Here is a 57,456-nt window from a genome sequence, read left to right as displayed (position 1 = left end):
GGTCCGTGTCGTCGCGGACCTGCTCCAGGCGATGGAGATCTCGCATAGTGAGTGATGACTGAGAGGCTGCGCCGTGGCTTGCGGGGAAGGCCGTACAGCAGCGCGGTACAGCAACACCGTCTTACGCGATTACATCTCACCGCACTGCGTCTACCGCCTGACCAGCACGTGAGCGCTCCGGCCAGGAACCTGCCGTTGACTCGTAATGAAGAGGTCCGAGGCCAAGAAGATGGGTGCGGGATCTCGTGCTACTTCGCGCGTACGGTCACCTCTGCTTGTCCGGTTTGAAGGACCAGACGCAGTGTGAAGGTGCCCAATGTGAACAGGTCGGCACCGTCCCAATCGAAGTGTTCGACTTGTCCAGCAGGAGCGTCAGGCTGGGCGGTCACGCAGGCATGACCTTCCCGGTCCTCACACCACTCGACGAAGTAAACCCCCTTGAACCGGAAGACCACGACAGGGGTCTCGGACAGCTCGGACGGAGTCCACCGCGGATCGTAGAGGAACTCCAGCCACAACACCGGCGGCCTGCCGGGCTGATAGGTCAGACATTTGAAATCGGTGCCGCGGAGGTAGACATGAGCGTTCTTCTCGGTCCAGAACTCGTACGGCCCTGATTTGGGGGCGACGCCACGATCTTTGTCTCCGGTCACGCCGGCGAACTCGGTCACTGACATGAGGACGTGGTCCTACAGACGAGAACGCCCTCAGCAGGCCCCAAGCGGTGACAGCAGCGCCGACAGTGGTATCCATTCACCACCAGAACGGGAGGTTGGATCGGCGGTCCTGCACGTCGTCGTAAACCGCACGCAGCCATGGCTGACGAACCTCCGGCAGTCGTGCCAGCGCGTGGAGGAACATCTGCCGGTCGAGCCGGAACGGGCTGGACGGCAGCGGTGGTGGAGGGTCATCGCGGTAGACGCCGTCGGGCAGCCCGCCCGACGCGGGGCGAAGCCGCCGATTACGACTGAAGGCCATATACATCCATACATCGGCAGCCAGCGGCACCGCTGCCTCCGTGCCGGACGACCATGTCTCCCCAGTTTGCGGGTGCTGCGGAACCAAAGCGATGTCCGTGACGGTGCCGGACGACCATGTCTCCCCAGTTTGCGGGTGCTGCGGAACCAAAGCGATGTCCGTGACGGTGCCGGACGACCATGTCTCCCCAGTTTGCGGGTGCTGCGGAACCAAAGCGATGTCCGTGACGGTGGCGGGCAGGCCCGGCCCGGCCAGGGCCAGGCTCCTCGTCGGCGGCTCGGCCGGGAGCAGGGCATCGAGCGCCGGACGGAACGCATCGGCGACAGGGCCATCGGGAACCACGACCCGTGCACCGCCCGACGCGGCCAGCAGGTGGGCCAGCGCCACCGAGACCGCTGCCTCCCACACCGGGCTCCAGGCCCCGATCGGTTCAACCGGCGGTCTCTCCGGCTGTTCCCGTAGTTCCTCCCAGCTGAGCACTCGGCGGGCGGGCGCATCGACGTCGAGGAGACGTACGGCGCGCGGGTCCAGCCACACCACCTGCCAGTACGAGCAGTCGTCGATGAGGGTGGCCACGGCATGCCCGCACTGCGCGCACGCCAGGTTGGGGCCGTTTCTGCTGTCCAGACCGCAGCAGAGGCCGTCGCACCGCTCCGGAATCAGAACGGTCCCGCGGACGTCACCCAGCGCGACCGCGACCGCCCCCGGCGGCCCGTACGACAGGGCGTAGGTCGGCGCGTACACACCACGGGCTTCTGCCTCCTCCGCGCCGATCTTCTCCCACCGCCGCCACGGCGGCCCGGAGGGTTCCGGATTCACCGCGTAGGTCCCAGGCTCCATGAGCACGGGAAGTAGTTCGTGGCCGTACTTCTGATGGGCGTGAGCGGGGAGCGCGACATTCGACACGGGTAAGGTCAGCGAGGCATCACAGCCCGCACACGTGAACACGATCATGCGCCCTCCCACGTCACGGTGCTTGGATCATCTTGGCTCAGAGCCAATCTTGAGAGAGTCGCTCGACGCTGATTCGGCGAAAGGCCACGCCGCATCTCACGAGGGATGAGGAGTGCTGTACAGCAGCCGATACAGCAACACCGCCTTACACGACCACACGGCACCGACTCGCATCTACCACCTCACCAGGGCAAGATGCCGTTGACGAGGCGTCTGCCCTTCCCTACGGATCTGGTGGTCAGGTGTCGTACAAGCCGTCCCAGGGTTCGTAGAAGCCGAGGTTGTTCGGGTAGAGCTCGACGTGTTCGGTGCCTTCGAAGGTCTCGATGACGAGGCCGAAAAGCACGTCGTCGGCTTCGTGACGGAAGGGCCGGATGGCGATGTCGTCGAAGCGGTGGCCGGGGAGGGTGTCGAGCCATTGCTTCAGTCGTTCTTGCGCTGCGTCGACGGCCGTTCGGTGGTTGTCGTCGGTTCCGGTGCGCTCGATGCGGGAGTTGAGGTGGTGGCCGGCGGTGTCGAAGGTGTGCAGGACGGCGTACCAGCGTTTGTGTGCGGGCCAGTCGTCGGTGTGCGTGTAGCCCTCGGGGAAGGCGGCGACGACGGAGCCGAGGAACTGCCCGCCCTCCCAATGGCCGATGGTGTCGGTGTGGTAGTCGGGTTCGTAGCCGATGGGGATGATCTCGGGGACTGCCATGCGCGGGAGAGTAGCGATCGGGTACGACAACGCTTCGGCACTGCGCGTGATCTTGCTAACGGAAGTGCTAACACCGTCCGTGGATGCGAGTGGACACTAATAGAAAATGATCAAGCGTGAAGCGCCTCTGAGCAGGTCTTTCTGACGCCGGTAGACGCCGGTGGATGACCTCGAACTGGCTACGGATCAGAAGGTTACGATCCGCAAGCCGGGTCCTGCCATCCGGTCAGGCTCGCATGGCGAGCAGGGCCTCTCGCGCTGCGGCGAGTGCCTCTTCATCGGAGGCGCCGGTGTGCAGAGCGGCCCTGGCGAACTCCTCGGCTGCTGCGGTGAGCCGGAGGCGGAACTGGTCGGCCATGTCGGTGATGACGGCCGCCCGGCCGCGACGTAGCTCCACCAGTCCCTCGTCGCGCAACTGCTGGTAACCCCGCAGAACGGTGTGCAGGTTGATGCCGAGCGTGGTGGCCACGTTGCGCGCGGAGGGGAGCCGGTCTCCGGGGGCAGCCATGCCGTTGGCCAGCGCGGCGCGTACGGAGCCCGCCACTTGGTCGGCGAGCGGCTGGGCCGATGCGGGGTCAACTGTGATCAGCACTACGCCGTCTCCTGTCGTTGCCTGCTCAACCATCCGTTGATCAGCGCGGCCGCCGTTTCCGCTTCACGCGTGGAGTAGAGGAACCACCGGTCGTCACTGAGCGACAAGGCGAGCACTGGTCCCTTCCCGCTGACGATGCCCCAGCCTGCCTCCCCGTCGTCCAGCTTGTATCGCCCAGGGAGAGGTTCGCTCATGGCCTCGGCGAACCGTACCTTCGGGTACGGCACCGTCCGGTGCAGGACGGGCAGCCAGGGGAGGCTCACGGTGATGCCCGAGCCGTCGATCTGCAGGTGGGTGCGCGCCTGCGCCGCCTCGAAGATCGTCAACAGTGCCAGCAAGGCCATACCCTGCCATCCGCCGAAGCCATTGGACACGGCCCACGCGGTGAGCGCGGCCATCACCGCGGCGACCAGCAGCCTGCGTGCCGACCAGGTGGAAGTCACGAACATGGCGCGCTGCCACGGGCCGAGTGTCATGGTGGGCGCGTGCGGCGGTGGTGTGGCGGTGACCACGGGCGTCGGCGGCAGCGGACCCGCCGCTGCCCAGCCCAGCGCGAGCGCCCCTGCGGTGACGGCGATCTCCACCGCCAGGTGCCAGGCGGGCCGGGCCACGACGCCCGGTGCGTCGACCAGCGCCAGCAGCCACAATGCGCCGGACACCGGAACGGCCACGCCGATGAGGAAACTGCCGACCACCAGGCCCCGCTGGACTTGAGGCAGGCGCCAGTAGCGCAGGAACGAGAAGACGAGCAGTGCTTCACACCACATCACCGCCCCAAAGAGGGGTTGCGAGGTCCAGCCTTGCCAGGTGGGCTCGTATTTGGTGTCGATGGCCCAGTTGCCGATGTAGACGCGGTCGGGAAGGCGCTCGCCGTACAAGGCGACCAGGACCATGGGTACGACCAGGAGGAGCAGCGGAGGAGCGGTCGCCAGGATCAGGCGACGGAGCCGTCTCGGCGCGGCGTGATCGGGGTAACGGGGAGACACAGGGGATATAGGGATGAACATGGCCCAACCTCCAACTGTTTGCTTTTGACTATAACAATGCAAACAGTCTCATGAAGGGTGACAGGATGCTTCCCAGGCCGGGCCGGCTTCTACCTTCCGTACGTCCCGGCCGGCGAAGGCCAGGCAGGGCAGCAGCACCAGCCGCGCGATCGCCCGGTCCAGGTGCGCCAGGTCTGCTTCCGTGCTGCCGGGCGGCGGCCAGGGGGAGACCTCCGATCCAGTGCATCGGGCGCAAGTCCGCCCCGATGGCCGCCGAGACGCATTGTGCTGTCGTGCACCCGGCAACCATGGGAGGAGCGGTCGACCGGGGTCACATCGAGGCGGGCACCGCAACGACGATTACTGCCACAGCCCTCCTCTGCCGGGCCTTGCCACTGGATGACCATGGCTGAGGTGGAGCGAGAGTTGACGACAACGTCGACCATCACGACCACACGCCGGCCGCCGTCTACACACGCTTGACCACAGACTCTCCGACACGACCAGGGTGATCGCTCCGCCTGAAAAGCGGAAGGTCGGCGGTTCGACCCGCCTCTGGCCACCACACCTGAACAGCCAAAACGCCCCGGGCCGATCATGGTCGGGGCGTTCTTGTTTGGCTTTGACGACAACACGCACACTCGCCAAGAATGAGCCGGAATGGTCATCTCCGTGTGTGTGGGGAGCACTCTCCGAAAAACGCCTGCGGGTCATCGCCGGTGGGACATCCCACGTGCGCGGGGAGCACGGGGCGGCGTCCCCGGGAACCGTCCAGGTCGGCGGGATCATCCCCCGCGTGCGCGGGGAGCACCGCCGGCCCGGGCACGACCGGAAGCGGCCCGGCGGACCATCCCCGCGTGCGAGAGGCATCCCCGCTCGCGGAACCCCAAGTAGCGCCCGCCTGCGCGACCGCCTTCCAATCCACCATTCTAGTCTCGATATTCATCATGATTCCCATTAGTCGACCGACTAAACGGTGTAGGGCCAGCACTTAAGGGCACCACGGAACGGCATTTCTTGCGTTGCCCAAAAGGAAGAAGTATGACCCTTGACATCCTTGTTGAATGCCCCAATGAGAACCCTGCTCAAGGATCTTGATTCACAAATCTTGACAATGGTTCACCGGCTCGGCAAGCTCTCCAGTGCGGGCGATTTACAGTCAAGTCGTGATTGCAGGATTCTGGACTACGGTCTGTCTTTTCGGACATTAAGGGAGAATTGCTGTATGTCGGAGTTCATTAACGTCCTCATCGCCATCGACGCGGAAACCATTCTCGGAAAATACGGCAAGAACACCGATCCGAACAGCCCCACGTCGATCCCCGACAGCAGCAGTTTGATCTACATGACGACCCGGCAGAACCAACTCGGGAGTACTCCGGGAAGCGAGTTGACGATCAACGCCTCCCCCATGGACATCATCAGATGGCGTGAGACGACACTATCTCTGAACTCCGAGTACACCAGCGTCCTCTACAGGTTCAACGCCCTGTCCGGACAGGATCTGATCAGCACTCCCGTACCAAGGTCGGTGGTCCTCAACGAGCCGAAGCCGAGCAGTCAGGACCCGTTGAATCCCACTACCCAGAAAATCAACAGCTACTACTGGGAGTCCGAGGTCTTGGACACGGGGACGGTAACCTACAACTTCAGTTTCATGATTCTCAACCACAAAGGTGAAAAGCAGGGTTACTACTACTGGGACCCCTACATCAATATTCAGGATTGACGGAGTCGGTGCGCCGATTCGCCGATCTGCGTCCGGTGATACTTCGCCGTGAGAAAATGAAAAACGTTCAGGAATGATAGGCGAGTATTCGGCGACAGCGACAGCGGCGCTTACCTGACGAAATTGCCCTGGACGGGCATCGTCCGGCACATATTGGTCTTGGGTGGGGCGTCTCCCGGCGGTCCATCGATGAACCGGCTACATGGTCGATCGGCGCAAGCAGGTGACCCCTCCAATCGATCGGTACACGCTACGGCTTCTCGCCAGGCGGAACGTATGGGTCTGCTCTACGGAGATCATCTCCTGACCGCCGAGCAGCCACCTCAATTCCGGCCCAATGGGAGCGATGGTGGCTTCATGCCGCCGACGCGCGATAGTTGCCGACTACCTCGTGCACCACGGACGACCCGGCCCTTCGGACGGTGCCGGCCCCGCCTTGTCCACGCCTCTAGCCATCGCATGCTGCTCGCCCGCCGGCGCAGGGGCACAGCACAGCTGAATGGCCCTTCGGGGCTTACTTGAGCCGTGTTCAGCGAGGATTTGCCCGCACGGTTTGACGGCCCGCCGCAGCAATGCGGCGGGCCTACCTGCGCCTGTTACGTGAGGACGTCGACATTCTCAAGGGAGCCACGGCTTTCTTCGTACGGGAGCGTGCTCTCGGTGGCGCGGTCCGGCTACGGAACCGCGATCCGGCCTGCTGAACAGTGCAGTCGCTGGAGACACGTTGGGGCTGGCCACTGGCTACGAGGCCATGCAAGCAGCGGGATACGGCAACACCGCCTTACACGATCACACGTCACCAGACCGCATCTGCCACGTGACCAGGGCGAGGAGCCCTCTACGTCGTGACTGGCCCCCGTTTGCAAGTAGGCGCTCAAGTCCACGGTGGTGATCCGCGTAGAGTCAGTTGCTGTGCAACGGCTTGTGCTTTTCGACCTGGACAACACGCTCGTGAACCTCGACGAAGCATTTCGGGAGTGGGCCGCGGAGTTCGCCGACGAGCACGGCCTTGGAGACAAGGCGGTTAATTGGCTGCTCGTTCTCGACCAGGCCGGCTATCCCCATCGTGAGATCTTCTTCGGCAAGGTGCGCGAGCGCTTCACCCCGCCCGAATCGGTTGAGGAGCTGTGGAGCCGCTACCGGAAGCGCATGCCGTATCTCGTTCGCTGCCGGCCTGAGGTGATGGATGGATTGTCCCGACTCCGTGCGTTTGGTTGGAAGGTGGCGATCGTCACCAACGGAACCGCGGACAACCAGCTTGGCAAGATCCAGCGAACGGGACTGGCCGAGGCAGTCGACGCTTATGCCCTCTCTGGACTCGAAGGCGTCCGCAAGCCCGACGTCGGCCTGTTCGAGATCGCTGCCAAACGGTGCGGCATGTCCCTTGCCGATGGGGGATGGATGGTCGGTGACCACCCGGTTGCCGACATCGGCGGTGGACGGGCGGCCGGTCTCCGAACGGTCTGGGTCGACCGGGGAACGCGACCGAATCAGGAGCACGAGGCGGACCACGTTGTTACGGACGTGCTCCAGGCGATGGAGATCCTGTACGGCGAGCGTTGACCGAGAGGCCGCCGTGCGCAGTTTGCGGGGAAGTGCCGTACAGCAGTCGCGTACAGCAACACCGTCTTACGCGACCACATCCCACCGAACCACATCTACCGCCTGACCAGCGTGTGAGCCTCACGACCTGGAACCTGCCCTTGCCTACGGATCAGAAGGTTGGGGTTTCGAGTACCTCCGGCCGCACAGATGCAAGAAGGCCCCTGAGCAGGGATTATCCGCTCAGGGGCCTTTTCGTATTCTTGATCGACTGGTCTGTTTGCTATCACCCTTGCTAACAGGGCGGTTCCCGCTACCCGCTGACCGTCTTTGCGAAGACGTCGGCGGCAGAGGTTTCCGCCGCCCGGATCACATGGGCATAGACGCGTAGTGTGATGGACAGGTCGGCACGACCGAGTCGGGCCGCGACGGCGTGGACGGGGACGCCCGCCAGGAGCAGCGTCGTAGCGTGGATGTGCCGGAGGTCATGGAGCCGAGTGTGTGGAAGCGGTTCCTTGAGCTGGAGTTCTTTCACAGGGTTGTTGTAACGTCGGATCATGGTCGCGGTGGGTGAGCTGACCATATCCGGGTGGATCGGCTCTCCCCAGCAGGTCGTGACCACGTGGTCATCCGTCCTCTTCCACTTCTGCCCGACCGCCAGCTTGTCGGCGGCCTGCATACTCCGCTGGGCCTTGAGAACCTTGACCGTTCCGTCACTAAGGGCGGCGCTCCGCGGTGCCACGCGACCCGAGCTTGTGGACCGCACACTGCGCGTGCGGCCTGGGGACGGTTCTCCCGCGAGCCCGCCGCCCGGGCCGTATATGAGAGCAACCAAGATCTTCTGCGCGCATGTTCGATGAACGCGTTGCCGTGTGATCGTGGCTCCGGATCGCTCTGGCGAACGAGCGACCGACAGGATTCAACGATCGGCATTCGCCCTACTCCCGGCCGGAGGTAGAGCGGATGAGCAGCCGCCCCGCTTCTGCCGGCGGACCTCACTGAGGTAGCCAGGCGTGGTGTACACAACTTCTCCTGCAGTGGAGTGCGAGCAGACGTCCCAGCCGGGAAGGCGTCGGACAGATAGCTCGCACGTCACAGCGAGAGGGGTTGAATGCCCTACCTGAAGCTCACTGTCGAGCTTGGAACGCCGAGGAACGCCCGGACGTTCACACCCGCTGAACCAGCGGAGCCTTGCGACACGGTCTGCATCAGTCCGCCGGGAAACCTGATTCGCTCGACTGTCGCAGCTCTCGTTGCAGCGGTTGTCGCAGGCGTAGGGACTGGCCTTCTTCAGGGTCTCGCAGGTGGCTTTGCGGCTGGAATGGGCACTCTGGCTGGTGGGATCGCCACTCTGATTGGCCACCGCGCCTTCAAGACGAGGAAGAGCAAGCGCCTCCAGCGGGGATCTCTGGGGCCCAGAGGAGGGGCACAAGGCCACTGAGGTCCATAAGTGGCTGATGTGGAAGAGCGCCATCTCGCCCGCCAGACGAATCGATCATGTTCGGTGAGTACCGAGGGCGGGTGAGAGCACAGGTGCGTGAGCGACGAACCGGGTGACGACCGCCCTGGACGGTGCCGGACGGCGGGATCCCCGTGGACCGTATGTACAGGTGGGAGCCCGTGGACCGTATGTACAGGTGGGAGCCCGTGGACCGTATGTACAGGTGGGAGGTGGACCGTATGTTCAGGTGGGAGTAGGTGCAGTCCATGCATGCTCTCGTGCGGCTGGACTCCCACGGCGAAGGTCTGCGGCTCCTCGAAGACACGACGCTCTTTCCCAGCCGTCCGACCATGCCGTCCGACCACGTCGAAGAGCAGGGGCGCCGTCTCGTCGTTCAGGTCGCGCCCCCGCTCTCCACCATCCGTCATCCGCTGTCGAACCGTTGTTCGGAGCGATACGTGATGGAGGCATGAGACATCGGGTTCTGGCGGTTCTCCTGCTCGTCGCCGCCACCCTCGCGATCGCCCCGGGTACGGCGTGCGCCTGCTCCTGCGCCCCGTTCGAGCCGAAGGACCAGATGGAACAGTCGGCCGCCGTCTTCACCGGGACGGTGACGGCCGTCCATCAGGTCGAGGGCGACCCCCTCGGCCCCCGGCCGCCGATCGTCTACACCTTCCACGCCGACCAGGTCTACAAGGGGAGGGCGGACGCCGCCTTCCAGGTGGCCACCAACTCCGACGGTGCCTCCTGCGGGTACAGCTTCGACATCGGGACGCGCTATCTGGTGTTCGCCTCCACCGGGCAGACCGGCATGTTCGAGACCGATCCGGGTGTGCCCCTGCACACCACGCTCTGCAGCGGAAACCGGATGGTCCGCGCGGGTAAGGATCCGCTGCGGCCGAAGGATGCGATTCCCGACGTGTCCCCCCTCACCTCCGAACTGCTCGCCGCCCTCGGCACAGCCACCCGTCCGGCGGCGACCGCTGCTCCTTCTTCACCCCAGGCGTCGCAGGACGGGGCGGTCTCGCTCTGGATCTATGCGGGCGCGGTCGTGGGGGCACTCGGTCTCGCCTCCGCAGGCTGGTGGCTTTTCCGGCGGCGCGGCCGGTCGTGATCACGTGACATGTCGTGTGGCTCCCGTGCCTGCCGTGCGGGACTGACAGCGCCGCCTGCGCCGCGTAGCGCCGAGGCATGGCCACCGGCGGCAGGAAGGGACCGCCGAGCTGCGGCACCTGCCCGGGCGCCGCCGGCGAACGGGTCGATCGCAACGGCAGCAGCAACAAGCAGAGCGTGTGGGTGCCCCGTACCGCGTGCGCCGGGACCCGGCGAAAACGACCGACCCGATCACCTGCCCGGCGGGGTGGTGTCGGCCAGGCGGCCGCGGCGGGGATGAGGATGACCTTGTGGCCGAGGGCCTGCTTCCGGTCGGTGCCGCGGGCGTCGCGCTCCCGGCGCACCAACCGCGACTTTTCGACGGCTGCCATATCAGCCGTAGAACGAGGTCGCGCCGGACAGGTGGGACCGGGACGCCGCATCTCGCTTATGGCGCCATCATGGCGCCATGGTGACACCGTACCGTTGGGAATCTCCCCGACCATCGCGCCGCGAAGGTCTTTCCAGCGCAGGCGCGTGGTCTCGCAGAGCGCTCCCATGTGCTGGTCAAGGCCCGGATTCGGTCGCGTCACCGCCGGTGGCGCCGACAAGAGCCGTTCAGACCTTGCCATGGCGCCAATTTGGCGCCATAGTGGCGTCATGGATCTCGCACCATATGTCGACAACCTCCGCCGCGAGCTGGCGGTCGCCGCCGAGGCCAGTGGCCCGGACGCGCGCGCACTCGCCGAGCGTCTCACCGCATCGCTCGAATCGGCCGTCCGGCTCACCCTGCTCGAGGCGCTGTCGGCCGCCGCGGGCGAGATCACCCGTGATCTCGCGCCGGGCTCGGTCGACGTACGGCTGCGCGGGCGTGACCTCGATTTCTCCGTGACACCGGCGCCGGCCGAGCGGGCGCCGGAACAGGCGCGCGGGAGCAGCTTGAGGAGTGCGCTGGCCGGCGCGGTGGAGGTCGCGATGGGCGTCCGGGCGCCCGTTCCGGAGACACCGTCGGAGGCCGATGAGGGCGGCACGTCGCGGGTCTCGCTCCGCGTCCCCGATCACCTCAAATCGCGCATCGAGAAGGCGGCCGGCAGGGAAGGGCTCTCGGTCAACGCCTGGCTGGTCCGCGCCGTGTCCGCGGCGCTCGAACCCGGCGACGAGGGCCGTCGCTCCGACCGGGGGGGTGATCCGAGAACCGGGCGGCACTACACCGGCTGGGTGCGCTAGCGCGCTTACCCCGCCCCCACCCCACCACTCATCGCCTGTCCCCGCAGACGGGCCACCCACCACCCATCGTGAGGGCACCGCCATGCCGACTTTCGACACCCCGGAACCGATCTTCGCCGTCATCGATCTCGCGGCCGCCGACGTCCGGATCCATGCCGGCGACCGCGCCGACACGGTCGTGGAGATACGCCCGAAGGACGCCTCCGACGACGCCGACGTGCAGAGCGCGGCCCAGACCCAGGTGGACTACTCCCAGGGCCGACTGCTGGTGAAGACACCCAAGTCCACGATCCGTTCGTGGCTGTGGTGGGGCGGCTCCGTCGAGGTGAGGATCGAGCTGCCGGCGGACTCCCGCGTCGAGGCGAGGACAACGGGAGATTTCCACTGCGGGGGCCGCCTGGGAGAGTCCAGGTTCGACACCGCCGGCGGCGACATCTGGCTCGACCGGACCGGCAAGCTGCAGCTGAACACCGCCGACGGCGACATCACGGTGATCCGGTCGGCCGGGCACACCGACGTCACCACCGCCAACGGCGAGATCCGGATTCGCGAGATCGACGGCACGGCGGTGGTCAGGACCGCCAACGGCGCCATCGCCCTCGGCGAGGTGACCGGTGACCTGCGGCTGAGAACGGCGTACGGAGACATCACCGTCGACCGCGCGCTGGCCGGCGTCGACGCCAAGACCGCGACGGGCGATGTCCGGGTCGGCGAGGTGGTACGCGGTCCGGTGGTCCTGGAGACCTCCTCCGGTGCGATCGAGGCCGGCATCCGCGCGGGCAGCGCCGCCTACCTGGATGTGAAGACGGAGTACGGCAGCGTGCACGTCGCTCTGGACCCCTGCGACGGTCCCGGACAGGACGACGAGAGCGTCGAGGTGCGTGCCCGGACCTCCGACGGCGACATCGTGATCCGACGTAGCTGACCGTCCCACGGCCGGCTTCTCACACGACGGCCCCCGGGGCCGACCGGAAATCCATCAGAGGAGAGAGCTCATGCCCCCCGCAGTAGTGGCCGAAGGCCTGGTCAAGAAGTACGGCGACGTGATGGCCCTCGACGGGATGGATCTGTCGGTCCCCGAGGGCACGGTGTTCGGGCTGCTCGGGCCGAACGGCGCCGGCAAGACGACGACGGTGCGGATCCTGACGACCCTGCTGAAGCCGGACGCCGGCCATGCCACGGTCGCCGGATTCGACGTCGTCGGTGACGCCCAGCGGCTGCGATCCCACATCGGGGCATCCGGGCAGTACGCCGCCGTCGACGACCACCTCACCGGCGCGGAGAACCTGGAGATGGTGGGACGGCTCTATCACCTGGGCACCAAGCGCAGCAAAGAGCGTGCGCGAGAACTGCTGGAATGCTTCGACCTGACCCAGGCGGCGGACCGCCCGGTACAGGGCTACTCCGGCGGCATGCGGCGACGGCTCGACCTCGCCGGAGCACTGGTCGCCAACCCGCCGGTGCTGTTCCTCGACGAACCCACCACCGGCCTGGACCCCCGGGCGCGCGCGGGACTGTGGGACGTCATCTCCGAGCTCGTCGCCGGCGGCACGACGCTGCTGCTCACCACCCAGTACATGGAGGAGGCCGACCGGCTCGCCGACCGGATCGCGGTGGTCGACCATGGCCGCGTCATCGCGCTCGGCACGGCCGACGAGCTCAAGGATCAGGTCGGCGGCGACCGGATCGCGCTGACAGTGACGGACCCGGCAGACCTGGAGACCGCCCGGCGGCTGCTGGCGCCCCTGGCCGTCGGGGAGATGCAGGCCGACACCACCGCACTGCAGGTGACCGTTCCGGTGAACAACGGCGCCGCATCGCTCACCAACGCCCTGGCAAGGCTGGCGGCCGAAGGAGTCACCGTGCGCGATGCCGGCCTGCGGCGGCCGACGCTGGACGACGTGTTCCTGACGCTCACCGGACACGAGGCGGCCGAGAACGTGAAGGAGCACAGCCGATGAACGCTCTTCAGATGGCGATCGCCGATGGAATGACGATCACCAAGCGCAACACCCTCAAGATCAAGCGAGCACCCGACCTGCTGGGCGGCGCGATCATTCTCCCGATCGTGTTCGTGCTGCTGTTCGCCTATGTCTTCGGCAGCATGATCGATATACCGGGCATGTCCTATCAGGAGTACATGATCCCCGGGATCTTCGTCCAGACGGTCATCATGAGCGGGCAGATCACCGGTTACACCCTGGTCCTGGACCTGCAGAAGGGCGTCTTCGACAGGTTCCGCACGCTGCCCATGGCGCCGTCGGCGGTGCTGACCGGCCAGACCGTCGCCGACGTGCTGATGAACGTGAGCAGCGTCGTCGCGATGTCGGTGATGGGGCTGATCGTCGGATGGCGGATCCACTCGGCCCCGCACGAAGCCGTCCTGGGCTTCCTGCTGCTGCTGCTGTTCGCCTACGCGTTCTCCTGGGTGACGGCGACGGTCGCGCTGGCCCTGCGCACGCCCGAGGTCTTCAACAACATCGCCACTGTCGTGTCGATGCCGCTGGTCTTCCTGTCCAACGCCTTCGTCGACAGTGCGCGACTGCCTGGACCGCTGAAGGCCGTCGCCGAATGGAACCCCGTCTCCACGATCATCCAGGCGGTGCGCGAGCTCTTCGGCAACACCCATCCCGCCATTCCCGTTCCCGACGCATGGCCGCTCCGGCACGCCGTGGTGGCGTCGCTGCTGTGGTCGGCGCTGCTCCTGGCCGTGTTCGTGCCTCTGTCCACGCGGCTCTACAAGAAGGCCGTCAGCCGCTGACCGCCACCTGGGCCCGTCCAGCAGGACGATCTATGCTGTCGTGCCGGCAGGCCATGCCTCATCGTCGTCGACGCAGCCAGCAGACAGGCTCTGGAGAGTTATGCCAAGGGACATGCCGAAACACCTGGTACGAGTCTCCGATGGAGATCGTGACAGGATCGTCCAGCGAATTCAGTGGGCGTTCACCGAGGGGCATCTCACCCCCGAGGAGCTGGACGAGCGGCTCGAGCGGGCTCTCACCGCCACCTCCGATGGCGATCTGATGCCGGCGGTCGCCGGCCTGCCCGACGATCGCATGGAGGATGTAGTTCAGCTGAAGTCCACGAGCGGGCGTGTCAGGCGAGTGGGCGAATGGTCGGTCCCGCGCGTGCTGCGGATCGAATCGAAGTACGGAGGCGTGGTGCTCGACCTGTCCCGGACCGTCATCGACTATCCGGAGATCGAGATCGAGCTCCAGCTTCGGTACGGCTCCGCCACGATCGTCCTGCCATCCGGCGCGACCGCGAACGCAGACGGGGCGCAGACCGAATGGGGCGAGGTGATCTGCACAGTGCCGGGGCGCGCACGTCCGGGAAAGCTGCACGTCCGGGTCACCGGAGAGCTGGCCTACGGCCGTCTCCGGATCCGCTACCCACGCAAATGGTTCAAACCTCGCCGATAAAAGGCGGCACATGATCGCAATGCACCGCGCAGTTCACCGTGGCCCCTCAGGTCCGGCAGTGATTTTGCGCTCAAGCTGCTGTGGTGCCTCGTCGAGCCTCCGGTAGACGGAGCCGACGCAACGCGAAACCCCCTCACCCCTTCCCGGCGGTGTGCGGCCGGAGGGGGGCGTGGGGGCGGCTTGGTGCGTCAGGCAATGGCCGTCGCCGCCAGGGCGAGGATCGAGGTGCCGAACACCACGGCATGGCGCACGTTCTGCAGGGTCCAGGTCCAGGAGGGGAAGCCGCCCTCGGCCGCCTTGAGCAGGGCCGGCACGTCGATGCGGGCCAGCATCGGGTCGCCCTTGCGCTGGAAGGCGGCCTGCACTGACTTCGTGGCGGTCAGCTGGCTGTAGAGGATCACGCAGTTGATGAGCAGCACGATGGTCTGGAAGATCCAGGTCAGGGGCTCGGCCCAGGAGCCGTCGAACAGGTTCGCCGCGGCTGCCGCCGCCATCACCGCGGCGATCGAGACCGGGGCCCACGTCTCGTGGCCGCCGGCGTCGAACCGCATCCCGTTCTCGTCCAGGACGGTGGTCCGCACGCCCTGGCGCGTCAGCTCGGCCTGGGCGGCGGCCATCGCGGTGCTTCCGTAGCGGTGGCGCACCAGTGGGATGCTCACGAAGGCGGTGGCGACGAGCAGCTGCATGGCGGCGGTGAAAGCGTTCATGGTCGGTCTCCTCCGTTGGGCGCTCTCCAGCGCCGACAGCGACTTGCACTAAGTTCAAGAGAACCGTAACCCGCTTATTGAACTAAGTGCAAGTGCTGTCTTGAACTTTGTGCAAGTCGAGTCGGGTGACCTATCGTGGGCGCATGCCGCGCGACACGTTGACCAAGGAACAGATCATTCAGACCGCTATCGAGCTGCTCGACGACGAAGGCCTGGACGGCCTGAACATGCGCAGCCTGGGCAAGCGGCTCGGCACCGTCGCGACGGCGGTCTACTGGCACGTCAAGAACAAGGACGACCTGATCCTGCTCGTCGGCGACCGCCTCTGGGACGAGGTCGAGCTGCCCGACCTCGACACGGTCGACTGGCGCACCGCGGCCACCGCGATGGCCACCAGCCTGCACGCGATGTTCAGCCGGCACCCATGGCTCGTCCAGGCCTTCGGCTCCCACCTCTTCTACGGCCCGGGAAAGGCGCGCCACGACGACCACAACCTCGCCGTCTACGAAACGGCCGGCTTCGCCGGCACGCAGGCCGACCGCGCCGCGGCAACCGTCTTCACATTCGTGCTGGGCAACGTCCTCGGCGTGTCGGCGACGGTCTCCCTGACCAGGCGGCTGAGCCGGGACGGCGCGGATGCCGAAGCACTGTTCCAGGACACGATGGCCAAGGCGAGCGAAGTGGCCATGCAGTTCCCCCGGCTGCGCGCCCGCCTCGAAACACCGGCGGCCGTGGACTACGCCATCGCCCCTGAGCAGACCTTCGGGTTCGGCCTCCAGACCCTCCTCGACGGCCTTGAGGCCGAACTGGCCGGCCGCCACGTGCCGACCGGCCCACAGGCGCGCTGACCAGCCATCACGACGCCGGATCTCGTGGAGCCGACATACCCCCGGCGATCACATCCAGTGACGGTCAGGGGCATCGGCACAGGCTGGAGCGGCCCGGCCGGCGTGCCCCTGGCACGCGTGGACAGGCCGCTGGGCGTCCGGCGCGAGGAGGTCGCCGGCCGTCGCAGGGACCGGCCAGGCGCTGACGGGGAAGGTCCGCGTTCTCACCTGGCACGGCCGCCTGCGAGGCGATCAGCCGGCTGATCCGTTCACAGCCGGTGTCCGGCGTTCTCGCCTTGCCGGGCGGGGCTGCCGTGGGGTTCATCGGAAACGGAGGCCGGAGCGGGGCGGCGGTATGACAGTCGCCGCAACAGCACTTCCGCCGGGCCGCGGTAGCCCGCGCGGCGCATCCACTCGGCCAGCAGGACAGAGGCCACCCAGAGTCCGATGGCGATTCCGAAAGTGGCGGCGAAACTCATGTCGTCCCGCAAGCCCAGGGTGAACGGGTAGAACAGCGCCACCCACACCACGGATTGGAGCAGGTAGAAGGTCAGTGAGCGCTGCCCCAGCGCCGCCAGGGCCGTGATCAGACGGCCACGCCGTACCCTGATCGCGACGAGTCCGGCGGCGGCGGCCATGCCGATGCCGCCCGCGTATCCGGTCAGGTCGTGCGCGATGGCAATCGTCCAGCCGATCGGGGCCGAGGTGGTCGTCCACGCGCCGGCCGCCAGCAGAGCGGCGGGAAGCCTGCCGATGACGGACACCCCGATGAAGATCACAGTGATGCGGCGCAGCAACGACGCATGGCGCTCGGGCTCGTCGAGGATCCGGCGCCTGGCGGCCCAGATTCCCACCAGCATGCCCGGCACCACGATGATCGTGGAGATGGCGGTCTCCACCGGCCAGGAGGGAATGCTCGCGACGAGGTGGGCGCCGAAGGTGGGCTCCATGAACTCCGCCATGGTGACGGGGCCCGCCTGGGCGGCCACGCTCTGCCAGGCCAGCAGGAGGGTCGCGGGGATGAGCGTCAGGATGCTCGTCCACCACAGCACCGAATCCCGCGCTCGCACGAGCGGTGCGAGCACCAGCAGCGTCAGTCCGTACACCGCGATGATGTCGATCGGCACGAGCAGTACCGTGTTCGCGAAGCCGATGACGATCAGCCAGAAGGCCCTGCGCCGCAGCAGTTTCCGGACCGAGGTCCAGTCGTCGCCCCGGGCGTGCTGGCGATGGGCCAGCTGGCCGAGACCGTAGCCGAACAGCAGCACGAACATGCTGCGGGCCTGGTTGTCGGCGAACAGGGACTTGACGAACTTCGCGGCGGTGTTGAGCGCGGCGGGCCCGGCGTCCCAGTCGCCGACGAACGCCGGCGCGTGCGCCAGGGCGATCAGCAGCAGCATGAAGCCGCGCGCCAGATCCGGTGCCAGCGATCGAGTGGTCACATGTGTGGGTGCCGTGGCGGAGAGGGGTTTGGCCATGATTCCTTCCAGGTGAGGACATCGGTGCCTGCACCGACTGCTTCATGCGTGATCGGGCGATTCGCTGTTCCGCGGACATGCCTCAGCGGCCCGGGACGGCGGGGAGGTTCGGGGGCTGACGGGGTGCGCGGCCGGGGACGGCCTACCGGGACTCGGCTGGGCAGAACTCCGCCGCGAGCACGTCGTCGAAGACGCTGAGGCCGCTCCAGTCGCCGTTGACCTGACTGGTGACCATGTGCTTGCCGTCACGGGTCCCCATGGCGTACACCCACGAACCGTAGGTCGCGCCGGCGTTGCCCCAGAGTGTGACGCCGCACGACAGCTTCTGGGCGAAGACCCCGAGGCCGTACCGGGTGCCGGGGATCCACTGAGGGCCACCCTCGGTCGCGATGGTGGTGAACATCTCCTGCTGCTGGGCGGACGGCAGCAGGCGTCCGCCCAGCAGCGCGCCGAAGAACCTGTCGAGATCCCCGGTGGTCGAGACGACGCCACCGGCCGCCCAGGCGAAGGACTGCTTCATCTCGGTCGCGTCGTAGATCGTGGGGTTGGCGTCCTGGGAGAACAGCGTGGAGTAGTGCCGGGGGTGCGCCCCGCGAATCTTCGCCTCGTCGTCCGGCAGGTATGTCCCGGTCAGCCCCAGCGGGCGGAGGATCCGTCGGGTGAGCTCCTCACCATACGTCCTGCCGGTCGCCTTTTCGGCGATCATGGCGGCCAGGAAGTAGTTGGTGTTGGAGTACCCGAACCCCTTGCCCGGCTCGAAGTAGGGCGGGTTGGCCAGGCCGATCTTCACCAGCTGCTCGGGGGTGTATTCGTCGTAGCGGTGCTCGAACCACGCGGCACCCTGTCCCGTGGCGAAGAACGCCTTGTCGTTGCCGTAGTTGAAGATTCCGCTGCTGTGGTTGAGCAACTGCCGGATCGTGATCTTGCTGCCGTCGTAGCCGTTGCCCTTGACCAGGCCGGGCAGCCATTCTTCCACCGTGTCTTCCAGGCTCAGCTTGCGTTCGGCCGCCAGTTGCAGGACCACGGTGGCGGTGAACGCCTTGGTGGCGCTCCCGATCCGGAACCGCTCGTGCGGCCGGCGCTTGCGGCCGGTTTCGGTATCGGCCGCGCCCGCCGAGCCGAACCATCTCTCGCGGCCGTCGCGGACCTCGGCGACGATGCCGGGAGCGCCGCTCCGGGCTACGGCGTGGTCAAGAGCGCGCTGCACCCCGGCGTGGCCGGAGGCGGTCGACGCGGTCGCCGCGGGGGCCGCCAAGGCGGCTCCCGCCATCGTCACGGCGGCGACGAGCAGTCCTGCCTTGGCGGGGAGAGATGTGGTCATGTCGATTCCTTTCAGGCGAGGGAAACCAGCGCGACACCGATCGCCTCGCTCGCGACAGTACTTGTTCGGTTCCTGACAAAAGCTAATTTGCCTTCACAGAAGTGTCAACGCAAATGATGCGATTTTCCGAGTTCTCCTGGGCAAATTCGCCAATTTTTGCAATGAGCCTGTAATCGAATGCAATATGCGATCATCGCTACTTGCAATGAGATGCATGCGAACGCAATACTGTCCATCCACCCCGCAGACGCGTCGAGCGGACCGGAGCATGACCGGAGCAACAGGAGGCAACACCGATGCCCGGAGGCAGGCTGACCCATCAGGACCGCCGGCAGATCGCCGAGGGACTGGCCGAAGGACTCACCTACACCGAGATCGCCGGCCGCCTGGACCGACCGATCTCGACCGTCACCCGGGAGGTGACCCGCAACGGTGGAGCCGCCGGCTACCAGGCCGACCGGGCACACCAGGCGACCGAGGGCCGTGCTCGTCGGCGCAAGCCGTCCCCGTCCCCGGCGCCACCGGCCACCGGCGACGCACACGGGCGCGACCTCGAAGCGGTCCACGGCCTGGAGGAACAGTTCACCGCGATGATGATCAACACGGGCCTGCCGCGCATGACCGCCCGAGTCCTCACCTGCCTCTACGTCACCGACAGTGGCAGCCTGACCGCCGCCGAGCTCGTCCAGCGCCTCCAGGTCAGCCCCGCGTCCATCTCCAAGGCCGTCGGCGAGCTTGAACAGCAGGAGCTGATCCGGCGGGAACGCGACCCCCGCCGACGGCGCGACCGGTACGTCATCGACGCGGACGCCTGGTTCCGAGGTTGGATGGCCGGCGCCCGCCAGAACACCATGCTGGCCGACATCGCCCGCCAAGGAGCCGAGATCCTCGGCGCCACCACGCCCGCCGGCACCCGGCTACAGGACATCGGCCAGTTCTTCGAGCACGTCGGTCACCACATGGTCCAGGCGGCCGAGCAGTGGCGTCAGGCCTGTGCCGCGAGGCGAACGGCAGACGGCTAGCACGGCGACGTCACATCAGGCGGCTACTTCGCGGGGAGCTCCATCGCCACCCCGCGGGCGACCGGCGTCCTCGGCATCACGGGCCGGCTCCGGCGCGGTCAGGCGTGCCTCGGCCTGTCGCGCGGCGGACGGCGGTCGCCACCCAGATCGTGGCCAACGCGGCGTAGGTGCTCAGCAGCGCGACGGTGGCCCCTGCCCCGGCGGTGGCCGGCAACGCGGCCAGGACCAGCGAGGCGACGATGGCGAGGGTCAGCAGGGCCGCCCAGCCGTACAGCACGGACCGTCCGCGCCGGGAGCCGGTGTTCGCCGCCTCCTGGACGGGGGTGACCAGCGCCATGACCGCGGCGCCGGCCGTACCCACCGCGGTCAGCCCGGACACCGCGCCTGACGCCAGCAGCGCCGCGCCCGCCACCGGAAGCACGCAGCAGAGCGCCGCCACGCGTGCCTGCGCGCCCTCCAGCAGCAGCCGGGTGGCCCGGCCGCGGTGCAGGCGCAGCGTCGCCCACGACTCGGCGACCCACGCCGCCCAGTGCAGAACCGCGATGAGGACGAACACCGCGACGAGCGGCGGCATCATGGGCAGCAGCAGCACCAGGCGCCAGCCGCCGCGGAACCTGCCGCGCAGGCGGGTCAGCACACGGTAGAGGGGGTTGCGGCGTTTGAGCGCCAGGACCAGCAGATCCCTGGCGTGGTCGAAGCCGGGGTCGAGTCGCAGCACTTCGCGGAAGGCCTCCGCCGCCCGCCCGGGGTCGCCGAAGGCCAGCTCCGCACGGCCGTACACCAGGTGCGCGGTGGCGCTTTCCGGGTTCAGGCGTACGGCCTGCGCCGCGGCCGGCCTCGCCTCCGCCGCGTCGCCGAGCATGACCAGGGACACTGCCAGGAGGCTCACCAGGTCGGAGTCCTGCGGATCGATGCGCAGCCCCTGACGCGCCGCCTGCGCGGCCTCGGCCCACTGCTCGCCCTGCACGCGCACCCGGGCCAGCAGCTCCCAGGTGGGCGCGTACTCGGGGGACAGCGCCAGCGAGGCCTCGATGGCCGGCAGCGCCCGGTCGGGCCGGCGGGCGCGGTGGTACACCTGCCCGGCCGTGTAGTGCGTGAACCAGAAGTCCGGCGCCAGCCGTACCGCCTCATCGGCCTCGGCGGCGGCCTCGGCCACCTCGCCCCGCTCGATCAGGGCGACGGCGAGCAGGGCGTGGGCGGTGGGGTGCTGCGGATCCTGGGCGATCGCACCGCGCAGCTCCCGCGCCGCCTCCGCCGGGCGGCGCAGGTCGAGCAGGCCGCGCGCGCGTTCGAGCGAGGCCTGGGTGGTCACCGGCTGCCCTTGATCCACGGCATCAGCTCGTCCCAGGCGCCGGACTCGTTGGCGTGCATCACGTAGTTGCGGGCGGTGGCCAGCCACTCGCGCACCGCGGTGGGCTTGACCTGCCGGGCCACCGCCAGCAGGTCGGGCGTCGACAGGGGGATCGGGCGGCCCGCGCTGATCGACTGCTGGAGTTTGGCCTCCACCGCACGGTCGACCAGGCCCTTCAGGTCGGCGCCGGTGAACTGGTCGGTGATCCGCGCCACCGCGTCGTAGTCCATCTCGGCCAGGGGCTTGTCTCGGCACAGGAGGCGCAGGATGGCGGCGCGCGCGGCCGCGTCGGGCGGCGGCACGAACACGAGCTGGTCGAAGCGGCCGGGCCGGCGGAAGGCCACGTCGACGTACCAGGGCGCGTTCGTGGCAGCCAGCACCAGCACCCCCTCGTTGGCGCTTTCGTCCACGCCGTCGAGCTCGGCCAGGAACTGGTTGACCAGCTGCCGGGTGTGCGCCTGGCGCATGTCGGAGCGGCGGGCGGCCAGCGCGTCGACCTCGTCGAAGAACAGCACGCACGGCCGGTTGCGGCGGGCCATCTCGAACACCGCGCGCAGGTTGCGCTCGCTGGAGCCGATGTACATGTCCAGGATGTCGGCCAGCCCGACGTTGACGAACGCCGCGCCGAGCTCACCGGCCGCCGCTCTGGCCAGGTGTGTCTTGCCCGCGCCCGGCGGGCCGTAGAGCAGCACCCCGCCGCCGGCCCGCTTGCCGAACGCGGCGAACAGCTCCGGCTGCTGGAGGGGCAGCAGGAGCTTGATCCGCAGTGCCTCCTTGACCGCGTCCATGCCCGCCACGTCGGCGAAGGTGAAGCGGGAGCGCTCGACCTCCGCGCTGGTCTCATGCGGGAGGTCCGGCGAGGCCGCCACGGGCTGCGGCGGGGCCACCACGGGCTGCCGCGGCGGCGGCGCCAGCCGGGCGGCGAGGTCGGGGTCGGCGGCGGAGGGGTCGCGGGAGACCGCCTCGTGGTAGCGGTAGCCGGCGCCGGCCGTGTCGCCCTCGCCCAGCAGCGCTCTGGCCGCGATCACGCCCATACGCGGCGGGTAACCGGGTGTCGCCAGATGCGGCTCCAGGATCGACAGGGCGGTGCCGTACGAGCTCTGGCGGGTGAACGCCTCCGCCAGCCCGGTCGTGATGTCCGGATCCTGGGGCGCCAGCATGAGCGCTGCGCGATACTCCGCCTCCGCCTCGGCGAGATAACCCTTGGTGAGGAGCTGGTCGGCCAGATGCCGCCGCAGGGGGAGGTTGTCTGGAGAAAAGCGCGCCGCCTCGCGGAGCGCCTGCAGGCCGGCATCGTCGAGCACGGAGCTACATCCCTTCTGTCCGGGTTCAGGGCGTCAAACTACCAGCCGCGGATGCCGGAATCCTGGCCCATCGGATACCCCGGGCAACGGCCCGGCGGATGGCCGAGCCGTCTCCCGCATCGGGGCGATGCCGCTGTCCGGCCTGCCGATTCCCCGGATCGGGACGTGGCATTCCCGATGCCCCGGATGACCGGGGTCGTGTCCCATCCGAAGATCACGAGCTGTGGCGGGGACGGTGGTCCGCTCCGTCCCGGGGGGCCGCGACGGCGGCGGCGCGCTCGGTGGTCCTGACTGTCCGGAGATGCGGTAAGTTGCCGGATCATGATCGGCCGTTCGCGTAGGTGCCGCCGTGTCGGCCGGCATCCGCGAGCCGTTCGGGCTGGAGGTCGGAGATCGTGAACGCGGACGGAGCCGCGTGGGAACAGCGCAGCGTGGCACGGGTGGTGTCCCCCGTTCAGCCCCGCAAACTGGCGAGTGTCCCCTTCGTCGAGCTGGCGGACGGCCGCCTGCAGGGTGTCGTGTCGAGTGGTTCGGACATCGCTCGGGTGTACGTCTCGTCGATCACCGCTGGAACTCACGCTTTCAACTGCAGCACCAACAACAACCGGCCGTGCGGCGGGCTGCGCGGCTCGCCGTGCAAGCATCTGCAGGCCCTCGCCGGGGAGGCCGTGCTCCAGTACGGCCTCGACCAGGTCGCCCGCTACCTGCACGTCGAGGTAGGTGACGGCGCGAACCTGATGAGCTGCCTGAACGGCCGGCACGAGCCCACGCCGGGCGCCATGGTGTTCAGCCGCTTCCTGCGCCACCTGTCCTACCTGGAGCTGCCGGACACCACCGAGCCCATCGCTGAGATGCACTGGTTCCCGGCCACGGGGGCGGTCCGCTGATGCTTGCCGTACAGCTCGCCGAACTGCTCGACGGCGTTCCGCCGGGAGTCGGGGAGGCCCTCGATCTGGTGACGGGCTTCGACGACTCGCTCGTGCACGGACTCGCCCGGCTGAGCGAGGAGCGCGCGACGGCGCTGACCTCCCTGGCCGGTGCTCTCTCGGCCACGCCGCTCGGCGGGCGGGTGGGCGAGGCGGCCGGGAAGCTCGCCGCCGGTTCGGTCACGGAGGAGCATCTGACGGCCCTGGCCGGCGGGCGCGCCGCACTGTTCGGCGCGGTGCACGACGCCCTGCTCGCCCGCCTGGACGCCGCGCTGGGAAGGGTCCGGGCGCCGTGGGAGGAACCGCCGGCCACGCCGGCGCCCGCGGCGGACAACCTGCTCAGCGGGTGCCGGTCCTGGCTCGGCGAGCTGGCCATCACCGGATGGCGGGGCGTCGACCACGACCTCGTCTCCGCCTCAAGCCAGACGATCGAGGCCCTGCTGCCCGAACCCGGGCTGCGCCGGCTCGCGGTGCTGCTCGACGGTTTGGCGGCAGAGCTGCGGGCGTCGTGCCCCGTCGGGACGGTGGAACGCCTGCCCGCCCGGCGGTGGGCCGACCTGTGGACGCGTGCTCTGCTGCTGTCGCAGGCCGGCGGCCTGCCGGGTGGTTCCGAGTCCGCGGGCGTGGTGTCGGGACGGCTGCTGATCCTCGGCGTCGACGTGCACGAGCACGGCACCGCCGTACAGATGCAGGTGCACGGCGTCCTGGAACCCGCAGACGGCGCGCCGTCCCGGCTGGTGCGCACGAGCGTCGCCGCCGCGAAGGTGGACACGATCGTCGGCCCGGCCCTGTGGCGGCTGCTGGGCGGCTACCCCGCGCTGCTGGGCGCGCTGGCCGAACGCCGTAGCCTGGACGTCACGGATCTGCCCCTGCTGGGCAGCGGTGACCTGGTGTGGCACGACGACCGGGCCCGCGTGGGCGAGCCCGTCGACCCGTTCGCCACCGCCAGGCTCCAGCTCGCCGGCGCGCTCGCCCCGGCGGTGCCGCCCCTGGACCGCCATCCCGTGCGCATCGCCGAGCCCGTGCTGGTGGAGGGCTACCGCGTCGCCGCCGACGGCACGCTGGACCTGGGGGGCGGCACCCTCGCCGTCGACGTCGACCGCCTGCCGGCCTGCGGCCCGCTCACTCCCAAGCTGGTGGCCTCCTCCTCGGCGTGCATCGGCCTGATCCGCTGGGACGGCGGCCGCTGGCTGCTGCAGCCCCTCGCGGTCCAGACGACGGTCAAGCGCCAGACGGTCGAGAGGCACAACGGGGACTGGGCGCTGGGCCCCACGGACCCCAAGGTCGTGAAGGCCGAGGCCAGGGCCGGTGACGCGGTGGCCGTGCTGCGCGAGCGGGCCGGGCGGTTGCTGAGGCGATGAGCGACTCCCGGATCAGCGCCGACGAGAACCGGCGCCAGGTGCTCTACTGGCGGCTCCTGGCGCGGCTGTTCGACGGTGACGAACAGCCCTCGCTGGAGGCGGCCAGCATGGCCATCGTCGGCGACCTCGGACTGCCGCCGGCGCTGCTGGACCCGGCGGTGTCGGTGGACAACATCGTGCAGCGCTTCCCTGAGCTGGGCGCCGAGCTGCAGGGCCTGCTGGCGCAGGAGGACGGCGTCGCGTCCGCTTCCACCGAGGGGCACCCGCCGGGCCGGGAAGGCGAGGACGATGTCGCGCCCGCTACCGGTGACGGGCACCTGCCGGATGAGGCGGAGGACGGTGTCGCGTCCGCTCCGGCCGGCGGGCACTCGCCGGAGCGGGCCGGTGCGGCCGAGGTGCGCCGGGCGGCCCTGGTGTCGAAGCTCCTGCTCAACGTGTTCTCGACGGGGACGGGCAGCGTCAGCGCCACCGATCTGGCCCGCTGGCAGCAGGACGCCGGCTGGTTCGAGCAGGCGCTCGGGGCCGAGCCGGGACAGCTGCGGTCCCGTCCCGGAGGCGGCGAACTGGCCGGCGTGCTGGCCGGCCTGGAAGGCGACCTGGTCCGCCGCATGCGCCTGCGCGAGGTGCTGGCCGACTCGGCCCTGGCCGCCCGGCTGACGCCGAGCATGTCGCTCATCGAGCAGCTGCTGCGGGACAAGTCCAACCTGTCGGGAGTCGCGCTGGCCAACGCCAAGGCGCTGATCCGCAGGTTCGTCGAGGAGGTCGCCGAGGTGCTGCGCACGCAGGTCGAGAAGACCAGCGTGGGTGTCATCGACAGGTCGGTGCCGCCGAAGCGGGTGTTCCGCAACCTCGACGTCGAACGCACGATCTGGAAGAACCTCACCAACTGGAGCCCGGAGGACCAGCGGCTGTACGTGGACCGGCTGTACTACCGGCAGACCGCCCGGCGGACCACGCCGGCACGGTTGATCGTGGTCGTCGACCAGTCGGGCTCGATGGTCGACGCGATGGTGAACTGCACGATCCTCGCCTCGATCTTCGCCGGCCTGCCCAAGGTGGACGTGCATCTGGTCGCCTACGACACCCGCGCGCTCGACCTGACCCCGTGGGTGCACGACCCGTTCGAGGTGCTGCTGCGGACGACGCTCGGGGGTGGCACCAACGGGACCGTCGCGATGGCCGTCGCCCGGCCGAAGATCGCCGACCCGCGTAACACCGTGATGGTGTGGATCTCCGACTTCTACGACAACCGGGCGCTGATCACCGACTTCGAGGCGGTGCACCGTTCGGGCGTGAAGTTCATCCCGGTCGGCTCGGTGAACAGCTCGGGACACCAGAGCGTGGACCCGTGGTTCCGCCAGAAGCTCAAGGACCTGGGCACCCCGGTGATCTCGGGTCACATCCGCAAACTCGTGTTCGAGCTCAAGAACTTCCTCGCCTAGGAGACCCCGCGAATGACCGACGAGATGCTGCGTGCCCCCGCCGAGGTGAAGTACGCCGACGAGCTCGACTGGCTGGAGTCGGTCGACGACGGCCCCAAGCCGTTCTCGTGGCGGCTCAGCCCCCGGATGGTGCGGCTGTTCGTGCTCGGGTCCGAGCGCTCCGACGGGCTCGACCGGGAGATCTCCCAGAAGTGGTTCGGCGACCGGAGCTTCGTCGAACGCGCCATCGTGACCCTGGCGTCGGACCGCGGTCTGCTGCTGATCGGGGACCCGGGCACCGGCAAGAGCTGGCTCGCCGAGCTGCTCGCGGCCGCCGTCTGCCGCAACTCGACCCTGGTCGTCCAGGGTACGGCCGGCACGACCGAGGACCACATCAAGTACTCGTGGAACGTCTCCATGGTGATCGCCAAGGGGCAGTCCCGGGAGTCGATGATCCCCTCGCCGATCATGACGGCGATGGAGCAGGGCGTGATCGGCCGCTTCGAGGAGCTGACCCGCTCGACCAGCGACGTGCAGGACGCCCTGATCTCCATCCTCTCCGAGAAGTACGTGTCCGTCCCCGAACTCGACGACGACAACATCGTGTTCGCCCAGCCCGGATTCTCGATCATCGCCACGGCCAACAGCAGGGACCGGGGCGTGAACGACCTCTCGTCGGCCCTGAAGCGGCGCTTCAACTTCATCCGGATCCCCGTGGTGACGAACAAGCGCAGCGAGGCGGAGATCGTACGGTTCCGCACCACGGAACTGCTGCGCCGGCACCGGATCGAGCTGGACCTGCCGCCCACGCTGCTGGACATCCTGCTGCAGAGCTTCGCCGACCTGCGGGCCGCGGCGGCCTCGGCCACCAGCGACGACGAGAAGCTGGAGTCGGCGCTGTCCACGGCCGAGCAGATCGGCGTGATCGAGGACGCCATCCTGCACAGCCACTTCTTCGGCGACCGCACGCTGCGGGCCGAGACGCTCGCCGGCTCGCTGGTGGGCTCGCTGGCCCGTCGCAGTCCTGAGGACCTGGCCATCCTGAACAAGTACTGGCACGGTGTCGTCGAGCCCCGCAGCAAGCAGGAAGGCGGGGAGTGGAAGGACTTCCTCGAAGGCGGCCGCCAGGCGATCTCCACGCTGTCATGAGTCCCTTCGGCGCCCTGCGCGAGCAGCTCCTCGGTGCCGCCACCGCCTTCGCCGACGCGCCGGGCGCCCTGCCCGGCATCCTGTCGGGCCTGGTCGACGACGTCGACCGGGCGCTGCGCGAGGAGCTTGAGATCTTCCCGGTGTGCCATCACTCACCGGCCTCGGCGCTGGCCATGGTGCGGCGCCTGCGGGAGAAGCAGCCCAAAGTCATCTATCTGGAGCTGTGCGAGGACCTGCAGCCGCTCCTGGACGAGCTGCGCAACTGCCGCCTCCCCGTGGCGCTGCAGGCGTTCGCGTCGGAGATCGACGGTTTCCCGCCGGACTGGGGGCCGCTCAGCGTCGTGGCGCCCATCACCGAGGCGTCGGCCGAGTACCAGGCCATCGCCTACGCCCTCGACACCCCGGGGGTCGAGCTGGTGCTGGTGGACCGCTCGGCGGACCACGTCTTCCAGTGGCTGCCCCGCGAGCCGGCCGCGCCGGCCGCCGCCGACGCCGACGACGACACCGCCGGACACGGCGAGGAAGCGGCCCTGCACGGCGACGCCGTCGGCGTCGAGATCGGCGACCTGCGGCCCCGCTTCGCCGAACTCGAAGAGCACCTGCTCCACCATGGCAAGGTCCGGCACTGGTCCGAGTGGTGGGACCAGTACGTGGAGCAGCCCCTGGCCGGAGCGGACTACGACACCTACCGCCAGGTCATGGTGCTGATCGGCAGCCTGTTCCGGCGGCTGGGGCCCGACGAGGGCGACCGGCTGGCCCGCGACGAGGATCGCGAGCGCTACATGTGGACCCGGATGCGGGAGCACCTGGCCGCGTCGGACGCCGACCCGTCGCAGTGCCTGTACGTGTGCGGCGCGTTCCACGCGGCCAGCCGGGTCGAGCAGTTCGGGCTGGCGGCGGAGGCACCGGCCTACGACATCAGCCCCCGGACGGCCACGCGCTGGCTGTACGGGCTCATCCCGTCCAGCCACTCCGCCATCGAGGCCCAGTTCGCGCTGGCCTCCGGCTCGGTGTCGATCGCCGCGGCGACCTGGACCAAGGCCGTGGCGCGCCACGGTGTCACGCCGTACCGGCTCGAAGGCCAGAAGGGGGCCGGCAAGCGCCCCGGGCGCGCGCGGCCGGCGGCACCCGTCCCGCAGGGGCCGGTGACCGACCGGTTGTCCGGTTTCCTGGCGAACCCGCCCGCGCTGGACGGTCTCGACGAGGCGGAGCTGCTGGGCTGGTGCGTCGACATCGTCCGGCTGGCCCGCCGCAACGGCTACCTGGCCAGTACGGCGGACGCCATCGCCGTGTTCGAGACGTCCATCCTGCTCGCCGGCCTGCGTAACCGGGCCCGGCCCACGCCCTACGACTTCCAGGACGCCGCGGTCACGTGCATCGAGAAGGACGTGGTGCCCGGCCGCCGGGACGTGCGCCGCCTGTGCGAGATCCTTCTGGGCGGTGACCGGATCGGCGAGGTCGGCTACCGGGCACTCCCGCCGCTGGCCCAGGACGTCTACGACCGGCTGAAGCCGCTCGGGCTCGACCTGGAGAAGCGCACCCAGCAGCGGGCGCTGCTGAACCTCGACGCGGAGCCGGAGCTCGTGCCCTGCTCCCACCTGCTGTGGATACTGCGCTACCTGCTGCCCGAGGACGCCGTCCGTCCCATCATGGGCACGCGCCGCCTCGGCGAGCGGCCGATCCAGGAGAGCTGGGACCTGGCGATCGGCCGCCACCAGCGATCGATCATCGAGCTGGGCTACGAGGGAGTCACCGTCGAGCAGGTGCTGGAGCAGCGCCTGCGCCGTACCGTGTGGGCGCCTGAGGCCACCGCCGCCGTCGCCCTCGCGGCCGTGGAGGACGCCACCCTGTACCTGGGCAGCCGGCGGTTCACCGACGAGCTCGGCGGGCGGGCCGTGGAGCTGCTGGCCGCCGAGCGCACCGTGGACGACGCCCCCGACGTGCTGCGCCGGATCCGCCGGCTGCTGGCCCACTACCGTGCCACCGAGCCGGTGCTGCCGGCGTGGTGCGAGGCCTTCGTCACCACCGGGTACGCGCACTACTGCACGCTGCTGCCGACCGCCTTCGTGGATGAGGAGGTCGGCGTCCGCCAGGTGGCCGCCATGCTCGGGTTCCTGTCGAGCATGGAGAGCCTCGCGCTGGCCCTGGGCTGTGACCGCGCCCAGCTCGAACTCGCCGTACGGCAGTCGCATCCCGAGGCGCCGGCCAAGGTGGCGCTGCTGTGGGCCGCCCAGTTCCGGCTCGGCATGCTTCCGCAGGCCGAGCTGCGGTCGCGGTGTGACGAGCTGCTGGCCAACCCGCTCGTCGTCCCGGCGTTCCCGCTGTACATGAGCGGCTTCGTGCAGGCGCTGGAGCCGGTTCCGGCGCTGGCGCCCTTCGTGGTCGAGGTGATGTCCAAGGCCTTCGCCCGGCTGCCCGACGCCGTCCTGCTCCCCTGGCTCCCCAAATTGATCACGACCCTGCGGGACCAGGCGCGCGAGCTGGTGCCTGTGCTCGTGCGTGAGGCGGGCCGCACGTTCCCCGCGGGCCTGTCCTCCGTCGACACGTGGGTGCCGCCGTGGTCGGCGCGGGAGACGCCGAAGGCGGTGGCCGGTCCGGTGCCCGCGGCGGCCGGCCCGGTGGCCGATCTGCTGGCCGGCCACCCGGCGGCATGTGACGCCGTGGCCGTGCTGCTCGGGTGCGAGGCGGGGTGGCGGCCGTCCGTCCACCTCGCCGGCGGACCCGAGCACCCCGAGGTGGCCGATCTGCTGGTCCGGCACCCCGAGGCCGCGGACGCCGTCGCGGGACTGCTCGACAGGAGGTCCGCCTCCGGCCGGTGAGGTGGTTGTCAGTGGTGGTAGGCGTGGACCACCGCGTGCCCCTTGCCCTTGCCGATGATCCACTTGTTGATCGGGGTGGTGATGAGGAAGGCCACCAGCAGGGCGAACGCGAGGGCGCCCCAGAACAGGCCCGAGGCGAGCCCGGCGTCCATGGCGCCGGGCACCACCATCATCACGCCGTTGTCGACGATCTCCATGACGATGATCGACACGGTGTCGGCGGCGAGTGCCAGCCGTACGATCCGGCGCCAGCCGAGGCCGGACTTGCGTAGTCCCACGATGGTGAGGGCGTAGCCGAAGAAGAAGGCCAGCACGACGGCCAGGACGATGGTCGCCGCGTTGGACCAGCCCAGGGCCGTGCCGATGACCATGCCGAGCACCTCGCCGATGGCGCATCCGGTGAGGCAGTGCAGGGTCGCCGACGCGGCCGCCCGCCACGTCACCTTCCCGGAGTGACCAGCGTGAGAGTGGCCCGCGTGAGAGGGACCAGCGTGAGAAGGACCCGCGTGAGAGTGGCCAGCGTGAGAGGGACCCGCCTGCGCATGTGAATCATGGCCGTGGTGCCCACCGTGCTCTCCATGTCCGGCGTGATCCATATGGTGCATCGGTTCCGACATCACAATCTCCTGACTCGCACGTCACACTGGCCTCGGTCACGATATACCGAAGGGGGGTATACATCAATGACTTTTTTGCCGTAAGGCCCCAAAAGCGGCACATCTTCACGAATGATCTACTTCACCCCAGGGCATCCCGGCAAGCCGCGACTCTACTACGGTCGATCGGTGTGGATCCGATGAGCCTCCACGATCACCACGTTGCCGAATGCGGGCACATCACGCCTTCGCGAGATGCGGATCCGATGGCGCAACGGGCCGTTATCAGCCTGTTTAAGGCACAATGTCTCTCCGTGGTCACGCAATTACGCCAGACATTGCGGTACCGGTGACTCCCAGGCTGACGACAGGGACGACACCTGGCCGGACATCTACGACCGCCGGTAGCATTGAATGATTCGCAGGTAGACGGGAGTCTCACACGATGCGAGGTCTGGGAGACCTGGAGTCCGCAATCATGAACCGGCTGTGGGCCTACCGCCGGCCCGCCTCGGTCAGGGACATGCTCGAAGATCTCCGCCGCGAGCGGGAGATCGCCTACACCACCGTCATGACGGTGATGGACAAGCTGCACACCAAGGGCCTGCTCCGCAGGAAGGCGGTCGGCCGGGCGTACGTCTACGAGACGGTGGCCACCAAGGAGGCCTACACCGCCGATCTCATGCGCAGCACCCTTGCGTCGGGCGGCAACCAGGCGGCCACCCTGGTGCACTTCCTGGAACGGCTGACTCCTGAGGAGTCGGCCGCCCTCGAGGCCGCGCTCAAGGTGTATCCCCCTGGGGGCCGCTCATGACGGCCGCCGTCGTTCTGGCGCTGTACGCCGTCGTCGCGGTGGTTACGCTGCCTCGGCTGTTGATCCGGGGTGAATTGGCGGAGCGCGCCCCTCGCCTGGCGATCGCCGTGTGGCTGGCCGCCTGCACCTCCGCGGTCGCCTCCGTGATCTTGTCGGCACTCGCCGCCGCGGTCCCCGCCACCGTGATCGGACACGGGCTGGCCGAGTTCTTCGAGGCGTGCGCGGCCATGCTCTCCCATGGCGCACCGCTCACCTCTCCAGGCACCCGCGCCGCCCTGCTCGGCGCCGCCGTCATCGCTGCCAGGATCACCTACTGCGGTGCGGCCATCCTCGTCAGGGCCAGGCGGGAACGGCGACAGCACGCCGGCATGTTGAACATCATCGGCCGCCACGACGGCGAGTTGGACGCGGTCGTGCTGGATCACGACGAGGCCGCCGTCTACTGCCTGCCCGGCCGGAAGGGCAGGGCGGTCATCACAACCGCGGCCCTCCGATCTCTCGCTCCCGAACAGGTGGCCGCGGTCCTCGCTCACGAGCAGGCCCACCTGCGCGGGCGGCACCACCTGGTGCTGGCCGCAGCCGAAGCGTTCCACCGGGCCTTCCCCGGCCTGCCGCTGTTCACTCGGGCGAGAAGCGAGGTCGCACGGCTGGTCGAACTCCTCGCCGACGATGTCGCGGCCCGCCGCCACTCCCGCATCCACATCGCCGCCGCGCTGGTACGGCTCGCCACCGGCCGAGCGCCGGCCTTCGCGCTGGGCGCGGGCGGCGAGACCGCCCTCACCCGCGTCAAGCGCATGCTCAACCCGGCCGCCCCCCTCGGCCACAGGGAACGCATCGCGGGACTCTCCGCCGTCGTCCTCCTCCTCGCCGGTCCTGCGGCCGTGGCCGCGACTCCCGGACTGCGCTCGTTCCTGGCCCACCACTGCCACAACATCTCGATCTTCTAACTACCGAATGATCTACGACAGCCAGTAGTAGAAACGATCTCCCCGCGCGGTTGCGCGGGGAGATCGTTTTCGCTACGCGGTTCTTTCGGCCGGTTCCAGACCTGCCAGGAGGTTGAAAGCGCCGGTCAGCAGGTTCAGGGTGACAAGGCCGACGATTTCCGCGATGATCCGGTCGCTCCAGCCGTGCGCCCGCAGTTCCGCGACGTCCTCGTCCGTGAGCGAGGACGGCTCGGCCAAGACACGGACGGCGACGGCGATGAGAGCCGCCTCGCGCGTGTCGGTGGAGGTTCCCTGACGGGCTAGCGCGATGTCAGTCTCGCTCAGTCCTGCCGCGCGCCCCGCCTCGGCGTGCGCGTCGAGGCAGTACGCGCAACCGATCCACTCCTGTACGGCAAGCGAGATCTTCTCGCTGAGGGCGCGAGGCACCTTGATCCGCCTCATGGCCCGGGAGAAGTCCAGGTAGCCCTGGAGCAGCGCCGGCGAGTGAGCCATCGTGGAGACCATTTCGCCCACGCTCCCCCTCCTCTCGACGATGTCGTTCAGCAGTTCACGGGACTTCTCAGGCGCGTTCGCGGGGTCCAGCGCGGTCAGGCGTCGCATAGGTCCTCCTCCGGGTTCACTCATGTACGGTACCCCCGCACGGTATATGTTCGGACAATGACGACACCAGAGCAACGGCTCATCGACCATCTGTCTCGCTGGCTCGGCGGCCGGCCCGCCACCACCGGACTCGACGTCATCGCCGAGCCGGGACGGGTACGCCCTGGCTGGGACGGCAGGATCCATCCCGTTCTGGGAGTGGGGAGCCCTCAGGGCGGCATCTTGTCGGTCCCGCCGGAGCATGCCGAGGCGATCGCGGACCAGTACGCCAGAAGCCTGGATCTGGCGACGTTCGGACCCATGATCCCCCCGCTGGCCGGTTTTCCGGAGCGCGGGTGGTTCACCGCCGTCTATCGCTGGACCACGCGCCCAGCACCCCTGGCCGACGCCGGCGTATGGGTCCCCGCTCACGATCCAGAGGCTCCCGAATGGCTGCGGCCCTTCGGCGGTGAGGTCCTGATCGCCCGCGATCCGGAGAGTGGCGCCCACCTGGCCGGCGTGGGAGTCAAACGGCATGACGACTATGGACGCGAGCTCGCCGTCGTGACGGCTCCACAGGCTCGTGGCCGCGGCCTGGCCCGCAGGCTGGTCGCCCAGGCAGCCCGGCGGATACTGGACGAGGGCGCCATACCCACGTACATGCATGCCCTCGACAACCGCGCCTCCGCCGCCGTCGCTGAGGCTGCCGGCTTTCCGGACATCGGCTGGCAAGCCTTCGGCGCGACCGAGCACTGACCCGGTCGGGCTCGATCAACGCCCATTCCTCGTCCGTGAGGTCACCACGCGCCATGCCCATGCCCGCCAGGGCCGGGCGCGCAGACGGATCCGCCACCTGATGATCCGGACCCGAGCAGGCCCTGGCCGGGACATGCCCCACGTGACCCCGTACCGGAGGGCTCCGGCGATGAGCTGTACGGCTGTCGCCGCGGCGAGCGGCCCCATTTCGAACATGGTGTGCTCGGGGCCGGCCGGATCGATTACTTGAAGCGGCGCAGCCGCAGGCTGTTGGTGACCACGAAGACGCTGGAGAACGCCATCGCGGCGCCCGCGATCATCGGGTTGAGCAGGCCCATCGCCGCCAGGGGCAGGGCGGCCACGTTGTAGGCGAAGGCCCAGAACAGGTTGCCCTTGATCGTGCCGAGCGTCCTGCGCGACAGCCTGATGGCATCGGCCGCCACCCGCAGGTCACCGCGGACCAGCGTGAGGTCGGAGGCCTCGATCGCCGCGTCGGTGCCGGTGCCCATCGCGAGGCCGAGGTCGGCCTGGGCGAGCGCGGCGGCGTCGTTGACGCCGTCGCCGACCATCGCCACGACCTTGCCTTCGCCCTGCAATTTCCTGACGACGTCCACCTTGTCAGCGGGCAGCACCTCGGCGATCACCTCGTCGATGCCGACCTCGGCCGCGACGCTCTTGGCCACCGCCTCGTTGTCGCCGGTCAGCAGGACGGGCGTGAGGCCGAGGGCGCGGAACCGCTGGATGGCCTCCTTGCTGGTCGGCTTGACCGTGTCGGCGACCACGAGGACGGCTCGGGCCTTGCCGTCCCAGCCGACCGCGACAGCCGTACGGCCTGCCGCCTGAGCGGCGTGCAGGGAACGCTCCAGGTCGGCGTTGAGGTGCTGTGACCACTCGGCGAGCAGCTTGGGCCGGCCGACCAGCACGGCGTGACCGTCGACGATGCCCTGCACGCCGAGCCCTTCGACGTTGGCGAAATCCTCCGGTGTGGGAAGCGCGCCGACCCGCTCGCTCGCTCCCTTGGCGACGGCCTGGGCGATCGGGTGCTCGGAGGCGTGCTCCAGGGCGCCCGCCAGGCGCAGGACCTCGTTCTCGTCCTCGCCGTCGGCCAGGTGCACGTCGGTGAGGGTCATCCTGCCCTCGGTGACCGTGCCGGTCTTGTCCAGCACGACGGTGTCGATCCGGCGGGTGGATTCCAGCACCTCGGGGCCCTTGATCAGGATGCCGAGCTGTGCTCCCCTGCCCGTGCCGACCAGCAGTGCCGTCGGCGTGGCCAGTCCGAGAGCGCACGGGCAGGCGATGATCAGCACCGCCACCGCGGCGGTGAAGGCCGCGCCCACGCCATCCCCTGTGCCCAGCCAGAAGCCCAGAGTGCCGAGGGCCAGGGCGATCACGACCGGGACGAAGACGCCGGAGATCCGGTCGGCCAGCCGCTGCACCTGCGCCTTGCCGGTCTGGGCGTCCTCCACCAGCTTGGCCATCTGGGCCAGCTGGGTGTCGGAGCCGATCCGGGTGGCGCGGACGACCAAGCGTCCGCCCGCGTTCACGGTGGCGCCGGTGACGGCATCGCCCGGCCGCACCTCCACGGGCACGGACTCGCCGGTGAGCATGGAGGCGTCGACCGCAGAGGAGCCCTCCTCGACCACGCCGTCGGTGGCGATCTTCTCGCCGGGCCGTACGACGAACCGGTCGCCGACGGCGAGCTGGTCGGTGGGGATGCGGACCTCGGTGCCGTCGCGGAGCACGGCGACGTCCCTGGCGCCCAGCTCCAACAGGGCACGTAGCGCTGCGCCCGCGCGACGCTTGGACCTGGCCTCGAAGTAGCGCCCGGCCAGGATGAACGCGGTCACACCCGCCGCGGCCTCAAGGTAGATGTTGCCGGAGCCGTCGGTGCGCTCGATGGTGAACGCGAACGGGTGGATCATGCCGGGCGTGCCCGCCGTACCGAAGAACAGCGCCCACAGCGACCAGCCGAGCGCGGCGATGGTGCCGAGCGATACCAGCGTGTCCATCGTCGCCGCGCCGTGGCGCAGGTTCGTCCAGGCGGCCTTGTGGAACGGCCAGCCCGCGTAGACAACCACCGGCGCGGCCAGCGTCAGCGACAACCACTGCCAGTTGGTGAACTGCAGCGGCGGGATCATCGCCATCGCGATCACCGGGACGGCCAGAACCACGGAGGTGATCAGGCGGCTGCGCAGCGGACGGAGCTCGTCCTCCGGTCCCTGCTCGCCTGCGGCCGCCTCGCTCTTGGGCGGAGCGGGAAGCGCGGCGGTGTAGCCGGCCGACTCCACGGTGGCGATCAGCTCCTGCGGGTCGATTCCCTCAGGAAAGGTGACCTTCGCCTTCTCCGTCGCGTAGTTGACCGTCGCGGTCACGCCCTCGAGCTTGTTCAGCTTGCGCTCGATCCGATTGGCGCAGGAGGCGCAGGTCATCCCGCCGATCGAGAGTTCGACCGCGTTCTGCAGGTCATCGGTGACGGAAGTCATCACCTCTCCTTTCTAACGTCGCGATCCTGCGTCAGTGGCTGTGCGGGGTGGAGTCGTGGTCGGTGCCCTTGCTGCTCGACGGGCCGGCCGACGGGCCGGCGGTGGACGCCGCTGTCGCCTCGCCGGCGCCGAGTGTGAAGTCGGCGGTGCGGACCTCGCCCTCGTGCTGGAAGTCCAGGAACAGCCGGTAGTCGCCGGCGCTGGGCACTTCGGCGTAGAAGACGATCTCGGGGCCGGCCTGGGTCTTGCCGTCACCGGGCGCGCCATCCGGGTGCACGTGCAGGTAGGCCAGGTCCCTGGCGCGAAGGGCCACCAGGTGGCCGTAGGCGCCGAGGTAGGGCTGCAGGTCGGTGACCGGCTTGCCGTCCTTGCTGACCTTGAGAGTGAGCTTGCTCGCCTGGCCGGGGGTCAGGTCGCCTTCGAGAGTGACCGTGTAGCCGTCGACGCCGACCGTACGGCTTGCCTGCGGCAGCGCCTTGGGCGCGTAGTCGCCTGCCACGAGCACGTCCGTGCCCAGGGTCAGCGCGCTCGCGCCGGTGGGGGCGAAGTCGGCGAAGGCGCGATACGTGCCGGCGGCAGGGAAGGTGAGCTTGACCGACCAGACGCCACCGCCGGCCTCGACCGGATGCACGTGCTGGAAGCTGCCCAGGTCGCGGGAGACCACGATGAAATGCAGCTTCTTGTCGTGCTGGACCTGGTAGTCGGTGACCGGCCTGCCGTCGGGGCCCGTCACGGTGAAGCGGAAGTCGGCGGGCTCACCGGGCTTGATCGTCGCCGTGAGCGGGGTCAGGGTGTAGCCGTTCTCAGACACTTGTAGCCCTCCGGGGGTATTTTGTGCAGCTGCTTGTGCGGGTGTCGTGGTGGCGTCGCCCCGATCGCCGTGGCCCGTGCTGTCGCCGTGGCCTGCGCTCGGGGCAGTGCCCTCGCCGCGGGTGGTCGTCTCGGGCGGGGCGCCGACCTCGCCGACCGCGCTGCCCACGCCGAGGGCCGCGCCGAAGACGACGGCGAGGCCGGCGACGTAGGTGACGAGCTTGGCGGGAGTGTTCACGACCGGTCCGCCACTTCGTATCCGGCGGCCTCGACGGCCGCTATGATCTGGGCGGTCTCGACCGGGCTGTCGCTCTCGACCGTCAGCAGTCCGCCGGCCAGGTCGACCTCGACGCCGGTGACACCGGCCACCTCGGTGACTTCCTCCTTGACCGAGCTGACGCAGTGGCCGCAGGTCATGCCCTTCACGGTGTAGATGGCAGTGCTCATGTCGATCTCTCCTCGGCTTGGTCAGGAACGGACAAGTCTGGCGATGGCATCTGTGGCTTCCTTGACTCTGGCGGTGGTCTCGGGGCCGCCCTTCGGGGCAGGCGCGGTGACGCACTGGGCCACGTGGTCTTCGAGCAGCGAGAGGGCGAAGGAGCGCAGCGCGCTGGTGACCGCCGACACCTGAGTGAGGGTGTCGATGCAGTACTTGTCGTCTTCGACCATGCGCTGCAGGCCGCGGACCTGCCCCTCGACCCGGCGCAGCCGCATCGCGAGACCCTGCTTCCTGTCGCCGCATCCAGCCATCCCCACCCCTCCCACCGGTTCATCGCTTTCAACATACCATACCCCCCTAGGGTATGTTTCAGGTAGGGGCGCGCCCGTGGGCACGCCCCGACCCCTCAGGCTCCGGTCTTCTCCGTCACGGGGCCTTCCTGGACGGCCCGCCCAGGCCTCCGCATGAGCGCCAGCGTGAGCACCGCCCCCCCTGCCGCCAGCACACCCGCCCCGACGAACGCCGCCTGGAAACCGTCGGTCAGCTTGAGCAGGTTGCCCATTTCGGCAGCGCCCTGGGAGGTCGCGACGGCGGTCATGACGGCCAGGCCGAGCGCCGACCCCACGTTGTAAGTGGTGTTGACGATGCCCGACGCCAGACCACTCTCCTCCGGCCGCGCTCCGGACATCGCGGACATCATCGCGGGGATGTAGGCCAGCGACATGCCGACCGCCGCGATCAGTGACGCCGGCAGCACGTCGGAGACGAACGCCCCGTCCGGCCGCACCAGGGACAGCCCCGCCACGCCGGCGGCCAGCACGAGCAGGCCGAGGACGATGAGCGGCTTGGCGCCGAACTTGCCGAGCAGCCGGGCGGTGATGCCGATCATGAAGATCATGATGGCCACGGTCATGGGCAGCAATGCCGCGCCGCTGGCGAAGGCTCCGTAGCCGAGCACCTGCTGCAGGTAGAGGTTGAGGAAGTACCACATCGGGATCCAGGCCGCGCCCAGCAGCGCCATCGCCAGGTTGGCGGCGGCCAGGCCGGGGGCCTTCCAGATCTTCAGCGGCATGAGCGGCTCGCGCACGCTGCGCTGGATGACCAGGAACAGCCCGAGCAGGACGGCAGCGCCCACACCCTCGATCAGCGTGATGGTCAGACTCTGCTCAGGAGCGCTGACGATGGTGTAGACGGCCAGCGCGATACCGGCCGTGACCGCGATCGCGCCCAGCACGTCGACCGAGCCCCGCTTGCCCTGCGTCGCCGGGAGCAGCGCGGGGACCGCGGCCAGGGTGGCCAGGCCGATCGGGACGTAGATGATGAAAACCCAGGGCCAGCTCAGGTACTGGGTGATGACGCCGCCGAGGAACACGCCCGCGGTGCCGCCGGCGGGCGCGGCGGCGCCGTACAGGGCCATGGCCTTGCCCAGCTCGCGCGGGTTGTGTCCGAAGAGCATCATGAGCAGCGTCATCGCAGCGGGGGCGATGAGCGCCCCGCCGACGCCCTGGACGGCGCGGCCGAGGATCTCGACCCAGGCGTTGCCGGCCGCCGCGGCGACGACGGAGCCGGCGATCAGGATGACCCAGCCGGTGGTGAAGATCTTGCGGGCGCCGAACAGGTCCGACAGCCGCCCGCCGAGCAGCAGCAGGCCGCCGAAGGCGACCACGTAGGCGTTGAACACCCACTGCAGGCTGCCCTGGGAGAAGCCGAGGTCGCGCTGCATGTCCGGCAGGGCGACGCCGATGATGGAGGTGTCCATGATGACCATGAACTGCGCGGCGGCGAGCACGATGAGTGCCTGCCACCTGCGTGGATTGACGGCGTTCATGCCGCACTCCTGGTTTCTCGCGTCCCGCCGGGTGGCAGGATGCGTTGTGGGGGTTGGGTGTGATTCGAGTCGGACCGGCCCCGCGGGTGGGCGTGCACGCCAATGCGCGCCCACCACCTGTTCTCCGGGACGCTTTCCCCGGGACGCGCCTTTCTCTAGGAGGCGCCGACGGGTGAGGCGCCGGCCAGCGTGTAGCCCGCCTGCTCCACCGCCGCGCGGATCTCCTCGTCGGAGAAGCCCGTCCCGCTGACCGTGACCAGGCCGGTGGCCAGGTCGACCTGGACGCCGGTCACGCCGCCGACGCTTTCGACCTCGGCGGAGACCGACGAGACGCAGTGGCCACAGGTCATCCCGCTGACTGTGTAGACCTTGCCCTCAGTGATCTCCACCTGGGCGGCGGTGCTGTCCTGGGTGCCGCACGCGCATGCCGTGCACATGGGATTCTCCTCTCGCATGTACCCCGGTGGGGTATCTCGGTTTGCGACTTTAACATACCCCCTAGGGGTTCAATTCCCAAGAGCGGGACCTGATTTCACGGATGAGCAGGGTGTCGACGAGCCGGCACAGGCGATCAGGACCGGTGGGCGCGACACCTTTCCAGTCACCCGTCTGTCGATCACGCCTCCGCTCCGCCCCAGGAGGCGTCCATCTGTGCGGCGCCGTACGGGGTGAAAGGTCAAAAGCACAGCGAGGGGCAGGTGGGGTGGCCCGGGCACCGGCCCATCCGCGCGGCGCCGTACGGAATGCTCCCCCCTACGGAGGGGCGGTGCGGGAGTTTTCCTTGATCTGTTGGGATTAGCGGCGCTACGGACAGCCAATTCCAACAGATCAAGGAAAAACCCTGATCACTGCCGCTCCCGGGGCTCATCGATACCTGCTCCGCCTCGCCCGGCCCACCACCGCCCCTCCCCAGGCCTTCCCACCCGCCCAACGGCGCCCCCTCTGAGCACCGCCCCCGGACCACGAGACACCGGCCGCACGGAAGAACCGGCCCCCACCCACCCCTCGCTGCGCTTTTGACCTTCCAGCCCGGCGAAGCCGCGTTGTTTGACGCCGATCGACCCCGGCCTCAGCCCCGGCACCGGATACTCGTACACCATTCCGCTGGACGTGACCGCGATCATGTCGTCTACATGATCAAAAGGAGTGAGGATGACGTCATCCCCCGCAGAGTTCCACTGGCTCTCAGACGAAGGGCCGTTGGATGACATCTTCTGTATCTCTTTCATTCGGGGTCTTCCCCCGCTTGAGGTGCTCGCTCGCCTCGGAGTGGATGAGATCACGATCAAAGAGATGACCTTCGACGAGTTCAACGAACTCGCGGTAGAACAGTGGATAAGTACAGGCGGTGACGCCCCGGACTACGTCGGTGCCGTGAAGCTCGGCAACTGGGCCATACTCGTCGAGCCCTTGGGCTGGCGGGTCCCTACCTATCCCAACGTACTGAACCGTCTCTCGGAGGGGACCGAGGTGGTGTCAGTCAGCCGACATGAGTATGCCTCCGATGAGTTCGTACACGTCATCAACCGCGACGTGATCGTGCGGTTCGATCCCCTTTCACCCCAGTACCGGACGGGTGTCGATCCGAAACGGTGGGAAGCCGTGATGGCCCGTGTCGGCTTGGGGCCTTTCACTTCCGATGACTCGATGCCTGATGACCCGATCGCCAGCGCCTTCGCTCTCGCAAGCGAGATCACCGGTGTCTCCTTCACCGCAGACGTACTTGATCAGCCTTTCCTCGTCGCCGTAGCCACCACAGAGTGATCAATATTTTCAACCATTCCTACGGTCTGCGGCCGCAAGAGCTTCCTCCAGAAGACCGCCCTGAGGAGATCTGCGGTTTGTGATCAGTGCCGCGACGTCGATCAGTTCCTTACGGGCGTGCCGGTTCAGCGCGACGGCGTCGGCCATGATGGGCAGGCTCACCTGTACGGCCGCCGCCGCGTCCCCGGCCTCGGCGTGGGCCTTGGCCAGACATGAGCCGTACCAGGCGCGATCACGCTTGTAGCTCTCCGGCAGGCCGGACAGACCGTCCGTCAGCAGATCGATCGCCTTGGACCAGTTGCCGAGCTGCAGCTCGGTCATGCCGCGCTGGAGGCGGAACCACGTCTCGTCGTAGAAGTACATCCACACCGGCTCGTCGTCGGCGTGCTCGGCGGCCTGGCGGATCAGCGCCTCGGCCTCGTCCAGCAGCGTGCGGGCGGGCCGGGCGTCGCCTGCGAGCGCGTGACCTCGGGCGGCCATCTGCGCGGCCATCCCCCGCACGCCGGGCGTGACCTGGCCGTCGTGCCGGCGGGCCGCGTCGGCGAGCCGTACGCACCTGCGAGCGTTGCCCGCGCTCCACGCCTGGTGGGCCTTCATGCTGAGCGTGGTCGTGGCCATGTTCACATCGCCGATCTCCAACGCCCAGTCATGAGCGCGGTCGTACCAGGCGAGCGCGGCGGCCTGGTCGTCGACGTCCAAGGACATCCACGCGACGAACTGGGCGTACTGCGCGGCCAGGTCAACCACCGTGTCGGCCAGCGAACCACGGGCGTGCTGGGCCAACTCGACCACCACGCCGAGTTGGGAGCGCACGATCCCGAGCAGCGGACGGGCGCCGATGGTGTCTTCAACCTTGCGGTGTTCGGCAAGGCAGATCGCCAGCCAGTCCACGGTCCGCTGATCCACCCGGCTGGGCTGCTGCACGCTGCGGGCGATCCGCTCGAACAGATCGGCGTCGGGTGCGACGGACGGCAAGGGCAGCGCGGGGACAGGAACGCTGGGACGCTCGGCGAGGTCGAACAGCTCGGCCTCGGTGGTCCGCAGCGCGCGGGCGTACAGCAGGCGGTAGCGCTCACTGGGGTAGTGGTCGCCGCGTTCCCATCCCCGGATGGTGCGGGTGAGGTCGTCGATGCTGGGCAGCCTGCCGCGTTGCTCTCCTGCGGCTTCTTTGAGACGACGGGCCATGTCCGCCACGGTGCCGACCTTGGCTTTGCGCTTCTCGCGCAGCCGTGCGGCCCACTCGGGGGGTGTTCCTGGGGTGCCCACTCGCCCACCTCCGGATATTCGCGGATACGGTCGTCCCCCTGGCTATCTCCTGTTGTCATCGTGCCCTGCCAGAACGCGACGGCTTAGCTGAACGTGATGATTACTTCACGGGTTCCGACGACCGCCGATCCGACTCTGCGGGCGATGCAGCATCTGCGCGTGGAGCTTGGACACCTCGGCATCACCGCCGACCTCCACCACGGGCACGGGGCAGCCCTGCTCAGTGTGTGGGTGGATCTACTCGTCTGGTCCGACGGCTCCCGCTTCCTGTGGTGGAACGGGGACTACTCATCCCATACCGATCGAAGGAAATACGCAGCCCACCTTGCAGACCACCCGGCGACGGCCGCTCGCCGGATCGCTGCGCGCTACGCCGATCTCCGCAAGACGCGTCCCATGTCCTCTCCGGTCGCGGAGAGCGCGCCATGATGCCGCTTGAGGAGTGTGTGAGTCCCCACTTGGTGATGGCTCAGCGCGATCACGTAAGGCTGGACTGGCGCAAGCCGTATCGGGCCTTGGAGAGGGTGCGGCCGACAGCATGGACATGTGCCTGCTGGGCCACGGTCTACGAGCTGTGTGAGGGCGGCGGTCGGGCATTCCTGCGGCGGACCATTTAGCTCGACGGCGATCGTCAGGTGGAAGACCTCACGGTGACCGATCAATGAGGAAGGCCAAGCGCAACGTGGTGATGCTGTGCGAGATCCCCAAAGGACGGGAAGGGCGTCCCTCGAAGTCGCTGACGCTCGACCAGGCGGCGTCGGTGCTCAAGGCGGCCGAGGGGGCGAACCTGTACGCCTACGTCGTGGTGTCGCTGCTCATCGGTGCCAGGACCGAGGAGTTGCGGGCGCTCACGTGGGCGCATGTGGACCTGGACAGCCGGCCGGACGCGGATCCCCCGTCCCACCGTCGATCATGGTGTGGCGTTCGGTACGGGCCGGGGGAGACACCAAGACGGAGAAGTCCCGGCGGACGCTCGCTCTCCCCAGGCTGTGTGTGGACGCCCTGCGCGGACACCGTGAGCGGCAGGCGCTCGCGCGGAGGAAGGCGGGAGACCTGTGGGAGGAAAACGACCTCGGCTTCGCCGGCAAGCAGGGGACCGAGTTGGACGCGGCCAACGTGCGCCGGGCCTCCGAGTGATCCTCAAGAGGACCGACCTGGACCCCGACGAGTGGACGCCCCGGGAGATGCGGCACAGCTTCGTCTCGCTGCTGTCGGACTCCGGTGTCGCGCTGGAGAACATCTCCCGCTTGGTCGGCCACAAGGGGACCGTGGTGACGGAGAAGGTCTACCGGAAGCAGCTCCGCCCTGTGCTACTGGAAGGGGCGGAGGCGATGAACCTGATCTTTCCCGGTGAGGCCAGAAAGGCTTAGTCACTCACTTGGCCACCCGGAAGATCAAAAAGGCCACTTCCTCTAACAGGAAATGGCCTCTGAACTGTGTGGGGCTACCAGGACTTGAACCTGGGACCTCTTCCTTATCAGGGAAGCGCTCTAACCGTCTGAGCTATAGCCCCTCGTTACGAGAGAGAACGGTATCGCATCCGCCTGCTGGAGGCGAACCCGTCCGTTCGAACAGGGAAAAGCTTACCCTGTTTCGGCACCCGCTTGCGCCATGTCCCCGGCCCGGAGACCGGGGACACGGCGGCGGTTACCTACTCGGCCTCGCTGAAGGTGACTTCCACGCCGCCGACCAGGTCGGAGGCGATGTTGTAGATCACCGAGCCGAGGGTGGACAGGGCGGTGATCAGCACCACGTTCACCGCGCCGATCAGAGCGGTGTAGCCGAGGATGCGGACCGGCTCGAACCAGGAGGCGACGTCCACCCCGCTGGTGGACTTGCCGTCGGCCGTCGTGAGCTGGTTCACCGTCTGGATGATGTTGTCGAACACCCCCAGGCCGGACAGCACCATGTAGAGCACCGCGACCGCGACGAACAGCACGACGAAGCAGACCAGGGAGACCACGAAGCTGAACTTCATGGCCGACCAGGGCTCGATCCGGCGCAGCACCAGGTGGGCCTTGCGCGGCGCCCGGGGAGAGGGGTCGGCCGCCTTCCTGCCCGGCGCCTCAGGCGCGGGGGACGACAGGCCTCCCGGAGCCCAGGAGGAGCTGTCGGTCTCCGCGGACCGCGGGCGGATGCGCACCGTGGAGTCGCTTGGCTTGCCGTCCTCGATCGCTGTCACGTTCTGCCTGCCCTTGAAGTCGTCGGTTACCGATTTATCGGTCTCCGGCGTGGGCTTGCTACCGTCAGCCGGGGACTCGGCCACATCGACGGCGTCCGCTTCAGTGGCCTTGTCCATCTTCTCCGTCACCTGGTCGCGTGTCGATGAGGAGGCCGGACGTGGACCTGGTCTGGCCTGAGCGCACACAGGCTACTCCCCTTCCCCGTTTTGCTCGGTCTCCAACGCATCGTTGTGCTCGGTCTCCAACGCCTCGGCATTACGGGCGAGAGCCACGACGCTGTCCCCCTCTGCGAGATTCATCAGACGTACCCCCATGGTCTGGCGACCGGACTGCTTGATCTCCCCTGCGCTGGTCCGAATAACCCCGCCGGCGGACGTGATCGCGAAAACCTCGTCCTCCGGCCTGACCATGGCAGCACCAACCAGCTTGCCACGAGCGCTGACGATCTTGGCAGTCAGGACGCCCTTGCCGCCCCGTCCCTGGACGGGGTACTGATCGGCCGGGGTGCGCTTGGCATACCCGCCTTCGGTCGCGATCAACACGTCGTCGCCGTCGCCGATGCGGTTCATCGCCAGCAGCTCGTCCCCGCCGAGGAAACGCATGCCGATCACACCGCTGGTCGCCCGGCCCATCGGGCGCAGGGCCTCGTCGGAGGCCGTGAAGCGGATGGACTGGGCGCCGCGGGAGACCAGAAGGAGGTCGTCCTCCTCCGACACCAGCCTGGCAGCGATCACCTCGTCATCTTCTCGCAGGTTGATGGCGATCAGGCCACCTGAACGCGGCGAGTCGTACTCCGACAGCCGCGTCTTCTTCACCAGACCGCTGCGGGTGGCCAGCACGAGGTACGGCGCGACCTCGTAGTCACGCAGGTCCAGCACCTCCATGACGACCTCGTCGGGCTGCATGGCCAGCAGGTTCGCCAGATGCTGGCCGCGCGCGTCCCGGCCGGAGTCGGGCAGCTCGTAGGCCTTGACCCGGTAGACCCGGCCCTTGTTGGTGAAGAACAGCAGCCAGTGGTGGGTCGTCGTGACGAAGAAGTGGTCGACGATGTCGTCCTGCCGGAGCTGCGCGCCGCGCACGCCCTTGCCGCCGCGCTTCTGCGCCCGGTAGAGGTCGGTGTTGGTGCGCTTGGCGTAGCCGCCGCGGGTGATCGTGACGACCATGTCCTCCTCGGCGAGGAGGTCCTCGATCGACATGTCGCCCTCGTAGGCGATGATCTCCGTCTTCCGCTCGTCCCCGTACTTCGAGACGATCTCCGAGAGCTCGTCGAAGACGATCGTGCGCTGGCGCTCCGGCGAGGCCAGGATCGCCTGGTAGTCGGTGATGTGCGCCATCAGCGTGTCGTATTCGTCGGTGATCTGCTGGCGCTCCAGGGCGGCCAGCTTGCGCAGCTGCATGTCGAGGATGGCCTGCGCCTGGATCTCGTCGATCTCCAGCAGCGCCATCAGGCCGCCCTGGGCGGCCGACGCCGACGGCGAGCGCCGGATGAGGGCGATGACCTCGTCCATCCGCTCAAGCGCCTTGAGCAGCGCGCGCAGGATGTGGGCGCGCTCCTCGGCCTTGCGCAGCAGGTAGCGCGTCCGGCGGACCACGACCTCGATCTGGTGCGCCACGTAGTGGCGGACGAACTGGTCCAGCCGCAGGGTCCGGGGCACGCCGTCGACCAGGGCCAGCATGTTGGCGCCGAAGGTGGTCTGGAGCTGGGTGTGCTTGTAGAGGTTGTTCAGGACGACCTTGGCGACGGCGTCGCGCTTGAGCACGATCACCAGGCGCTGGCCGACGCGGGAGGAGCTCTCGTCGCGGACGTCGGCGATGCCGGTGATCCGGCCCTCCTTCACCGACTCGGCGATCGACAGCGCCAGGTTGTCCGGGTTGACCTGGTAGGGAAGCTCGGTGACGACCAGGCACTGGCGCCCCTTGGCGTCCTCCTCGACCTCCACGATCGCCCGCATCGTGATCGAGCCGCGGCCGGTCCGGTAGGCGTCGTCGATGCCGCGGCGGCCGACGATCAGCGCGCCGGTCGGGAAGTCGGGGCCCTTGACCCGGGCGATCAGCGCTTCGAGCAGCTCCTCGTCGGAGGCCTCGGGGTTCTGCAGGGCCCACCTGACGCCGTCGGCCACCTCGCGCAGGTTGTGCGGCGGGATGTTCGTGGCCATGCCGACCGCGATCCCGGCCGACCCGTTGACCAGCAGGTTCGGGAACCGCGACGGGAGGACCAGCGGCTCCTGGGAACGCCCGTCGTAGTTGGGCTGGAAGTCGACAGTGTCCTTGTCGATGTCACGGATCATCTCCATGGCGATCGGCGCGAGCTTGCACTCGGTGTATCGCATGGCGGCCGGCATGTCGTTGCCCGGCGATCCGAAGTTGCCCTGGCCGTCGATCAGCGTGTAGCGCAGCGCCCAGGGCTGTGCCAGCCGTACGACGGTGCCGTAGATCGACGAGTCGCCGTGCGGGTGGTAGGAGCCCATGACGTCACCGACGACGCGCGAGCACTTGAAATACCCCCGGTCGGGGCGGTAGCCGCCGTCGTACATGGCGTAGAGCACGCGGCGGTGCACCGGCTTGAGTCCGTCGCGGACGTCGGGCAGCGCACGGGACACGATGACGGACATCGCGTAGTCCATGTAACTGCGCTGCATCTCCGACTGGATGTCGACCGGCTCGATGCGCTCTACGAGCGGAGTGTTCACATCCGTCACGGGTGGTGGATCCCTTTCAGAGAAGAGTCTGTACGGCTACCGCTACACATCGAGGAATCGGACGTCTCGCGCGTTCCTGATGATGAAGGAGCGGCGGGCCTCGACGTCCTCACCCATGAGAACGCTGAACAGCTCGTCGGCCTGGGCGGCGTCGTCGAGGGTGACCAGGCGCAGGACGCGGGTCTCGGGGTTCATCGTGGTCTCCCAGAGCTGGGAGGCGTTCATCTCGCCCAGACCCTTGAACCGCTGGATGCCGTCGTGCATGCGCGGGTCGCGCTTGCCGCGGGCGATGCCGTCCGCGATGATCGCGTCGCGCTCCGGGTCGGAGTAGGCGTAGGAGGCGTCCTCGCCCCGGCGGTCCCACTTGATCTTGTAGAGGGGGGGCTGGGAGAGGTAGACGTGCCCGGCCTCGATCAGCGGCCGCATGAAGCGGAACAGCAGCGTCAGCAGCAGCGTGTTGATGTGCTGGCCGTCGACGTCGGCGTCGGCCATCAGGATGAGCTTGTGGTAGCGGAGCTTGGTGATGTCGAACTCGTCGTGGACGCCGGTGCCCATCGCGGTGATCAGCGCCTGGACCTCGGTGTTCCGCAGCACCTTGTCGATGCGCGCCTTCTCCACGTTCAGGATCTTGCCTCGGATGGGCAGGATCGCCTGGAACTTGGAGTCGCGGCCGCCCTTGGCCGAGCCGCCCGCCGAGTCACCCTCGACGATGAACAGCTCGCACTTCTCGGGGTCGCTCCACTGGCAGTCGGCCAGCTTTCCGGGCAGACCGGAACCGGACTCCAGCAGCGACTTGCGCCGGGTCAGGTCGCGGGCCTGGCGGGCGGCCAGACGGGCGCGGGAGGCCTGCAGGGACTTGTTGATGATGTCCTTGGCCTCGCCGGGGTTGCGCTCGAACCAGTCGCGCAGGTGGTCGTTGCAGGCCTTCTGGACGAACGACTTGGCCTCGGTGTTGCCCAGCTTGGTCTTGGTCTGGCCCTCGAACTGCGGGTCGGCCAGCTTCACCGAGATGATCGCGGTGAGGCCCTCACGGATGTCCTCACCGGCCAGGTTGTCGTCCTTGCCCTCCTTGAGGAACTTCTGCTCGCGCGCGTAGCGGTTGACGATCGACGTCAGCGCCGCGCGGAAGCCCTCCTCGTGGGTGCCGCCCTCGGCCGTGTTGATCGTGTTGGCGAAGGTGTAGACCGACTCGCTGTAGGAGTTGTTCCACTGCATGGCGATCTCGACCGAGATCCCCTCGCCGCTCTCCTCGAAGTCGATCACGGAGACGTGAGCGGGCTCCTTCTTGGAGTTGAGGTGCTTGACGAAGTCGGACAGGCCGCCCTCGTAGTGGTAGGTCGCCTCTTTGGGCTCGCCGTTGATGTGGTCGGGCCGCTCGTCGCGCAGGGAGATCGTCAGGCCCTTGTTGAGGAAGGCCATCTCCTGGAAGCGGCGCGAGAGCGTCTCGAAGTTCCACGTGGTGGTCTCGAAGATCGTCGAGTCGGCCCAGAAGGTGATCGAGGTCCCGGTCTCCTCGGTCGCCTCCCCCTTGACCAGGGGGTGGAGCGGCCGGGTCTCGGCATAGCTCTGCTGCCAGTGATGCCCGTCGGTGCGGATCTCCACCTCCAGCTTGCTGGAGAGGGCGTTCACCACCGAGACGCCCACGCCGTGCAGGCCGCCGGAGACCGCGTAGGACTTGCTGTCGAACTTGCCGCCCGCGTGCAGCACGGTGAGGACGACCTCGACGGCCGGGCGGCCCTCCGCCTCGACGATGCCGACCGGGATGCCCCGGCCGTTGTCCACGACCCGCACGCCGTTGTCGGCGAGCAGGGTGACCTCGATGCGGTCTGCGTGGCCGGCCAGCGCCTCGTCGACGGAGTTGTCCACGACCTCGTAGACGAGGTGGTGGAGACCGCGCTCGCCGGTCGAGCCGATGTACATACCTGGGCGCTTACGGACCGCCTCGAGTCCTTCGAGGACGGTGATTGAGCTAGCGTCGTAGGACAAGTGCGGAATCCTCCTGCCGCGGACATGCAGCGGGAGCGAACTTCAGCCCCGCCGTGCCCGTCACCGTCGTGAATGCCCCGATGCGCTCACCCAGGGGAGTCGGCTTACGTGCCGGGGGTGACACGCAAACGGACGTGTCCGGAATTCAGTTTCATTCTAGCGGCTCAGAGCGCATGATGTGGCATTGACGGGCTCTAGAACGCTCTGTCGCGCGTCGACCCTCCACTTAAGCATCCCCCTACACGGAGGGGGGTCGTCGCGCCAGAAGGGCCGCTGATCCGTTTCTGGCCAGTCGATCAGCCGTAGGTGTCACCCGGGCCGCGGCTCCCGGTGACCCGCAGACCGCCACTGGGACGCGGGCCGTTCTGCGGGCCGCGCACCTTCACCCGCTGCACCGTTCCGTCCCCGAGCTCCTCGTTCAGGCGTCTGACCAGGGTTCTTGCCAGCAGCCGCACCTGGGTCGCCCAGGCGGTGGAGTCGGCGACCACCAGGACCTCGCCGTCGGCGAAGGTCTCCGGCTTGGTGTGCGCGGCCAGATCGGGACCGACGATCTCGTGCCAGCGGCCGAAAACCCCGCCCACGGCCACGGGCTGTTCCCAGCCGCGGTCGGCCAGCAGGTCGGTGATGGCCCGACCGAAAAGCTGGGGGTCGCCGAAATCCCTGCGCGGCCCGGCCGCCCTGCGCCGGGGCTCCCGGCGGGGAAGCTGCCCCCTCTTGGCGGCGTCGGCCTTGGCCTGGGCCAGCTTCTCCCTCGCCAGCGCGGCGCCCTTGGCCGCCGCGCTCTTCGCCGATCCGGGCTCCGGCGGCGTGCCGCCCGCCGCGGGGCGGGCGGCCCCGATGGATTCCGGCCCGCCCGACGCGGGACGGGCGTCCCCGGAGGGCGCCGGGCCGGAATCCGGCGGCCTCTCATCGGACACGGTGCACGCTCCCCTCGGTGACGTCGAACCGGGCCCCGACCAGCTCCGCGGGGACGTCGGCGGCGACCGCGGCGGTGATCAGCACCTGCTCGGCCGGGGCGACGATCCCGGCCAGCCGGCCGCGGCGCTGGTTGTCCAGCTCGGCGAAGACGTCGTCGAGGATCAGCACCGGATCCCCGCCGTCGGCCCTGAGCAGGTCGTAGGCGGCCAGCCGGAGCGCCAGCGCGAACGACCACGACTCGCCGTGGCTGGCGTAGCCGCGGGCGGGCAGCTCTCCCAGGCCGAGGAACAGGTCGTCGCGGTGCGGGCCGACGAGGGTGACCCCGCGTTCGATCTCGGAGGTGCGGACCTCCAGCAGGCCGGCGCGGAGCCGCTCCTCCAGGGTCGCGCGGTCGCTCCCCTCCTCGGTGGACAGCGTGCCGCGGTATTCCAGCGCGGCGGGAGCGGAGTTGGGCGCCAGGGCGGCGTAGGAGGCGGCGACCAGCGGCCGCAGCGCCTCGACGAGCTCCAGGCGGGCCGCCAGCAGCTCGGCGCCGTGCCTGGCCAGATGGGCGTCCCAGACCTCCAGGGTGCTCAGTGGGTCTCCCGCGCCGGCCGCGGCGAACGCCGCGTCGTTGTCGGCCCGCCGCCCGCTCCGGCCGCCCCGCCGCGCCTGGGCCGCCGTGCGCAGCAGCGCGCCGCGCTGCTTGAGCACCCGGTCGTAGTCGGCGCGGACCCCGGCGAAACGGGGCGTCCTGGCGACCAGCAGGTCGTCGAGGTAGCGGCGCCGCTCCGAAGGGTCGCCCTTGACCATGGACAGGTCCTCGGGGGCGAACAGGACCGTGCGCAGCAGCCCGATGACGTCGCGCGGGCGGGAGACCGGCGAGCGGTTCAGCCTGGCCCGGTTGGCCTTGCCCGGGTTGATCTCCAGCTCGATCAGCGCCCGCCGGTCCTCCCGCACGACCACGGACCGGACGATCGCCCGCGCCGCCCCCTGCCGCACCAGCGGCCCGTCGGTGGCGACCCGGTGGCTCGACTGCGTCGCCACGTAACCCAGCGCCTCGACCAGGTTGGTCTTGCCCTGCCCGTTGGGGCCCACGAAGGCCGTGACACCGGGCTCCAGGCCGAGGTCGACGGTGTCGTAGGACCGGAAGTCGGTCAGGGAGAGGTTGGCGACATGCACCCCAGGAAGATTAGTCGGCCACGCCCGCATCCGGGGCCTCGCCGCGTCCGCCCGGCCCGCGCCTGTGGACGAGCCCGGCCCCGTGCGGGCCCGTGCCCTGCTGCGGGAGCGGGCGACCGTACGGCTCGCGCCCGCGGGAGCACGCCGATCCCGACTCCGAGGTGTTCGTCACCGTACGGCTCGCGCCCCGCGGGAGGGGCCCCTGGCCGGCGGGCCGGAACCGGCCTGCGCGCGGCGTACGGCCCGCGCTCGTGGGAGGGGTGCGGGCCGTACGGGGAGACGGTGGTGCCGTCGCCTACTTGTCGACCTCCACCGGCGGCACGACGTCGGCGCCGGGGGCGTCGGCGCCCTTGGCGAACTCGCCCTCCTTGGCGGTGACGGCGTGCCCGCCGAACTGGTTGCGCAGGGCCGCGACGACCTTCATGGCCGGGGAGTCCTCCTGCCGGGAGGCGAACCTGGCGTACAGCGCGGCGGTGATGACCGGCAGCGGCACCGCGTGGTCCACGGCCGCCTGCACCGTCCACCGGCCCTCGCCGGAGTCCTGCGCGTAGCCCTTCAGCTCGGCCAGGGCCGGGTCCTCGTCGAGCGCGCGGACCATCAGGTCCAGCAGCCACGAACGGATGACCGTGCCGTGCCGCCAGCTCTTGAAGGCGCCGGGCACGTCGGTCACGACGTCGGAGGCCTCAAGCAGCTCCCAGCCCTCGGCGAAGGCCTGCATCATGCCGTACTCGATGCCGTTGTGGACCATCTTGGCGAAGTGGCCGGCGCCGACGTCGCCCGCGTGGACGAAGCCGCCCTCCTCGGGCCTGAGGGTCTCGAAGATCGGCATCAGCCGCTCGATGTCGGGCTTGGAGCCGCCGACCATCAGCGCGTAGCCGTTCTCCAGGCCCCAGATCCCGCCGCTGACGCCGCAGTCGACAAAGCCGATCTTCTTGGCCCCCAGCTCGGCGGCGTGCTTCTGGTCGTCCAGATAGTGCGAGTTGCCGCCGTCGATCACGATGTCGCCGGCCGACAGCAGGTTGCCGAGCTCCTCGACCGTCGCCTGGGTCGGCGCTCCCGCGGGCACCATGACCCACACCGCGCGCGGCTCCTGGAGCCGGTCCACCAGGTCCTTCAGGCTTGAGACGTCACTGACCGCCGGATCGCGGTCGTAGCCGACGACGTCGTGACCTCCGCGGCGCAGCCGCTCGGCCATGTTGCCGCCCATCTTGCCCAGTCCGACCATGCCGATCTGCATACGAGCACCCCCTTCAGGGTTCCATCATCCACCTACACCCGGCGTGCCAGCGCAAGCCGTACCAGATCGGCGTTTCCGTCAACAGGATCACCCACAGGGCTGTGGAGGACGTCCTCCAGACCGATGCGCGCGGCCAGGCCCAACTGCCCTGCCTCGTCCACAAGTATCCAAGCCGGTCCTTCCTCCCCGTGGAGGAGCCTGGGGCCGGGGACGGAGAGCTCGTCCAGACGGCCGAGCACGGCGTGCGCGCGCGACACGGCGGTGTCGGCGGAGCCTCCGATGATCTCGACGAGAACCCGCACGCACTCCAGCCCCGTCGAGGCGAGCGCGTCGGCGTCGTCCACGGACCAGACTCCGGCCTCGACCCCCACGCCGAGCCGTCGGAGATCATGCCACAGGTCGGAGAAGCCGGGTTCGGAGAGGTTCACCGACGCGAAGTCCGGCCGGTCACGCGCGGGGAGCGCGGCCCAGCCGCGCACGGCCTCGCGCCTCGCCTCCACGTCCCCGCCCGATATCCACAGCCCCGTGCTCACCCCGACGGGGAGGCCGGGGCAGGCCCGCCGTACCGCGCGGACGGCCGCACCGATGTGGACGGCGCTGAGTGACTCGCTGCCCGCCTCGTCGCGCGGATGCATGTGCACGGCCGCCGCACCCGCCTCACGGGCCTCACGGGCCGCCTCAGCGAGCTCCAGGGGTGTCAGGGGAAGGGCCGGGTGCTCCCCGGCCTTCCTGCTCCCGTTGAGACACGCCTTGATCATGGTCATGCCCGTCCGCCTCTCCCGGTGACGCCTCGCGCCCGCGGCCGGGGTCCTCCCGGCCGCTCCGGGACAAGGGTGTCAGCTCGACAGGCGGATGGGCATGATCAGGTAGCGGTAGTCGGGGACGCCCCCGTCGTCCACGTGCTTGCCGCCGGTGAGGATCGCGGGCTTGGTGGAGGTGGTCATCTGCAGGCGGGCCACGTCGGAGTCGATCGCGCCGAGCCCCTCGAGCAGGAACTGGTGGTTGAAGGCGATGTTGATGTCGTCGCCCTCGAAGTCGACCGGGAGCACCTCGACCGCCTGGGCCTCGTCCCCGCTGCCCGCCTCCAGGACGACCTCGTCGCCGCGGAAGGCCAGCCGGACCGGGGTGTTGCGCTCGGCGACCAGGGCCACGCGCTTGACGGCCTCGACGAACGCGCTTGTGGACAGATCCGCCCGGGCGGAGAACTCGGTCGGCAGCAGCGAGCGGTACTTGGGGAACTCGGGGTCGAGCAGGCGGGTGGTGGTGCGGCGGCCGGCGCTGGAGAAGCCGATCATGCCCTCTCCGGTGCCGCCGACGGAGCTCATCGCGACCTCGACCTCGGCGCCGGTGCTCCCCAGGGCCTTGGCCGCGTCGGCCAGGGTCTTGCCGGGGATCATGGCGATCGCCGAGAAGTCGGGCTGGCCCGGCTGCCACTTCAGCTCCCGTACGGCGAGGCGGTAGCGGTCGGTGGCGGCGAGGGTGACGGTGTCGCCCTCGATCTCCATGCGCACGCCGGTCAGCATCGGCAGGGTGTCGTCCTTGCCCGCGGCCACGGCGACCTGACCGACGGCCGAGGCGAACACGTCGCTGCCCACCCGCCCGGCGGCCGGGGGCATCGTCGGCAGGGAGGGGTAGTCCTCCACAGGCATGGTGAGAAGTGTGAACCGGGCGCTGCCACAGGTGACGACCGCCTTCGCGCCCTCCACGACGAAGTCCACCGGCTGTGCGGGGAGCGCCCTGGTGATCTCGGCGAGGAGCCGGCCCGAGACGAGCACCACGCCCGCCTCGCCGCTCTGCGGTTCGAGGGTCACCTCGGCGGAGACCTCGTAGTCGAAGCCGGAGAGCTTGAGTTGCCCCTTCTCCGTGACCTCGAGGCGCATGCCGGCCAGCACCGGCACGGAGGGACGCGCCGGAAGACTGCGTGCCGTCCATGCGACCGCCTCAGCGAGCACGTCTCGCTCGATCCGGAACATCACGTGGATCTGCCTCCTGTGTGTTGAGCGCTCTTCGCTCGGTGCCTTGGGTTCGAGTGTGCACTGTCCCGCACATGCGCTCCCCGGAACCCCTCTATGGGTCTTGGGTTTTCTAGTTAGAGATACAAGGGGTCATCGCATTAGGGGCTGTGGAAACTGTGGAAGACCGTTGTTTTCGCAGGTCAAGTATAGTTTTTCCATCCACTGGGCCTGTGGGTGGACGATGTGGAGAACTCAAGGGCCTGGGGAGAACCGAGCTGTACACACAGGCCGTCCCCAGATCTTGGTGTCTTCGTCCACCGGTTATCCACGAGGTTTCCCCAGGTTCTCCACGGGGTAGAGAGTCGTTTTGTCCCTGTGGAAAACTCTCTTCACAGGGCGTCCACAGGTTGTCCACGAGTTCTCCCCAGGTTCTCCCCAGATTCGTCCCCAGGTTTCGGAGACGTCCGGAACCCCCCGGACCAGCGATGATCATGGTCGGACGCGCCGATCGCCTCCGGCTGACACGTCCGTACCACTGATCCACAAGGTTTTCCACAGCCTGTGCATCACGGTGGAGGGAATCTCATCCATTGCGCGACTGCTGCTTGATCCTCGTGGTGAGTTCGTTGACCTGGTTGTAGATCGAACGACGCTCCGCCATGAGCGAGCGGATCTTCCGGTCGGCGTGCATGACCGTGGTGTGGTCGCGTCCGCCGAACTGCTGGCCGATCTTCGGCAGCGACATGTCGGTGAGCTCCCTGCACAGATACATGGCGATCTGCCGGGCGGTGACCAGGACGCGCGAGCGCGACCCGCCGCACAGGTCGTCGATCGACAGGCCGAAGTAGGCGGCGGTGGACGCCATGATCGTGGCGACCGTTATCTCGGAGCCGGCGTCCTCGGTGATCAGGTCTTTGAGCACGACCTCGGTGAGCTGCAGGTCGACCGACTGCCGGTTGAGGCTGGCGAACGCGGTGACCCTGATCAGGGCGCCTTCGAGCTCGCGGATGTTGGTGGAGATGCGGCTGGCGATGTACTCCAGCACCTCGGGCGGGGCGGCCAGGCCCTCCTGGATCGCCTTCTTGCGCAGGATCGCGATGCGGGTCTCCAGCTCGGGCGGCTGGACGTCGGTGATCAGGCCCCACTCGAAGCGGTTGCGGAGCCGGTCCTCCAGGGTGACGAGCTGCTTGGGCGCCCGGTCGCTGGAGATGACGATCTGCTTGTTGGCGTTGTGCAGGGTGTTGAAGGTGTGGAAGAACTCCTCCTGCGTCTGCTCCTTGCCCTCCAGGAACTGGATGTCGTCCACGAGCAGGATGTCGACCGCGCGGTAGCGGCTGCGGAAGCCGTCGGCCTTGTGGTCGCGGATGGAGTTGATGAAGTCGTTGGTGAACTCCTCCGAGCTGACGTATCTCACCCGCGCGCCGTCGTAGAGGCTCTGCGCGTAGTGGCCGATCGCGTGCAGCAGGTGGGTTTTCCCCAGGCCCGAGTCGCCGTAGATGAACAGCGGGTTGTAGGCCTTGGCCGGCGCCTCGGCCACCGCGACGGCGGCCGCGTGGGCGAAGCGGTTGCTGGAGCCGATGACGAAGGTCTCGAAGGTGTACTTCGGGTTCAGCCGGGCGGGCTCCCCCTGGGTGCGGCTGCCGCGGCTGTCCCATCGGTTGTGCACTCCGCCGGCGCCCGGGCTCTGCGCGGGACGCTCGAAGGTGTCCGGTTCCGAGCGCGAGGGAGGAGAGGGCCGCGGGGTGTATCCGCCCCGGCCGTATCCGCCGCCCTGCTCCGCCGGCGGCGGGGCGGGAGAGGGCTCCGCCGGGAGGTACGGCTGCGCCTGCTCATCCCTGTGTTGATAGGAATAGGAGAACGGCTGGGCCTGTGGCTGATGCTGTGGATATTCGGTGGACGGCGGGGCCGCGGTCCCGGCAGCCGGGTAGGGATGCTGAGCCCCGGAAGCACTGTGGTGCTGGGAGGTCACCGGCTGTGCATAACTTTGCTGCGGCCCGCCACTCTGTGGATAACTCGTCGGCGGCGCCTGTGGATAGGACTCCGGGCGGGAGGCGACGCCGGAGTCGGAGCCCGTGGCGCTGGGGTCCACCATGACCGCGACCCGCATCGGGCGGCCGAACTCCTGGGAGAGCGCGTGGCTGATCAGGGGACGGAGCTTGTCCTCCAGGACATCCCTGGCGAAATCGTTGGGGGCCGCGAGCACCACCGTGTCGTTCATGAGGCCGAAGGGCCGGGTCATGCTGAGCCAGACGCGCTGCTGGGACGGGACGCTCTCGTTGAGGGAGTTCTCCAACGCCCGCGCCCAGACCGCGCCGAGGTCCATTGCATCCATTGCCCGGTCCACCTCCTCCGACGCGGCCCCCGTGAGCTCACCGCGATCTGTTTATCCACACCGATGATCGCCGGGCGCATCGGATTCCCCTGGTTATCCACATGCCGGCCTACCCGTGGCCCCGCGGGGGCGCTGCCTGGAATCCACATTGAATCCACACGGTGTGCACAGCCCCGCACTTGCCGCCTGACGCGTTCCGGCAGCGGAGAGAAGGTCTGGGAGGGCCGACAGTAGCCCTGTCCACAGCTGTGTACAAGACGTTGTCCACAGCCTAGTGGCAGTGCGGGGGAGGCTGAGTGCACATCCTGTGGACGGCGGGGCGGCGGTGGATAAAGGGGCTGTGGATTCGTGGATAACCTA

The 57,456-nt window shown here is 68.7% G+C and carries 52 protein-coding genes and 1 tRNA gene (1 of these 53 only partly in view); 23 read left to right on the top strand and 30 right to left on the bottom strand.

Annotated elements, in window-relative coordinates; all coding sequences use genetic code 11:
- On the top strand, positions 1–48 hold the 3' portion of the coding sequence (locus SROS_RS00270; RefSeq protein ID WP_012886859.1) for a hypothetical protein. Its footprint begins 393 nt before the window's first position; the window shows 48 of its 441 coding nt (coding positions 394–441); its start codon lies off the left edge, out of view; it ends in the stop codon at positions 46–48.
- A 200-nt stretch (positions 49–248) separates the two neighbouring features.
- Here SROS_RS00270 and SROS_RS00265 read toward each other — a convergent pair whose 3' ends face one another.
- The 5 genes from SROS_RS00265 to SROS_RS00245 all read right to left on the bottom strand — a co-directional run bounded on the left by SROS_RS00265 (position 249) and on the right by SROS_RS00245 (position 4,204).
- Positions 249–677 (bottom strand): hypothetical protein, encoded by a 429-nt coding sequence (locus SROS_RS00265; protein WP_012886858.1) that lies wholly within the window; start codon positions 675–677, stop codon positions 249–251.
- A 76-nt stretch (positions 678–753) separates the two neighbouring features.
- Positions 754–1,932 (bottom strand): hypothetical protein, encoded by a 1,179-nt coding sequence (locus SROS_RS00260; RefSeq protein WP_012886857.1) that lies wholly within the window; start codon positions 1,930–1,932, stop codon positions 754–756.
- Between the two features lie 238 nt (positions 1,933–2,170).
- Positions 2,171–2,626 (bottom strand): hypothetical protein, encoded by a 456-nt coding sequence (locus tag SROS_RS00255; RefSeq protein ID WP_012886856.1) that lies wholly within the window; start codon positions 2,624–2,626, stop codon positions 2,171–2,173.
- Between the two features lie 226 nt (positions 2,627–2,852).
- Positions 2,853–3,218 (bottom strand): GntR family transcriptional regulator, encoded by a 366-nt coding sequence (locus tag SROS_RS00250; protein WP_012886855.1) that lies wholly within the window; start codon positions 3,216–3,218, stop codon positions 2,853–2,855.
- Positions 3,218–4,204, bottom strand: coding sequence for a hypothetical protein (locus tag SROS_RS00245; protein WP_043651003.1), 987 nt, complete (start codon positions 4,202–4,204; stop codon positions 3,218–3,220). Before SROS_RS00245 ends, SROS_RS00250 begins: the two co-directional genes overlap by 1 nt.
- Before the next feature lie 1,225 nt (positions 4,205–5,429).
- Here SROS_RS00245 and SROS_RS00235 point away from each other — a divergent pair.
- Together SROS_RS00235 and SROS_RS00230 are read left to right on the top strand one after the other, a co-directional pair.
- Complete coding sequence (locus SROS_RS00235; RefSeq protein ID WP_012886853.1) at positions 5,430–5,933, top strand: inclusion body family protein; 504 nt, start codon at positions 5,430–5,432, stop codon at positions 5,931–5,933.
- A gap of 912 nt (positions 5,934–6,845) precedes the next feature.
- Positions 6,846–7,496 (top strand): HAD family hydrolase, encoded by a 651-nt coding sequence (locus SROS_RS00230; RefSeq protein ID WP_012886851.1) that lies wholly within the window; start codon positions 6,846–6,848, stop codon positions 7,494–7,496.
- A 292-nt stretch (positions 7,497–7,788) separates the two neighbouring features.
- Here the strand turns inward: SROS_RS00230 and SROS_RS00225 are convergent, their stop codons facing one another.
- The gene (locus tag SROS_RS00225; protein ID WP_245564528.1) at positions 7,789–8,217 is read right to left on the bottom strand and encodes a tyrosine-type recombinase/integrase; all 429 of its coding nucleotides are present in this window, start codon (positions 8,215–8,217) and stop codon (positions 7,789–7,791) included.
- Between the two features lie 965 nt (positions 8,218–9,182).
- Here SROS_RS00225 and SROS_RS00220 point away from each other — a divergent pair.
- From SROS_RS00220 to SROS_RS00190, 7 genes are all read left to right on the top strand, one after another.
- Positions 9,183–9,389 carry a hypothetical protein gene (locus tag SROS_RS00220; protein WP_012886850.1) on the top strand — a complete coding sequence of 69 codons (207 nt, stop codon included), beginning with the start codon at positions 9,183–9,185 and terminating at the stop codon, positions 9,387–9,389.
- Positions 9,386–10,030 carry a hypothetical protein gene (locus SROS_RS00215; RefSeq protein WP_012886849.1) on the top strand — a complete coding sequence of 215 codons (645 nt, stop codon included), beginning with the start codon at positions 9,386–9,388 and terminating at the stop codon, positions 10,028–10,030. Before SROS_RS00220 ends, SROS_RS00215 begins: the two co-directional genes overlap by 4 nt.
- A 638-nt stretch (positions 10,031–10,668) precedes the next feature.
- On the top strand, positions 10,669–11,235 hold the full coding sequence (locus tag SROS_RS00210) for a hypothetical protein (RefSeq protein WP_012886848.1): 567 nt from the start codon (positions 10,669–10,671) through the stop codon (positions 11,233–11,235).
- Positions 11,236–11,317: 82 nt separating this feature from the next.
- Positions 11,318–12,160, top strand: a complete 843-nt coding sequence (locus SROS_RS00205; protein WP_012886847.1) for a DUF4097 family beta strand repeat-containing protein — start codon at positions 11,318–11,320, stop codon at positions 12,158–12,160.
- Between the two features lie 70 nt (positions 12,161–12,230).
- Positions 12,231–13,196, top strand: coding sequence for a daunorubicin resistance protein DrrA family ABC transporter ATP-binding protein (locus tag SROS_RS00200; RefSeq protein WP_012886846.1), 966 nt, complete (start codon positions 12,231–12,233; stop codon positions 13,194–13,196).
- The gene (locus SROS_RS00195; protein WP_012886845.1) at positions 13,193–13,996 is read left to right on the top strand and encodes an ABC transporter permease; all 804 of its coding nucleotides are present in this window, start codon (positions 13,193–13,195) and stop codon (positions 13,994–13,996) included. Before SROS_RS00200 ends, SROS_RS00195 begins: the two co-directional genes overlap by 4 nt.
- Before the next feature lie 112 nt (positions 13,997–14,108).
- Entirely contained in the window at positions 14,109–14,657 is a 549-nt protein-coding gene (locus tag SROS_RS00190) for a DUF1707 SHOCT-like domain-containing protein (RefSeq protein ID WP_148268900.1), read from the top strand.
- Between the two features lie 188 nt (positions 14,658–14,845).
- Here the strand turns inward: SROS_RS00190 and SROS_RS00185 are convergent, their stop codons facing one another.
- Positions 14,846–15,364 (bottom strand): hypothetical protein, encoded by a 519-nt coding sequence (locus SROS_RS00185; protein WP_012886843.1) that lies wholly within the window; start codon positions 15,362–15,364, stop codon positions 14,846–14,848.
- A gap of 143 nt (positions 15,365–15,507) precedes the next feature.
- Here SROS_RS00185 and SROS_RS00180 point away from each other — a divergent pair, with 143 nt between their 5' ends.
- Positions 15,508–16,212: a TetR/AcrR family transcriptional regulator C-terminal domain-containing protein gene (locus SROS_RS00180; RefSeq protein ID WP_012886842.1), complete on the top strand. Its 705-nt coding sequence runs from the start codon at positions 15,508–15,510 to the stop codon at positions 16,210–16,212.
- Positions 16,213–16,460: 248 nt separating this feature from the next.
- Here SROS_RS00180 and SROS_RS00175 read toward each other — a convergent pair whose 3' ends face one another.
- Entirely contained in the window at positions 16,461–17,669 is a 1,209-nt protein-coding gene (locus SROS_RS00175) for a DUF418 domain-containing protein (RefSeq protein WP_012886841.1), read from the bottom strand.
- A 142-nt stretch (positions 17,670–17,811) separates the two neighbouring features.
- Positions 17,812–18,990 (bottom strand): serine hydrolase domain-containing protein, encoded by a 1,179-nt coding sequence (locus SROS_RS00170; RefSeq protein ID WP_012886840.1) that lies wholly within the window; start codon positions 18,988–18,990, stop codon positions 17,812–17,814.
- A gap of 296 nt (positions 18,991–19,286) precedes the next feature.
- Between SROS_RS00170 and SROS_RS00165 the strand changes: the two genes are divergently transcribed.
- On the top strand, positions 19,287–20,012 hold the full coding sequence (locus SROS_RS00165; RefSeq protein ID WP_012886839.1) for a GbsR/MarR family transcriptional regulator: 726 nt from the start codon (positions 19,287–19,289) through the stop codon (positions 20,010–20,012).
- A gap of 76 nt (positions 20,013–20,088) precedes the next feature.
- Here the strand turns inward: SROS_RS00165 and SROS_RS48990 are convergent, their stop codons facing one another.
- Both SROS_RS48990 and SROS_RS52550 read right to left on the bottom strand, forming a co-directional pair.
- The gene (locus SROS_RS48990; protein WP_012886838.1) at positions 20,089–21,324 is read right to left on the bottom strand and encodes a tetratricopeptide repeat protein; all 1,236 of its coding nucleotides are present in this window, start codon (positions 21,322–21,324) and stop codon (positions 20,089–20,091) included.
- Positions 21,321–22,667 (bottom strand): ATP-binding protein, encoded by a 1,347-nt coding sequence (locus SROS_RS52550; protein WP_012886837.1) that lies wholly within the window; start codon positions 22,665–22,667, stop codon positions 21,321–21,323. Before SROS_RS52550 ends, SROS_RS48990 begins: the two co-directional genes overlap by 4 nt.
- 395 nt (positions 22,668–23,062) lie before the next feature.
- On the opposite strand from SROS_RS52550, the gene SROS_RS00150 reads away from it, so the two are divergent.
- From SROS_RS00150 to SROS_RS00130, 5 genes are read left to right on the top strand one after another with little or no spacing between them, the layout of a single operon-like run.
- Positions 23,063–23,554 carry a hypothetical protein gene (locus SROS_RS00150; protein WP_012886836.1) on the top strand — a complete coding sequence of 164 codons (492 nt, stop codon included), beginning with the start codon at positions 23,063–23,065 and terminating at the stop codon, positions 23,552–23,554.
- A complete protein-coding gene (locus tag SROS_RS00145; RefSeq protein WP_012886835.1) occupies positions 23,554–24,954 on the top strand; it encodes a hypothetical protein in 1,401 nt (466 codons plus the stop codon). Before SROS_RS00150 ends, SROS_RS00145 begins: the two co-directional genes overlap by 1 nt.
- Entirely contained in the window at positions 24,951–26,396 is a 1,446-nt protein-coding gene (locus SROS_RS00140) for a VWA domain-containing protein (RefSeq protein ID WP_012886834.1), read from the top strand. The genes SROS_RS00145 and SROS_RS00140 overlap by 4 nt, the downstream gene beginning before the upstream one ends.
- A 12-nt stretch (positions 26,397–26,408) precedes the next feature.
- Positions 26,409–27,524, top strand: coding sequence for an ATP-binding protein (locus SROS_RS00135; RefSeq protein WP_012886833.1), 1,116 nt, complete (start codon positions 26,409–26,411; stop codon positions 27,522–27,524).
- Positions 27,521–30,343, top strand: a complete 2,823-nt coding sequence (locus SROS_RS00130; protein WP_012886832.1) for a DUF5682 family protein — start codon at positions 27,521–27,523, stop codon at positions 30,341–30,343. The genes SROS_RS00135 and SROS_RS00130 overlap by 4 nt, the downstream gene beginning before the upstream one ends.
- A gap of 8 nt (positions 30,344–30,351) precedes the next feature.
- Here the strand turns inward: SROS_RS00130 and SROS_RS00125 are convergent, their stop codons facing one another.
- Positions 30,352–30,786, bottom strand: a complete 435-nt coding sequence (locus SROS_RS00125; RefSeq protein ID WP_245564526.1) for a DUF4396 domain-containing protein — start codon at positions 30,784–30,786, stop codon at positions 30,352–30,354.
- 598 nt (positions 30,787–31,384) lie between these two features.
- On the opposite strand from SROS_RS00125, the gene SROS_RS00120 reads away from it, so the two are divergent.
- Both SROS_RS00120 and SROS_RS00115 read left to right on the top strand, forming a co-directional pair.
- Positions 31,385–31,753, top strand: a complete 369-nt coding sequence (locus tag SROS_RS00120) for a BlaI/MecI/CopY family transcriptional regulator (protein ID WP_012886830.1) — start codon at positions 31,385–31,387, stop codon at positions 31,751–31,753.
- On the top strand, positions 31,750–32,700 hold the full coding sequence (locus tag SROS_RS00115; RefSeq protein WP_012886829.1) for a M56 family metallopeptidase: 951 nt from the start codon (positions 31,750–31,752) through the stop codon (positions 32,698–32,700). Before SROS_RS00120 ends, SROS_RS00115 begins: the two co-directional genes overlap by 4 nt.
- A gap of 72 nt (positions 32,701–32,772) precedes the next feature.
- Here SROS_RS00115 and SROS_RS00110 read toward each other — a convergent pair whose 3' ends face one another.
- Positions 32,773–33,300: a carboxymuconolactone decarboxylase family protein gene (locus SROS_RS00110; protein ID WP_012886828.1), complete on the bottom strand. Its 528-nt coding sequence runs from the start codon at positions 33,298–33,300 to the stop codon at positions 32,773–32,775.
- Between the two features lie 57 nt (positions 33,301–33,357).
- Between SROS_RS00110 and SROS_RS00105 the strand changes: the two genes are divergently transcribed.
- Positions 33,358–34,035 carry a GNAT family N-acetyltransferase gene (locus SROS_RS00105; protein ID WP_012886827.1) on the top strand — a complete coding sequence of 226 codons (678 nt, stop codon included), beginning with the start codon at positions 33,358–33,360 and terminating at the stop codon, positions 34,033–34,035.
- A gap of 242 nt (positions 34,036–34,277) precedes the next feature.
- Here SROS_RS00105 and SROS_RS00100 read toward each other — a convergent pair whose 3' ends face one another.
- The 6 genes from SROS_RS00100 to SROS_RS00075 form a co-directional block, all read right to left on the bottom strand.
- Positions 34,278–36,518, bottom strand: a complete 2,241-nt coding sequence (locus tag SROS_RS00100) for a heavy metal translocating P-type ATPase (protein WP_012886826.1) — start codon at positions 36,516–36,518, stop codon at positions 34,278–34,280.
- A gap of 31 nt (positions 36,519–36,549) precedes the next feature.
- The gene (locus SROS_RS00095) at positions 36,550–37,566 is read right to left on the bottom strand and encodes a hypothetical protein (RefSeq protein WP_012886825.1); all 1,017 of its coding nucleotides are present in this window, start codon (positions 37,564–37,566) and stop codon (positions 36,550–36,552) included.
- The gene (locus SROS_RS00090) at positions 37,563–37,775 is read right to left on the bottom strand and encodes a heavy-metal-associated domain-containing protein (RefSeq protein WP_012886824.1); all 213 of its coding nucleotides are present in this window, start codon (positions 37,773–37,775) and stop codon (positions 37,563–37,565) included. The genes SROS_RS00095 and SROS_RS00090 overlap by 4 nt, the downstream gene beginning before the upstream one ends.
- 21 nt (positions 37,776–37,796) lie before the next feature.
- Positions 37,797–38,078 (bottom strand): metal-sensitive transcriptional regulator, encoded by a 282-nt coding sequence (locus SROS_RS00085; RefSeq protein WP_012886823.1) that lies wholly within the window; start codon positions 38,076–38,078, stop codon positions 37,797–37,799.
- Positions 38,079–38,173: 95 nt separating this feature from the next.
- Positions 38,174–39,595, bottom strand: a complete 1,422-nt coding sequence (locus tag SROS_RS00080; protein ID WP_012886822.1) for an MFS transporter — start codon at positions 39,593–39,595, stop codon at positions 38,174–38,176.
- A gap of 155 nt (positions 39,596–39,750) precedes the next feature.
- The gene (locus SROS_RS00075; RefSeq protein WP_012886821.1) at positions 39,751–40,032 is read right to left on the bottom strand and encodes a heavy-metal-associated domain-containing protein; all 282 of its coding nucleotides are present in this window, start codon (positions 40,030–40,032) and stop codon (positions 39,751–39,753) included.
- 715 nt (positions 40,033–40,747) lie between these two features.
- Here SROS_RS00075 and SROS_RS00070 point away from each other — a divergent pair.
- Positions 40,748–41,359, top strand: a complete 612-nt coding sequence (locus SROS_RS00070; RefSeq protein ID WP_012886820.1) for a DUF6461 domain-containing protein — start codon at positions 40,748–40,750, stop codon at positions 41,357–41,359.
- Between the two features lie 9 nt (positions 41,360–41,368).
- Here SROS_RS00070 and SROS_RS00065 read toward each other — a convergent pair whose 3' ends face one another.
- Entirely contained in the window at positions 41,369–42,625 is a 1,257-nt protein-coding gene (locus SROS_RS00065; protein ID WP_012886819.1) for a helix-turn-helix domain-containing protein, read from the bottom strand.
- Positions 42,626–43,537: 912 nt separating this feature from the next.
- On the opposite strand from SROS_RS00065, the gene SROS_RS51875 reads away from it, so the two are divergent.
- The gene (locus tag SROS_RS51875; protein ID WP_218919792.1) at positions 43,538–43,762 is read left to right on the top strand and encodes a site-specific integrase; all 225 of its coding nucleotides are present in this window, start codon (positions 43,538–43,540) and stop codon (positions 43,760–43,762) included.
- A complete protein-coding gene (locus tag SROS_RS51870; RefSeq protein WP_245564525.1) occupies positions 43,759–43,995 on the top strand; it encodes a site-specific integrase in 237 nt (78 codons plus the stop codon). The genes SROS_RS51875 and SROS_RS51870 overlap by 4 nt, the downstream gene beginning before the upstream one ends.
- Before the next feature lie 69 nt (positions 43,996–44,064).
- Here the strand turns inward: SROS_RS51870 and SROS_RS00050 are convergent.
- From SROS_RS00050 to dnaA, 10 genes are all read right to left on the bottom strand, one after another.
- Positions 44,065–44,138, bottom strand: a tRNA-Ile gene (locus SROS_RS00050).
- A 138-nt stretch (positions 44,139–44,276) separates the two neighbouring features.
- Positions 44,277–44,924: a DUF3566 domain-containing protein gene (locus tag SROS_RS00045; protein ID WP_012886817.1), complete on the bottom strand. Its 648-nt coding sequence runs from the start codon at positions 44,922–44,924 to the stop codon at positions 44,277–44,279.
- Positions 44,925–44,996: 72 nt separating this feature from the next.
- Positions 44,997–47,507, bottom strand: coding sequence for a DNA gyrase subunit A (gene gyrA / locus SROS_RS00040; RefSeq protein WP_012886816.1), 2,511 nt, complete (start codon positions 47,505–47,507; stop codon positions 44,997–44,999).
- 42 nt (positions 47,508–47,549) lie between these two features.
- Positions 47,550–49,493: a DNA topoisomerase (ATP-hydrolyzing) subunit B gene (gyrB, locus tag SROS_RS00035; protein ID WP_012886815.1), complete on the bottom strand. Its 1,944-nt coding sequence runs from the start codon at positions 49,491–49,493 to the stop codon at positions 47,550–47,552.
- Positions 49,494–49,789: 296 nt separating this feature from the next.
- The gene (locus SROS_RS00030; protein ID WP_012886814.1) at positions 49,790–50,410 is read right to left on the bottom strand and encodes a DciA family protein; all 621 of its coding nucleotides are present in this window, start codon (positions 50,408–50,410) and stop codon (positions 49,790–49,792) included.
- On the bottom strand, positions 50,400–51,572 hold the full coding sequence (recF, locus tag SROS_RS00025; RefSeq protein WP_012886813.1) for a DNA replication/repair protein RecF: 1,173 nt from the start codon (positions 51,570–51,572) through the stop codon (positions 50,400–50,402). Before recF ends, SROS_RS00030 begins: the two co-directional genes overlap by 11 nt.
- Positions 51,573–51,867: 295 nt before the next feature.
- The gene (gene gnd, locus SROS_RS00020) at positions 51,868–52,809 is read right to left on the bottom strand and encodes a phosphogluconate dehydrogenase (NAD(+)-dependent, decarboxylating) (RefSeq protein ID WP_012886812.1); all 942 of its coding nucleotides are present in this window, start codon (positions 52,807–52,809) and stop codon (positions 51,868–51,870) included.
- A gap of 32 nt (positions 52,810–52,841) precedes the next feature.
- Positions 52,842–53,573 carry a 3-keto-5-aminohexanoate cleavage protein gene (locus SROS_RS00015; RefSeq protein ID WP_012886811.1) on the bottom strand — a complete coding sequence of 244 codons (732 nt, stop codon included), beginning with the start codon at positions 53,571–53,573 and terminating at the stop codon, positions 52,842–52,844.
- A gap of 72 nt (positions 53,574–53,645) precedes the next feature.
- Entirely contained in the window at positions 53,646–54,785 is a 1,140-nt protein-coding gene (gene dnaN, locus SROS_RS00010) for a DNA polymerase III subunit beta (RefSeq protein WP_012886810.1), read from the bottom strand.
- A gap of 562 nt (positions 54,786–55,347) precedes the next feature.
- Positions 55,348–57,087 carry a chromosomal replication initiator protein DnaA gene (gene dnaA / locus SROS_RS00005; RefSeq protein WP_425358641.1) on the bottom strand — a complete coding sequence of 580 codons (1,740 nt, stop codon included), beginning with the start codon at positions 57,085–57,087 and terminating at the stop codon, positions 55,348–55,350.
- Positions 57,088–57,456: the final 369 nt, after the last annotated feature.

Origin of the sequence: Streptosporangium roseum DSM 43021 (assembly GCF_000024865.1) — a bacterium.
GTDB classification, from domain to species: Bacteria; Actinomycetota; Actinomycetes; order Streptosporangiales; family Streptosporangiaceae; genus Streptosporangium; species Streptosporangium roseum.
Note: the sequence above shows the minus strand (reverse complement) of the source record. Positions and strands in the feature narration are given on the sequence as shown.

Coding starts and splice junctions, on each gene's coding strand:
- SROS_RS00265 (WP_012886858.1), bottom strand. CDS start 677: ATGTCAGTGACCGAGTTCGCCGGCGTGACCGGAGACAAAGATCGTGGC.
- SROS_RS00260 (WP_012886857.1), bottom strand. CDS start 1,932: ATGATCGTGTTCACGTGTGCGGGCTGTGATGCCTCGCTGACCTTACCC.
- SROS_RS00255 (WP_012886856.1), bottom strand. CDS start 2,626: ATGGCAGTCCCCGAGATCATCCCCATCGGCTACGAACCCGACTACCAC.
- SROS_RS00235 (WP_012886853.1), top strand. CDS start 5,430: ATGTCGGAGTTCATTAACGTCCTCATCGCCATCGACGCGGAAACCATT.
- SROS_RS00220 (WP_012886850.1), top strand. CDS start 9,183: ATGCATGCTCTCGTGCGGCTGGACTCCCACGGCGAAGGTCTGCGGCTC.
- SROS_RS00215 (WP_012886849.1), top strand. CDS start 9,386: ATGAGACATCGGGTTCTGGCGGTTCTCCTGCTCGTCGCCGCCACCCTC.
- SROS_RS00210 (WP_012886848.1), top strand. CDS start 10,669: ATGGATCTCGCACCATATGTCGACAACCTCCGCCGCGAGCTGGCGGTC.
- SROS_RS00205 (WP_012886847.1), top strand. CDS start 11,318: ATGCCGACTTTCGACACCCCGGAACCGATCTTCGCCGTCATCGATCTC.
- SROS_RS00200 (WP_012886846.1), top strand. CDS start 12,231: ATGCCCCCCGCAGTAGTGGCCGAAGGCCTGGTCAAGAAGTACGGCGAC.
- SROS_RS00195 (WP_012886845.1), top strand. CDS start 13,193: ATGAACGCTCTTCAGATGGCGATCGCCGATGGAATGACGATCACCAAG.
- SROS_RS00190 (WP_148268900.1), top strand. CDS start 14,109: ATGCCGAAACACCTGGTACGAGTCTCCGATGGAGATCGTGACAGGATC.
- SROS_RS00185 (WP_012886843.1), bottom strand. CDS start 15,364: ATGAACGCTTTCACCGCCGCCATGCAGCTGCTCGTCGCCACCGCCTTC.
- SROS_RS00180 (WP_012886842.1), top strand. CDS start 15,508: ATGCCGCGCGACACGTTGACCAAGGAACAGATCATTCAGACCGCTATC.
- SROS_RS00175 (WP_012886841.1), bottom strand. CDS start 17,669: ATGGCCAAACCCCTCTCCGCCACGGCACCCACACATGTGACCACTCGA.
- SROS_RS00170 (WP_012886840.1), bottom strand. CDS start 18,990: ATGACCACATCTCTCCCCGCCAAGGCAGGACTGCTCGTCGCCGCCGTG.
- SROS_RS00165 (WP_012886839.1), top strand. CDS start 19,287: ATGCCCGGAGGCAGGCTGACCCATCAGGACCGCCGGCAGATCGCCGAG.
- SROS_RS00145 (WP_012886835.1), top strand. CDS start 23,554: ATGCTTGCCGTACAGCTCGCCGAACTGCTCGACGGCGTTCCGCCGGGA.
- SROS_RS00140 (WP_012886834.1), top strand. CDS start 24,951: ATGAGCGACTCCCGGATCAGCGCCGACGAGAACCGGCGCCAGGTGCTC.
- SROS_RS00135 (WP_012886833.1), top strand. CDS start 26,409: ATGACCGACGAGATGCTGCGTGCCCCCGCCGAGGTGAAGTACGCCGAC.
- SROS_RS00130 (WP_012886832.1), top strand. CDS start 27,521: ATGAGTCCCTTCGGCGCCCTGCGCGAGCAGCTCCTCGGTGCCGCCACC.
- SROS_RS00120 (WP_012886830.1), top strand. CDS start 31,385: ATGCGAGGTCTGGGAGACCTGGAGTCCGCAATCATGAACCGGCTGTGG.
- SROS_RS00115 (WP_012886829.1), top strand. CDS start 31,750: ATGACGGCCGCCGTCGTTCTGGCGCTGTACGCCGTCGTCGCGGTGGTT.
- SROS_RS00110 (WP_012886828.1), bottom strand. CDS start 33,300: ATGCGACGCCTGACCGCGCTGGACCCCGCGAACGCGCCTGAGAAGTCC.
- SROS_RS00105 (WP_012886827.1), top strand. CDS start 33,358: ATGACGACACCAGAGCAACGGCTCATCGACCATCTGTCTCGCTGGCTC.
- SROS_RS00100 (WP_012886826.1), bottom strand. CDS start 36,518: ATGACTTCCGTCACCGATGACCTGCAGAACGCGGTCGAACTCTCGATC.
- SROS_RS00090 (WP_012886824.1), bottom strand. CDS start 37,775: ATGAGCACTGCCATCTACACCGTGAAGGGCATGACCTGCGGCCACTGC.
- SROS_RS00085 (WP_012886823.1), bottom strand. CDS start 38,078: ATGGCTGGATGCGGCGACAGGAAGCAGGGTCTCGCGATGCGGCTGCGC.
- SROS_RS00080 (WP_012886822.1), bottom strand. CDS start 39,595: ATGAACGCCGTCAATCCACGCAGGTGGCAGGCACTCATCGTGCTCGCC.
- SROS_RS00075 (WP_012886821.1), bottom strand. CDS start 40,032: ATGTGCACGGCATGCGCGTGCGGCACCCAGGACAGCACCGCCGCCCAG.
- SROS_RS00070 (WP_012886820.1), top strand. CDS start 40,748: ATGACGTCATCCCCCGCAGAGTTCCACTGGCTCTCAGACGAAGGGCCG.
- SROS_RS51875 (WP_218919792.1), top strand. CDS start 43,538: ATGGTGTGGCGTTCGGTACGGGCCGGGGGAGACACCAAGACGGAGAAG.
- SROS_RS00045 (WP_012886817.1), bottom strand. CDS start 44,924: ATGGACAAGGCCACTGAAGCGGACGCCGTCGATGTGGCCGAGTCCCCG.
- gnd (WP_012886812.1), bottom strand. CDS start 52,809: ATGCAGATCGGCATGGTCGGACTGGGCAAGATGGGCGGCAACATGGCC.
- SROS_RS00015 (WP_012886811.1), bottom strand. CDS start 53,573: ATGACCATGATCAAGGCGTGTCTCAACGGGAGCAGGAAGGCCGGGGAG.
- dnaA (WP_425358641.1), bottom strand. CDS start 57,087: ATGGACCTCGGCGCGGTCTGGGCGCGGGCGTTGGAGAACTCCCTCAAC.